The 55,608-nt window shown below is 70.6% G+C and carries 54 protein-coding genes, 2 tRNA genes and 1 riboswitch (1 of these 57 only partly in view); of the genes, 32 read left to right on the plus strand and 24 right to left on the minus strand.

What is annotated here, in order from left to right:
• Window positions 1-85: 85 nt before the first annotated feature.
• Window positions 86-295: a hypothetical protein gene (locus ACFT4A_RS29495; RefSeq protein WP_382835805.1), complete on the plus strand. Its 210-nt coding sequence runs from the start codon at window positions 86-88 to the stop codon at window positions 293-295.
• A gap of 39 nt (window positions 296-334) precedes the next feature.
• Here ACFT4A_RS29495 and ACFT4A_RS29500 read toward each other — a convergent pair whose 3' ends face one another.
• Entirely contained in the window at window positions 335-1,705 is a 1,371-nt protein-coding gene (locus ACFT4A_RS29500) for an ABC1 kinase family protein (protein WP_382835808.1), read from the minus strand.
• Window positions 1,698-2,912, minus strand: coding sequence for a ThiF family adenylyltransferase (locus ACFT4A_RS29505; RefSeq protein WP_382835810.1), 1,215 nt, complete (start codon window positions 2,910-2,912; stop codon window positions 1,698-1,700). The genes ACFT4A_RS29500 and ACFT4A_RS29505 overlap by 8 nt, the downstream gene beginning before the upstream one ends.
• A gap of 270 nt (window positions 2,913-3,182) precedes the next feature.
• Between ACFT4A_RS29505 and ACFT4A_RS29510 the strand changes: the two genes are divergently transcribed.
• From ACFT4A_RS29510 to ACFT4A_RS29525, 4 genes are all read left to right on the plus strand, one after another.
• Window positions 3,183-3,791: a M48 family metallopeptidase gene (locus ACFT4A_RS29510; protein WP_382835813.1), complete on the plus strand. Its 609-nt coding sequence runs from the start codon at window positions 3,183-3,185 to the stop codon at window positions 3,789-3,791.
• Window positions 3,792-3,933: 142 nt separating this feature from the next.
• Window positions 3,934-5,658 (plus strand): TerD family protein, encoded by a 1,725-nt coding sequence (locus ACFT4A_RS29515; protein ID WP_382835816.1) that lies wholly within the window; start codon window positions 3,934-3,936, stop codon window positions 5,656-5,658.
• Between the two features lie 11 nt (window positions 5,659-5,669).
• Entirely contained in the window at window positions 5,670-6,350 is a 681-nt protein-coding gene (locus ACFT4A_RS29520) for an AIM24 family protein (RefSeq protein ID WP_382835819.1), read from the plus strand.
• 16 nt (window positions 6,351-6,366) lie between these two features.
• Window positions 6,367-7,122 (plus strand): AIM24 family protein, encoded by a 756-nt coding sequence (locus ACFT4A_RS29525; RefSeq protein WP_184590674.1) that lies wholly within the window; start codon window positions 6,367-6,369, stop codon window positions 7,120-7,122.
• Between the two features lie 160 nt (window positions 7,123-7,282).
• Here the strand turns inward: ACFT4A_RS29525 and ACFT4A_RS29530 are convergent, their stop codons facing one another.
• Both ACFT4A_RS29530 and ACFT4A_RS29535 read right to left on the minus strand, forming a co-directional pair.
• A complete protein-coding gene (locus tag ACFT4A_RS29530; protein WP_382835822.1) occupies window positions 7,283-7,810 on the minus strand; it encodes an NUDIX hydrolase in 528 nt (175 codons plus the stop codon).
• Window positions 7,807-9,282 (minus strand): zinc-dependent metalloprotease, encoded by a 1,476-nt coding sequence (locus ACFT4A_RS29535; protein WP_382835825.1) that lies wholly within the window; start codon window positions 9,280-9,282, stop codon window positions 7,807-7,809. The genes ACFT4A_RS29530 and ACFT4A_RS29535 overlap by 4 nt, the downstream gene beginning before the upstream one ends.
• Before the next feature lie 193 nt (window positions 9,283-9,475).
• Between ACFT4A_RS29535 and ACFT4A_RS29540 the strand changes: the two genes are divergently transcribed.
• From ACFT4A_RS29540 to ACFT4A_RS29555, 4 genes are all read left to right on the plus strand, one after another.
• On the plus strand, window positions 9,476-10,597 hold the full coding sequence (locus ACFT4A_RS29540) for an SDR family oxidoreductase (RefSeq protein WP_184590670.1): 1,122 nt from the start codon (window positions 9,476-9,478) through the stop codon (window positions 10,595-10,597).
• A gap of 136 nt (window positions 10,598-10,733) precedes the next feature.
• A complete protein-coding gene (locus ACFT4A_RS29545) occupies window positions 10,734-11,195 on the plus strand; it encodes a molybdenum cofactor biosynthesis protein MoaE (RefSeq protein WP_382835828.1) in 462 nt (153 codons plus the stop codon).
• Between the two features lie 115 nt (window positions 11,196-11,310).
• The gene (locus tag ACFT4A_RS29550) at window positions 11,311-11,475 is read left to right on the plus strand and encodes a hypothetical protein (RefSeq protein WP_382835830.1); all 165 of its coding nucleotides are present in this window, start codon (window positions 11,311-11,313) and stop codon (window positions 11,473-11,475) included.
• A 102-nt stretch (window positions 11,476-11,577) separates the two neighbouring features.
• Entirely contained in the window at window positions 11,578-12,669 is a 1,092-nt protein-coding gene (locus ACFT4A_RS29555; protein ID WP_382835833.1) for a PDZ domain-containing protein, read from the plus strand.
• Between the two features lie 140 nt (window positions 12,670-12,809).
• Here the strand turns inward: ACFT4A_RS29555 and ACFT4A_RS29560 are convergent, their stop codons facing one another.
• Window positions 12,810-13,352, minus strand: coding sequence for a PPA1309 family protein (locus ACFT4A_RS29560; protein ID WP_382835835.1), 543 nt, complete (start codon window positions 13,350-13,352; stop codon window positions 12,810-12,812).
• A 164-nt stretch (window positions 13,353-13,516) separates the two neighbouring features.
• Between ACFT4A_RS29560 and ACFT4A_RS29565 the strand changes: the two genes are divergently transcribed.
• The 4 genes from ACFT4A_RS29565 to ACFT4A_RS29580 all read left to right on the plus strand — a co-directional run bounded on the left by ACFT4A_RS29565 (window position 13,517) and on the right by ACFT4A_RS29580 (window position 18,830).
• Window positions 13,517-16,468 carry a UPF0182 family protein gene (locus ACFT4A_RS29565; protein WP_382836004.1) on the plus strand — a complete coding sequence of 984 codons (2,952 nt, stop codon included), beginning with the start codon at window positions 13,517-13,519 and terminating at the stop codon, window positions 16,466-16,468.
• Window positions 16,469-16,525: 57 nt separating this feature from the next.
• A tRNA-Met gene (locus ACFT4A_RS29570) sits at window positions 16,526-16,599 on the plus strand.
• A 234-nt stretch (window positions 16,600-16,833) separates the two neighbouring features.
• Window positions 16,834-18,654: a tetratricopeptide repeat protein gene (locus ACFT4A_RS29575; RefSeq protein ID WP_382835838.1), complete on the plus strand. Its 1,821-nt coding sequence runs from the start codon at window positions 16,834-16,836 to the stop codon at window positions 18,652-18,654.
• A 102-nt stretch (window positions 18,655-18,756) separates the two neighbouring features.
• Window positions 18,757-18,830: transfer RNA gene (locus ACFT4A_RS29580), tRNA-Met, on the plus strand.
• A 60-nt stretch (window positions 18,831-18,890) separates the two neighbouring features.
• Here ACFT4A_RS29580 and ACFT4A_RS29585 read toward each other — a convergent pair.
• The 6 genes from ACFT4A_RS29585 to hisN form a co-directional block, all read right to left on the minus strand.
• Window positions 18,891-20,030, minus strand: coding sequence for an ABC transporter substrate-binding protein (locus ACFT4A_RS29585; RefSeq protein ID WP_382835840.1), 1,140 nt, complete (start codon window positions 20,028-20,030; stop codon window positions 18,891-18,893).
• Window positions 20,027-20,890, minus strand: a complete 864-nt coding sequence (locus ACFT4A_RS29590) for an ABC transporter permease (protein ID WP_382835843.1) — start codon at window positions 20,888-20,890, stop codon at window positions 20,027-20,029. The genes ACFT4A_RS29585 and ACFT4A_RS29590 overlap by 4 nt, the downstream gene beginning before the upstream one ends.
• The gene (locus ACFT4A_RS29595) at window positions 20,887-21,654 is read right to left on the minus strand and encodes an ABC transporter ATP-binding protein (protein ID WP_382835846.1); all 768 of its coding nucleotides are present in this window, start codon (window positions 21,652-21,654) and stop codon (window positions 20,887-20,889) included. Before ACFT4A_RS29595 ends, ACFT4A_RS29590 begins: the two co-directional genes overlap by 4 nt.
• 136 nt (window positions 21,655-21,790) lie before the next feature.
• A complete protein-coding gene (locus tag ACFT4A_RS29600; protein ID WP_382835849.1) occupies window positions 21,791-22,207 on the minus strand; it encodes a Fur family transcriptional regulator in 417 nt (138 codons plus the stop codon).
• Window positions 22,208-22,302: 95 nt separating this feature from the next.
• On the minus strand, window positions 22,303-22,695 hold the full coding sequence (locus tag ACFT4A_RS29605) for a cyclic nucleotide-binding/CBS domain-containing protein (protein WP_382835852.1): 393 nt from the start codon (window positions 22,693-22,695) through the stop codon (window positions 22,303-22,305).
• A gap of 132 nt (window positions 22,696-22,827) precedes the next feature.
• Window positions 22,828-23,628 carry a histidinol-phosphatase gene (hisN, locus tag ACFT4A_RS29610; protein WP_261683157.1) on the minus strand — a complete coding sequence of 267 codons (801 nt, stop codon included), beginning with the start codon at window positions 23,626-23,628 and terminating at the stop codon, window positions 22,828-22,830.
• Between the two features lie 325 nt (window positions 23,629-23,953).
• On the opposite strand from hisN, the gene ACFT4A_RS29615 reads away from it, so the two are divergent.
• Window positions 23,954-24,562: a TetR/AcrR family transcriptional regulator gene (locus ACFT4A_RS29615; protein WP_382835855.1), complete on the plus strand. Its 609-nt coding sequence runs from the start codon at window positions 23,954-23,956 to the stop codon at window positions 24,560-24,562.
• Between the two features lie 7 nt (window positions 24,563-24,569).
• On the opposite strand, the gene ACFT4A_RS29620 is transcribed toward ACFT4A_RS29615, so the two are convergent.
• The 4 genes from ACFT4A_RS29620 to ACFT4A_RS29635 form a co-directional block, all read right to left on the minus strand.
• The gene (locus tag ACFT4A_RS29620; protein WP_193481056.1) at window positions 24,570-24,893 is read right to left on the minus strand and encodes a multidrug efflux SMR transporter; all 324 of its coding nucleotides are present in this window, start codon (window positions 24,891-24,893) and stop codon (window positions 24,570-24,572) included.
• Between the two features lie 106 nt (window positions 24,894-24,999).
• A complete protein-coding gene (rsgA, locus tag ACFT4A_RS29625) occupies window positions 25,000-26,010 on the minus strand; it encodes a ribosome small subunit-dependent GTPase A (RefSeq protein WP_382835857.1) in 1,011 nt (336 codons plus the stop codon).
• A 17-nt stretch (window positions 26,011-26,027) separates the two neighbouring features.
• The gene (gene aroA, locus ACFT4A_RS29630) at window positions 26,028-27,344 is read right to left on the minus strand and encodes a 3-phosphoshikimate 1-carboxyvinyltransferase (protein WP_382835860.1); all 1,317 of its coding nucleotides are present in this window, start codon (window positions 27,342-27,344) and stop codon (window positions 26,028-26,030) included.
• Window positions 27,345-27,466: 122 nt separating this feature from the next.
• Window positions 27,467-28,189, minus strand: coding sequence for a M50 family metallopeptidase (locus tag ACFT4A_RS29635; RefSeq protein WP_382835861.1), 723 nt, complete (start codon window positions 28,187-28,189; stop codon window positions 27,467-27,469).
• Window positions 28,190-28,239: 50 nt separating this feature from the next.
• Between ACFT4A_RS29635 and ACFT4A_RS29640 the strand changes: the two genes are divergently transcribed.
• The 10 genes from ACFT4A_RS29640 to ACFT4A_RS29685 all read left to right on the plus strand — a co-directional run bounded on the left by ACFT4A_RS29640 (window position 28,240) and on the right by ACFT4A_RS29685 (window position 38,316).
• The gene (locus ACFT4A_RS29640; protein ID WP_382835864.1) at window positions 28,240-29,055 is read left to right on the plus strand and encodes an SOS response-associated peptidase; all 816 of its coding nucleotides are present in this window, start codon (window positions 28,240-28,242) and stop codon (window positions 29,053-29,055) included.
• A 1-nt stretch (window position 29,056) separates the two neighbouring features.
• Window positions 29,057-29,695 carry an alpha/beta family hydrolase gene (locus ACFT4A_RS29645; RefSeq protein WP_382835867.1) on the plus strand — a complete coding sequence of 213 codons (639 nt, stop codon included), beginning with the start codon at window positions 29,057-29,059 and terminating at the stop codon, window positions 29,693-29,695.
• Window positions 29,696-29,951: 256 nt separating this feature from the next.
• Window positions 29,952-30,638 (plus strand): RNA polymerase sigma factor SigR, encoded by a 687-nt coding sequence (gene sigR / locus ACFT4A_RS29650; protein ID WP_189723136.1) that lies wholly within the window; start codon window positions 29,952-29,954, stop codon window positions 30,636-30,638.
• Window positions 30,635-30,946, plus strand: a complete 312-nt coding sequence (rsrA, locus tag ACFT4A_RS29655) for a mycothiol system anti-sigma-R factor (RefSeq protein ID WP_031103063.1) — start codon at window positions 30,635-30,637, stop codon at window positions 30,944-30,946. Before sigR ends, rsrA begins: the two co-directional genes overlap by 4 nt.
• 163 nt (window positions 30,947-31,109) lie before the next feature.
• A complete protein-coding gene (locus tag ACFT4A_RS29660) occupies window positions 31,110-32,441 on the plus strand; it encodes an HD-GYP domain-containing protein (RefSeq protein ID WP_382835869.1) in 1,332 nt (443 codons plus the stop codon).
• Complete coding sequence (locus tag ACFT4A_RS29665; protein ID WP_382835872.1) at window positions 32,438-33,685, plus strand: HD-GYP domain-containing protein; 1,248 nt, start codon at window positions 32,438-32,440, stop codon at window positions 33,683-33,685. Before ACFT4A_RS29660 ends, ACFT4A_RS29665 begins: the two co-directional genes overlap by 4 nt.
• A gap of 117 nt (window positions 33,686-33,802) precedes the next feature.
• Window positions 33,803-34,783, plus strand: coding sequence for a tetratricopeptide repeat protein (locus ACFT4A_RS29670; protein WP_382836007.1), 981 nt, complete (start codon window positions 33,803-33,805; stop codon window positions 34,781-34,783).
• Window positions 34,784-34,920: 137 nt separating this feature from the next.
• On the plus strand, window positions 34,921-35,571 hold the full coding sequence (def, locus tag ACFT4A_RS29675) for a peptide deformylase (protein WP_382835874.1): 651 nt from the start codon (window positions 34,921-34,923) through the stop codon (window positions 35,569-35,571).
• A gap of 295 nt (window positions 35,572-35,866) precedes the next feature.
• Window positions 35,867-36,952 carry an epi-isozizaene synthase gene (gene cyc1, locus ACFT4A_RS29680; protein ID WP_382835877.1) on the plus strand — a complete coding sequence of 362 codons (1,086 nt, stop codon included), beginning with the start codon at window positions 35,867-35,869 and terminating at the stop codon, window positions 36,950-36,952.
• Window positions 36,949-38,316 (plus strand): cytochrome P450, encoded by a 1,368-nt coding sequence (locus tag ACFT4A_RS29685; protein WP_382835880.1) that lies wholly within the window; start codon window positions 36,949-36,951, stop codon window positions 38,314-38,316. Before cyc1 ends, ACFT4A_RS29685 begins: the two co-directional genes overlap by 4 nt.
• A 13-nt stretch (window positions 38,317-38,329) precedes the next feature.
• On the opposite strand, the gene ACFT4A_RS29690 is transcribed toward ACFT4A_RS29685, so the two are convergent.
• The 7 genes from ACFT4A_RS29690 to ACFT4A_RS29720 form a co-directional block, all read right to left on the minus strand.
• Entirely contained in the window at window positions 38,330-39,292 is a 963-nt protein-coding gene (locus ACFT4A_RS29690) for a GlxA family transcriptional regulator (RefSeq protein ID WP_382835883.1), read from the minus strand.
• Between the two features lie 248 nt (window positions 39,293-39,540).
• The gene (locus ACFT4A_RS29695; RefSeq protein ID WP_382835886.1) at window positions 39,541-40,548 is read right to left on the minus strand and encodes a ribonucleotide-diphosphate reductase subunit beta; all 1,008 of its coding nucleotides are present in this window, start codon (window positions 40,546-40,548) and stop codon (window positions 39,541-39,543) included.
• Entirely contained in the window at window positions 40,548-42,935 is a 2,388-nt protein-coding gene (locus ACFT4A_RS29700) for a ribonucleoside-diphosphate reductase subunit alpha (RefSeq protein ID WP_382835889.1), read from the minus strand. The genes ACFT4A_RS29695 and ACFT4A_RS29700 overlap by 1 nt, the downstream gene beginning before the upstream one ends.
• Window positions 42,936-43,057: 122 nt before the next feature.
• A riboswitch (cobalamin riboswitch) is annotated at window positions 43,058-43,214 on the minus strand.
• 35 nt (window positions 43,215-43,249) lie between these two features.
• Window positions 43,250-43,756 carry a GNAT family N-acetyltransferase gene (locus tag ACFT4A_RS29705; protein WP_382835891.1) on the minus strand — a complete coding sequence of 169 codons (507 nt, stop codon included), beginning with the start codon at window positions 43,754-43,756 and terminating at the stop codon, window positions 43,250-43,252.
• Window positions 43,757-43,846: 90 nt separating this feature from the next.
• Window positions 43,847-45,475, minus strand: coding sequence for a monocarboxylate uptake permease MctP (gene mctP, locus ACFT4A_RS29710; protein ID WP_382835894.1), 1,629 nt, complete (start codon window positions 45,473-45,475; stop codon window positions 43,847-43,849).
• On the minus strand, window positions 45,472-45,726 hold the full coding sequence (locus ACFT4A_RS29715; RefSeq protein WP_382835897.1) for a DUF3311 domain-containing protein: 255 nt from the start codon (window positions 45,724-45,726) through the stop codon (window positions 45,472-45,474). The genes mctP and ACFT4A_RS29715 overlap by 4 nt, the downstream gene beginning before the upstream one ends.
• Window positions 45,727-45,863: 137 nt before the next feature.
• Window positions 45,864-46,628, minus strand: coding sequence for a GntR family transcriptional regulator (locus ACFT4A_RS29720; RefSeq protein ID WP_184590614.1), 765 nt, complete (start codon window positions 46,626-46,628; stop codon window positions 45,864-45,866).
• A gap of 267 nt (window positions 46,629-46,895) precedes the next feature.
• Between ACFT4A_RS29720 and ACFT4A_RS29725 the strand changes: the two genes are divergently transcribed.
• The 6 genes from ACFT4A_RS29725 (at window position 46,896) to ACFT4A_RS29750 (ending at window position 52,459) form a co-directional block, all read left to right on the plus strand.
• A complete protein-coding gene (locus tag ACFT4A_RS29725; RefSeq protein WP_382835899.1) occupies window positions 46,896-48,176 on the plus strand; it encodes an extracellular solute-binding protein in 1,281 nt (426 codons plus the stop codon).
• Between the two features lie 73 nt (window positions 48,177-48,249).
• A complete protein-coding gene (locus tag ACFT4A_RS29730) occupies window positions 48,250-49,236 on the plus strand; it encodes a carbohydrate ABC transporter permease (protein WP_382835901.1) in 987 nt (328 codons plus the stop codon).
• Window positions 49,233-50,075, plus strand: a complete 843-nt coding sequence (locus tag ACFT4A_RS29735; protein WP_382835903.1) for a carbohydrate ABC transporter permease — start codon at window positions 49,233-49,235, stop codon at window positions 50,073-50,075. The genes ACFT4A_RS29730 and ACFT4A_RS29735 overlap by 4 nt, the downstream gene beginning before the upstream one ends.
• A gap of 9 nt (window positions 50,076-50,084) precedes the next feature.
• Window positions 50,085-51,632 carry a glycoside hydrolase family 3 protein gene (locus ACFT4A_RS29740; protein ID WP_382835906.1) on the plus strand — a complete coding sequence of 516 codons (1,548 nt, stop codon included), beginning with the start codon at window positions 50,085-50,087 and terminating at the stop codon, window positions 51,630-51,632.
• 30 nt (window positions 51,633-51,662) lie between these two features.
• Entirely contained in the window at window positions 51,663-51,911 is a 249-nt protein-coding gene (locus ACFT4A_RS29745) for a helix-turn-helix transcriptional regulator (RefSeq protein WP_184590604.1), read from the plus strand.
• Window positions 51,908-52,459 (plus strand): hypothetical protein, encoded by a 552-nt coding sequence (locus ACFT4A_RS29750; RefSeq protein ID WP_382835909.1) that lies wholly within the window; start codon window positions 51,908-51,910, stop codon window positions 52,457-52,459. The genes ACFT4A_RS29745 and ACFT4A_RS29750 overlap by 4 nt, the downstream gene beginning before the upstream one ends.
• A 75-nt stretch (window positions 52,460-52,534) precedes the next feature.
• Here the strand turns inward: ACFT4A_RS29750 and nagB are convergent, their stop codons facing one another.
• Window positions 52,535-53,320, minus strand: a complete 786-nt coding sequence (gene nagB / locus ACFT4A_RS29755) for a glucosamine-6-phosphate deaminase (protein WP_382835911.1) — start codon at window positions 53,318-53,320, stop codon at window positions 52,535-52,537.
• A gap of 246 nt (window positions 53,321-53,566) precedes the next feature.
• Here nagB and ACFT4A_RS29760 point away from each other — a divergent pair, with 246 nt between their 5' ends.
• Window positions 53,567-54,640, plus strand: a complete 1,074-nt coding sequence (locus tag ACFT4A_RS29760; RefSeq protein ID WP_382835913.1) for an SIS domain-containing protein — start codon at window positions 53,567-53,569, stop codon at window positions 54,638-54,640.
• Between the two features lie 72 nt (window positions 54,641-54,712).
• Here ACFT4A_RS29760 and ACFT4A_RS29765 read toward each other — a convergent pair whose 3' ends face one another.
• Window positions 54,713-55,465, minus strand: coding sequence for an SDR family oxidoreductase (locus ACFT4A_RS29765; RefSeq protein WP_382835916.1), 753 nt, complete (start codon window positions 55,463-55,465; stop codon window positions 54,713-54,715).
• Between the two features lie 98 nt (window positions 55,466-55,563).
• Between ACFT4A_RS29765 and ACFT4A_RS29770 the strand changes: the two genes are divergently transcribed.
• On the plus strand, window positions 55,564-55,608 hold the 5' end (the start) of the coding sequence (locus ACFT4A_RS29770; RefSeq protein WP_382835919.1) for a TetR/AcrR family transcriptional regulator. The gene runs 702 nt beyond the window's last position; 45 of the gene's 747 nt are visible here — the first part of the coding sequence; it begins with the start codon at window positions 55,564-55,566; its stop codon lies off the right edge, out of view.

The raw sequence follows: 55,608 nt of genomic DNA on the forward strand, positions 1-55,608 counted from the left end.
GGGGGGGGCGGGTCGGTGCGACCGCCCGGGCCCCCGCGGTGCGTTGTGTCCGCGAAGCCGCCGGGCACGGAGATACCGTCGGCGCGTGACGAGTCCTCCCGGAGGAAACGACGACGACGGCTCCGCCGCGGAGCCCGAACGCCTTGTCTGCGCCCGCTGCCGTACCTCGGCCGAAGCCCCGCAACTCACCTGGACCTCCTCCGTGGAGCACGGCGCCCGCCGGGACTTCTGCGAGAGCTGCTCCCGGGAGAACCTCAGGTCGATCGAGGGGCGGCGGGACTCGGACTGGTGGTAGAGCGCGGGCAGCGGACCACCCGTGGGGACCCGCCGAGGCTCATGCCTCCGCCGCAGACTCCTCGCCGTCCGCCGGGTCCTCCGGGACGAACCCCGGCAGCCACTCCTCCAACTCCTCGCGCAGACGCACCGCCGCCCCCAACTGGCACAGCACCCCGATCGTGCTCAGGGTCACCCGGTGGATCAGCAGATACGCAGGGGGCAGGTTGAGCTGCTTGGCGAGCTGGTAGGCGGGGGAGCGGGGGTCGGCGATACGGCCCGCCTGGCTGCGCATCCAGCCGCGGGTGAAGGTGAACTCCTCGACCTGGGCCGGCTCGATGATCGGCAGCAGGTAGTCGAGGACCGCGTCGGGATCGAGCTCTATGGTCTCCTTGACGAACCCCTCCGCGCACAGAAGCTCGTAGACCGCCTCGGCCTCTCCGTCGAGGGTCATCCGCAGGGACTCGCCGATGGTGGCCGGCAGGCCACCCGGGAGACGGTCGACCGTGCCGAAGTCCAGGACCCCCAGGCGCCAGTCGTCCTCGCCCTCCGGACCGCCGGGCAGCAGCCGGAAGTTGCCCGGGTGCGGGTCGGCGTGCAGCAGGCCGGTGCGGGCGGGGCCGGAGAAAAGGAAACGGGCCAGGAGCTGGCCGGCGCGGTCACGCTGCTCCTGGGTGCCGTCCGCGATGATCTCCGACATCGGGATGCCGTCGATCCACTCGGTGACCAGGACCTGGTCGGACTGGTGCACCACCTGCGGTACGACGACGTCCGGGTCGTCCGCGAACTCCTCCGCGTGGGCCTGCTGGGCCTGGGCCTCGAGCCCGTAGTCCAGCTCCTCCGAGACGCGGTCCTTCAGCTCCGCGATCAGCGGCTTGATGTCCATCCCGGGGATCAGCGGCCCGAGCAGACGGGAAAAGCGGCTCAACTGGTTCAGATCGGACAGCAGGGCCTCGCCGGCACCCGGGTACTGCACCTTGACCGCCACCTCACGGCCGTCGTGCCACACCCCTCGGTGCACCTGCCCGATCGAGGCCGCCGCGGCCGGCTTGTCCTCGAACTCCAGGAACAGCTCCTGCCAGCCCTCGCCGAGCCGCTCCTCGAGCACCGCGTGCACGGTGCGCGTCGGCATCGGGGGCGCCGCTTCCTGGAGCTTCGTCAGTGCCGCCCGGTACGGGCCGGCCACCTCCTCGGGCAGTGCCGACTCGAAGACGGACAGGGCCTGGCCGAACTTCATCGCGCCGCCCTTGAGCTCGCCGAGCACCTTGAACAGCTGCTCCGCCGTGCGCTGTTGGAGCTCGCGGCCGACCAGCTCCGCGGACTCGCCGACGATCCGCTTGCCGAATCCCCAGGTCGCCCGCCCGGCGATACCGAGCGGGAGTGCGGCGAGCTTGGCGGTCCGGGTGACCGCCTTGCGGGGAAGATCAGACATGCGCCCTCCAAGTCCCAGCCGGCCGCTCCGCCTCTGCCTCACGGCACTGCTCCGACGGCCGTTGCACCGCCATTGTCTCGTGTGACCCCCCTTCCTCCGAGAGGCGCTCCCCCTTTCCTCTCTCCGCCGCAGCGCAGGGGCATGCCGGATGCGCCCAGATCGGCCGAGCATGCCAGTGGAGACCGGGGACGGACACCTCCCAGCGTGCCCCGGCGCTCGACGGAACCCGACCGTCGAGAAAAGCGAGCGCGTGGGCGGCCGCCAGTCCGGCCACGGTCGTGGCGAGTGCCAGGTCGCAGGGCCGCACCTGCCGCTGCCTGCCGGAGCGCCACTGGGCGACCAGGCGCGGCCAGGTCGGATCCCGGTCGGTGCGGCTGTGATGCAGACAACCCGCGCAGCCCGTCTCCCCGGGCAGGACGAGGGGGCCGACCATGCCGGTCCCCTCCACGACACCGGCGTACAGATGGGGTGTCCCGGCGGACATCAGAGGCTCGGCGGCGGACGGATCCGGCGCGTACATGGCCACATCGTCCCGTGGGGCGACGATCACCAGCGAGAAGCCGGGGTCGCCCTCCTCCTGGGGCGCTTGCGCTGTCGCGGGGCGCGGCGGCCGGTCCGGGGCCGCCCGGCGCGCGGCACGTCGGGCTGCCTCGTCGCGGCGGTCGCCGACGGCATCGGCGGGCAGTCCGCCCGGCGCGACGTCCCACGGTTCCACCTGCCCGAGGTCGCGTACATCGACCTCGCCGACGCCGGCCCCCGCCAGCAGCGAGGCCAGCACGGCGCCGACCCGGCCAGCACCCCGCACCTGAACGCGTTGCGCGCGCCGGGCGGCCAGCTGTCTGATCGCGTCGCCGGGTGCGGAGGTGGTCAAGGACAGGGAGGCCAGGTCGGGGCGCAGCCGGTCGAGGACCTCCTTCTTCCGGCGCAGGGCGTCGGCGGCCGGTCCGCCGCCCCGCGCGTCGTCCAGAAGACCGGCCCGCGCGAGCCTCCCCACCAGCCCGTCGACGTGCCCGTCGGGCAGATCCATACGGTGTCCCTCCTCGCGCAGCAGCTCCAGCCCCCGCGTGCCGTTCAGCAGGTCGAGGAAACTGCCCGTCGCCAGGTCCATCGGGCCGAGCGTCATCGCATGCGCCGGTGTCATCCCGAACTGCACCGTGTTGAGGTCGCGCCAGCCGCGCCTGAGCGCGGGTTTCACCATCGGATGCATGACAGGCCCCCGTATGTCATAGATCGTCCCCGTGTGCCGGTCGAGTGCGGGAGCAGCCCGAGAGGGGCCCGCAGGCCCGGCCCTGGTCCCGGACCGAACCCGCCCATCGCTTCGCCGGCAAGAGCCAGCATGCCCAAACCCGCCGTCGGCTGCCGAAAGTTGTCCACAGGTACGAGCATTCGTCGTACAAATCCGGCGGCCGGTGGGGGCATCGGCACCGAACCGTCCCGGAGCCGGGACTTCCCCGTGTGCAGCGGGTAACGTCGGGGCGTGCCCGCCGACCCACTGCACCGCGCCGGAAAGCCACAGCGCAGCACGACGAGCCAGCCGCCGAGCGGCTCGAGGGCGAGCGCGATCGAGGTCCGCAGGAGCACCCGCCGACGCCGAACGGTCTCCGCGTATCGCGAGGGCGATCGCACCGTTGTGCTCATCCCCGCCCGGATGTCCGAGGCGGAGGAGCAGCGCTGGGTGACCGTCATGCTCGACAAGCTGGCCGCCCAGGAGAGCAAGCGGACCTTCGGCGACACCGAGCTGGCAGAGCGGGCCCGGCGTCTTTCGGACCAGTACTTCGGCGGGCGGGCCCGGCCCGCTTCGGTGCGCTGGGTGACCAACCAGAACACGCGCTGGGGATCCTGCACCCCGTCCGAGGGCAGCATCCGCCTGTCGCACCGTCTGCAGGGCATGCCCGAGTACGTCGTCGACTACGTCCTCGTCCACGAACTCGCCCATCTGCTCGTCCCCGGACACGGACCCCGCTTCTGGGAACTGCTGGAGGCCTATCCGCGGACGGAACGGGCCCGGGGATACCTCGAAGGCGTGGTCGCCGCCGAGCGGTTGCCGCATGGGCCCGGTGCGCGGGATGAAGGCCCCACGGGGTGAGTGACCGCTTTGCGTGAGCGAGCAGCCGATACGGCTGCGCGGGGGTTCTGTACCGGGTCTGTACCGACTTCCTCCGGTGTCAGAGTTTGCCGTTAGCCTGGCGCGACGCAATCACGTTCTGGATGGGGGACGGTCGTTACGCATGGCCAGGGAATTCCAACGCGGCCACAAGGCCAGGATCAGTGACCTCACCGCGGGCACGGATCTGTACGTAGGCGTGCAGATCTCGGGCCCCGGACTGAGCTTCGACATCAGCTGCTTCGGCCTCGACGCCGACGAACGGCTCTCGGACGACCGCTACTTCGTCTTCTTCAACCAGCCGAAGTCCCCCGAGGAATCCCTTCAGCTCCTGGGCGCCCAGGCGGGCGACACGGAGTCCTTCCGGGTGACGCTCGACCGGGTCCCCTCGCAGATCCAGAAGCTGTCCTTCACGGCGACGATCGACGGCTCCGGCCAGATGTCGCAGATCGCCCCCGGGTACATCCGCATCGTCGCGGGCGGCGAGGAGGTGGCCCGCTACTCCTTCAACGGCTCGGAGTTCTCCACCGAACGGGCCGTGATGCTGGGCGACTTCTACCTCAAGGACGTCTGGCGGTTCGCCGCCGTCGGACAGGGCTTCGACGGCGGCCTCGACGCGCTGCTGAAGAACTTCGGCGGCGAGGTGGCCGAGGAGGAAGCGCCCGAGCCCGCCCCGCAGCAGCCGCAGACCGGCGCCGCCCCTGGCTTCGCCCCGCCCGCGTTCGGTGTCCCCGCTACTCCGGAACCGGCCCCTGCCCCCGCACCGGCAGCGCCTCCGGCCCCCGCTCCCGCGCCGCCGCCCGCTCCCCAGCCCGCCGCGCAGGGCTTCGCGCCGCCTCCGGCACCGGCGCCCGGAGTGCATGGCGCCCCCACCATCGCCGCGCCCATGAACACCCAACCGGACGGCGCCCCGGTGCCACCACCGGCCCCGGCACCCGCGCCCTACGGCCAGCCGGGCCAGCAGCCGCCGCCGTACGGCCAGGTCCCCGGCCAGACGGCCCCGCTGCCTCCCGGCTACGGCCAGCCCCAGGCGCCTCAGGCACCCCAAGCACCCCAGGCCCCGGCCCCGCCCCCCGGCTACGGCCAGCCGACGCCGCCCCCGGGCTACGGCCAGCAGCCGCCGTTCGCACAGACCCCCTACGGTGCCCCGCAGCAGGGTGCTGCCCCGCAGGCCGCCGCGCCCCAGGGCGCCGGTGTGTCCGCCGCGCTCCAGCAGTTCAAGGAGACGCCCACAGGGCAGCGCTGGACGCAGCAGAACAAGAAGCTCGTCCGTGTCGACCTCGGCATCGGCGGACAGCCCGTACTGGCCCGGCAGGGCAGCATGGTGCTCTACCAGGGCAAGGTCGACTTCAGCTACAAGGGCGCCGGCTTCGCCGGCCGGATCGTGGGCAACGCGACCGGCCAGGAGATGCAGCTGATGCGCTGTACGGGCCAGGGGCAGGTGTTCCTCGCCGAGAACTCGACCATGCTGCACCCCATCGAGCTCCAGGGTGACGCCGTCTGCGTCTCCGCCGAGAACGTCCTGGCGTTCGACGAGAGCCTCACCTACGAGGTCCGCCGCATCGAGGGACACGGCATCCCCGGAGGCGCGCTGTTCACGATGCAGTTCCAGGGGAGCGGCACCATCGTCGTGAAGACGCACGGCACTCCCGTGGTGCTGCCGGTCACGCCCACCACGTTCGCCGACTGCAACGCCGTGGTCGCCTGGTCGGCCGCCGCCCAGGTCGTCGTCTCCAGCCAGGTGCGGATGCGCCGCAACGCCTACCCCGGTGACACCGGCGAGAGCGTGAACCTCCAGTTCCGGGGAGCGCCCGGCAACTTCATCGTCGTCCAGCCGTACGAGGTCTGAGGGAGCCCGTCATGACACAGCAGCTCGCGGGCCACGCCCCCGCACCCGTCACCGCCCGCATGGAGAACCACGGCAATCACATGCTGAAGGTCGCCATGCAGACCGGGAACGACCTCTTCGCGCGCGTGGGGTCGATGGCCGCCTACGAAGGGTTCGTCCAGTACGAGCCCAACCCGCCGGCCGTGCGCCAGATCGCCAAGGACTGGATGACCGGCGAGGGCGCGCCCCTGATGAAGTGCTCCGGCGACGGCCTGCTCTACCTCTCCGACTACGGAGCGAACGTCGTCGTCATCAACCTCAACGGCGACGGCATCTCCGTCAACGCCACCAACCTGCTTGCCTTCGACGCCCACCTCACGTGGGGCGTCGAGCGGGTCAAGGGCCTGGCGAAGTTCGCCGGGCAGGGCCTGTGGAACACCAGGATCTCCGGGCAGGGCTGGGTCGCCCTGACCTCCCGGGGCAAGCCGATCGTCGTCGACTGCGGAGGCGGCGAGGACGAGACGTACGTCGACCCCGACGCACTCGTCGCCTGGTCCCCGAACCTCAAGGTCAAGGGCAAGCGCAGCTTCAGGGCCCAGTCGCTGATCGGCCGCGGCAGCGGCGAGGCCTACCAGATGGCCTTCTCCGGTCAGGGCATCGTCGTCGTCCAGCCCAGCGAGGACAGCACCGACCGTCTCCGGGTCCGGGGCTGAGGGGGAGCAACACGCCATGCAGAGCCCGATTTTCGCCTACAACGAGCAGCAGACCCAGGACCGCTGGAGCCTGCAGAACAAGCAGATGCTGCGCGTGACCCTGGAGGGCCACGACGACATCCTGGCCCGCAAGGGCACCATGGTCGCCTACCAGGGCCTCGTCGAGTTCGACGCCGAGTACCAGAGCAACGACCAGTCACGCGCGCGTGCGCACACAGGTGAGGGACTCGACCTGATGCGCTGCCACGGGCAGGGCACGGTCTACCTCGCCAACCTCAAGCAGCACGTCCACGTCATGGAGGTGGAGCAGGACGGCCTCACCGTCGACAGCAGCTACGTGCTGGCGATGGACTCCTCCCTGCACCACGAGGTCATCGCCGTCGACAGCCTGTACGGCATCTCCGGCTCCGGGAAGTACCAGCTCAACATCACCGGCCGGGGCAAGATCGCCCTGATGACCTCGGGCATGCCGCTGCTGATGCAGGTGACCCCCGACAAGTACGTCAACTGCGACGCCGACGCGATCGTCGCCTGGTCGACGAGCCTGCGCGTGCAGATGCAGGCCCAGACGCACTCCTCCGGGGTGTGGCGGCGCCGCGGCAACACGGGTGAGGGCTGGGAGCTCAGCTTCATGGGCACCGGTTACGCGCTGGTCCAGCCCAGCGAACTGCTGCCGCCGCAGAACGCCCAGGTCGGCTCGGGTCTCTCCGCGCAGTACGGCATGGGCCAGCAGGGAGCGCGCGGGCAGAACCAGGGCAACGTCTGGAGCTGAGCGCTCCGCGGGCTCGGCCGGTGGGCTCCCGGGGCTTCGGGCCGGTTGTCGGCTGCGGGCCGTGTGCGGCCTGTCGCGCCCACGCGGCGGAGCCGCACATCGATACAGCCCCGCGCCCCTGAGGGGCGACCACCCATGGCGGTCGCCCCTCACACATGCCTCAGGCCGCGAGCCTCGCGCGCGTCGCCTCCAGCAGGCGCACCACCGACTCGTCGGCCACGTCCGCGACCTCGTCGTACCCGAACCAGCGGACGTCGAGCGACTCGTCGCTGACCTCGTGCGCGGCGTCCGGTGGTGCCACGACCGCGTACTGGACGTCGAAGTGGCAGTTGCACGGCGGCGGGATCGGGTGCCGGTCGAGGCGGACCGGGCCGCCTGGCAGCAGTGACAGCCCCGAGACGCCGGACTCCTCCGTCGCCTCCCGCAGGGCCACGGCCTCCAGGGAGAGGTCGCCCGGCTCGCAGTGGCCGCCCATCTGGAGCCACCTGCGCAGCTTCCTGTGCAAGGTCAGCAGCACCCGGCCGGACTCGGGGTCGATCACTAGGGCGCTCGCCGTGAGGTGACCTGCCTGGCACAGCTTCCACAGGCCGTCCGGGTGCTCCGCCAGATGGTCCAGGTAGGCCTGGCGCAGCTCCGTCTGGTCCTCGTACTGCTTCAGTACGAGGACCGCGTCGTCGTACAGGCTCACCCGGCGTCGTCGCCCTTGTTCTTGTCCTCGCCTTCGCTGTCGCCCTCGGCCTCGCCCTCGGCCTTCTTCTTCAGATCGGGCTTTCCCGCCGCCTCGCCGAGCATCTTGTCCAGCTCGGAGAAGTCGATCTGCTCGCGGTGCACGAAGCCGTCCGGGTCGTCCAGGTCGGTCGCCGTCGGCAGCATGTCCGGGTGGGCCCACAGGGCGTCCCGGCCGTCGACACCGCGCGCGTCGGTGAGCGAGGCCCACAGACGGGAGGCGTCGCGCAGGCGGCGCGGGCGCAGCTCCAGACCGATCAGCGTGGCGAACGTCTGCTCGGCCGGGCCGCCCGAGGCGCGGCGGCGGCGCAGCGTCTCGCGCAGGGCGTCGGCGGACGACAGACGGGGCTTCGCCGCTGCGTGGACCACCGCGTCCACCCAGCCCTCCACGAGCGCCAGAGCCGTCTCCAGACGCGCCAGGGCGGCCTTCTGCTCCGGCGTGTCCTCCGGCTGGAACATGCCCTGCTGGAGAGCTTCCTGCAGCTGCTCGGGATTCTGCGGGTCGAACTGGCCGACCACGTCCTCCAGCTTGGCCGTGTCGACCTTGATCCCGCGGGCGTAGCCGTCGACCGCGCCGAACAGATGCGAGCGCAGCCACGGCACGTGCGCGAAGAGGCGCTGGTGGGCGGCCTCGCGCAGGGCGAGATACAGCCGCACCTCCTCCGGCGGGACGCTCAGGTCCTTGCCGAACGTCTCCACGTTCACCGGCAGCAGCGCGGCCTTGCCGGCCGGGCCGAGCGGCAGGCCGATGTCCGACGAGCCGACGACCTCGCCCGCGAGCACGCCGACGGCCTGCCCGATCTGCGTGCCGAACATGGCGCCGCCCATCGAGCGCATCATGCCGATCAGCGGGCCGGCCATGGCCTGCATCTCCTCCGGCAGGACGTCGCCCATGGCGGTGCCCACGCGCTCGGCGACCGGATCGACCAGCTCCTTCCAGGCGGGCAGGGTCGCCTCGACCCACTCCGCGCGGCTCCAGGCCACCGCGGAGGTGGCGCCGGACGGCAGGGACGTGGCGTCGTCGAGCCAGAGATCGGCCAGGCGGACGGCCTCCTCGACGGACTTGCGGTCGGCGGGGCCGACGCTCGTGTCCTTGGTGCCGTCAGGGCTGCCCTGGGAGACCGTCTGGCGCGCGATCTGCTTGGCCATGTCCCAGTTCACCGGGCCGCCCTCGTAGGAGAGCATCTGGCCCAGCTGCTGGAACGCGGCGCCCAGGTCGTTGGGGTTCAGGGAACCGAACATGGCAGCGAACGGATTGTCCGCACCGGGGCCACCAGGGCCGCCGCCAAAGCCTCCGGCTCCTGGCAGGCCGCCGAAACCGAACGGATTGGCCGGTCCCTGACCACCACCGCTCTGCTGGTCCTTCTTCTTGCCCTCGTCGCCGTCGTCCGGCTCCTCCGGCGGAAGGCCGAATCCGAATGGGGTGTCACTCACGGGATTCCTCGGCTTGTAGGGCCGCCGGTTCTTTCCGGCGGCACGGCTGCCCGACATCACCACCCAGCGTAGACACCTCGGGGCGGATCGGGCCTCGGTGCTTCGCCGAGTGACGGCCTGCGGCAGGATGGATGCCACCTGGTACGCACGCTTCACTCGTGCTCGTACTGAAGACAACCGCTGGAGACGCCCGGTGAGTTCCCCAGATCCGCAGGTTCGCGCAGCGCGAAACCAGTCAACCAGTTCCGCGAGTCCCGCGGCGCGTGGGCCCGTCGTCGCGGTCACCGGTGCCGCCTACGGCATCGGAGCGCTGCTCACCGAGCAGCTCGCCGCGTCCGACGAGGTCAAGCAGGTCGTCGCCATCGACGAGCGGCGTGGCGAGTGCGCGGCGGCGCAGTGGCACATCCTGGACGTAAGGGATCCGGCCATCGCGGACAAGCTGCGCGGCGCCGACGTCGTGGTGCACCTGGCGCTGGATCTCGACCTGGAGACCGACGCGGCCGCCCGGACGGCCTACAACGTACGGGGGACGCAGACCGTCCTGACGGCGGCCGCCGCGGCCGGAGTGCACCGGGTCGTGCTGTGCACCTCGGCGATGGTCTACGGGGCGCTGCCGGAGAACGAGCTGCCGCTGTCCGAGGACGCCGAGCTGCGGGCCACGGCGGAGGCGACGGGCGTCGGCGACCTGCTGGAGATCGAGCGGCTGGCGCGGCGGGCCCCGCGTGCGCACCCGGGGCTCAATGTCACCGTGGTCCGGCCCGCCGTGCTGGTGGGAGGCACGGACACCGCGCTGACCAGGTACTTCGAGTCTCCTCGACTGCTCGTCGTCGCCGGGTCGCGGCCCGCGTGGCAGTTCTGCCACGTCGAGGACCTGTGCAGCGCGCTCGAGTACGCCGTCCTGGAGAAGGTCGACGGGGAACTGGCCGTCGGCTGCGACGGGTGGCTGGAGCAGGAGGAGGTCGAGGAGCTCAGCGGCATCCGGCGGATGGAGCTGCCGTCGGCGGTCGCCCTGGGCGCGGCGGCGCGACTGCACCGGATCGGGCTCACGCCGTCTCCGGCGGGCGACCTGGCGTACACGATGTACCCCTGGGTGGTGAGCGGGAGCCGGCTGCACGACTCCGGCTGGCGCCCGCAGTACACCAACGAGGAGGTGCTGGCGGAGCTCCTGGAGGAGGTCTCCGGGCGGCACACGGTGGCCGGGCGGCGCCTCGGCCGCAAGGACGCGACGGCCGCGGGCGCCGCGGGCGCGACGGTGGCGCTGCTGGGCGCGGCCGCGGTGGTACGACGGGCCCGCAAGGCCCGGCGGCGGATCTGAGAGACACATCCGTGGAGAGACCATTTGCAGGTGTGCTCCTGTAGGAGCGCACCTGTAGGAGGCTCCAACGCCTGCGCGCGCGTGCCGGTCGATAGGTCTATTCCGTGTTGTCGGTCGCGTGCGGCACGATGGAGGCATGGCATCCACGAGCGATCATCCAGGTGAGCAGGGAGCACAGGATCCGATCAAGCTGATCGGGATCCGGGACACGGCCCTCTCCCTGGACGAGGTGTTCCGGGCCGTCGGGGACGACGCGGCCGGCGGCACCGCGCTCTTCGTGGGCACCGTCCGGAACCACGACGGGGGAGCCGATGTCGCGGAGCTCGGGTATTCCTGCCACCCGAGTGCCGAGGCCGAGATGCGGCGGATCGCCGAGAAGGTCGTCGCCGACTTCCCCGTGCGGGCGCTGGCGGCCGTGCACCGGGTGGGGGACCTCCGGGTCGGAGACCTCGCCGTGGTCGTCGCCGTCTCCTGTCCGCATCGGGGAGAGGCCTTCGAGGCCTGCCGGAAGCTGATCGACGACCTGAAGCACGAAGTGCCCATCTGGAAGCACCAGAAGTTCTCCGACGGCACCGACGAATGGGTCGGCGCCTGCTGATCCCCGGAACCGCCCTCCGGTTGCGTAACCGCACCCCTGGCGTGAGCGTTGTCACTGCGGATGGTTAATCTGCTGATCAGTCAGTTGCGGACGCTCAATGGGGTTGGAGGTCGGCATGGCGGCTCTCGCCTGGTTGCTGATTCCGCTTGTGGCTGCCATCGGCGCGGGGCTCTGGGGCAGTTGGGCCAACCGGACTCGCAAGTCCCGCGGCGACGGCCCGGAGCTCACCGGATACGCCCGCTTTCGCGAGGCCATGGAGAAGCCCGGGCCGGGTAGCTGAAGGGCAAGGAAACAGCAGGTCAGAGACGGTAAAGCCCACAGGGCCGCCCCGGACGGGCGGCCCTGACGGTGCGCTGACAGGCCCGTCCCGTACTGTCGAGTCATGCCACGCCGCACCGCGACGATGCTCGCCTCCACCCTGATGCTGATCGCGCTCCTGTGCGCGGGAGTGTTCATCCCCGTGCCGTACGCGGAGATGTCCCCGGGGCCGACGGTGAACACACTTGGCGATCATGACGGCGAGCCGGTGCTGCAGATCTCGGGGCGCAAGACCTATGCGGCCAGTGGCCACCTGAACATGACCACGGTCCGGGTCACGAGCGCCGACTACAGGATGAACCTGGTCGAAGCCGTCTACGGCTGGCTCGCGCACGACAACAAGGTCGTGCCGCGCGAGACGCTCTACCCGGACGGCAAGACCGAGGAGCAGTCGACCCAGGAGAACGCCGAGGAGTTCAGCCAGTCCCAGGAGAGCGCCAAGGTCGCCGCCCTGAAGGAACTCGACGTTCCGGTGAAGTCGTGGGTGATCGTCTCGACGGTCGTCAAGGGGTCCCCGGCCGAGGGCAAGCTGCACGCCGGGGATGTGATCAAGTCCGTCGACGGAAAGACGGTCAAGGAGCCCGCCGACGTCGCGAAGCTCGTCACCCAGCACAAGCCGGGCCAGGATGTCCGCTTCACGATCGTGCCGGCCAAGGAGCAGGCCGCCGCGGAGAAGGAGAAGCGGACGCCGACGAAGACGCAGGACATCACCATCACCACGACGACCTCGGACGACAAGGGCGAGAAGCGCGCCATCGTGGGGATCTCCGCGGGGACCGACCACACGTTCCCGTTCACCGTCGACATCAAGCTGGCCGACGTCGGCGGGCCGAGCGCCGGTCTGATGTTCGCCCTCGGCATCTACGACAAGCTCACGCCGGGCAATCTGACCGGGGGCAAGTTCGTGGCCGGCACCGGCACGATCGACGACGCCGGCAAGGTCGGCCCGATCGGCGGCATCGAGATGAAGACCGTGGGCGCCCGGGCCAAGGGCGCGCAGTACTTCCTGACGCCCGCCGACAACTGCGCCGCGGCCGCCAAGGACACCCCCGAGGGCCTCACCCTCATCAAGGTGGACACCATCCAGGACGCCCTCGGCGCCCTCCAGGACCTCCGCAGCGGCGACACCGCGGACCTGCCGAAGTGCGGCAAGTAGTCCGCGGGGCCGACGACGGGCCGCGGCAAGACGACCGGCGCGGCTGAGGGGACCTGCAGGGCTGAGGGGACCTGCGGGGCCGGTGGGGCCCAGGAGCCCCAAGAGACCGGCAGGCCCCCTCATGCCCCGGTGCTCCGGCTCTACTCGGCGAACGTCGCCGCCAGCGCCTCCGCCAGGCCCGGGACCAGGTCGGACCCGGTGAGGACCTCCGTGGCGGAGTCCTTCTCGCGCAGGCGCAGGGCCGACTCGCGGGCGCCGTCGCGCAGGACCGCGACCGTCATCCGGACCTCCTGACGGTCCGGGTGCTCCGCCACCCACTTCGTCAGCGCGGCCTGGCCCAGACCCTGCGGAACCTGGGCCTCCGCGGACGGCGGCAGCATCAGACGCTCCACGGCGAGGGCGCAGCCGACCACCGCGTCGGGCCAGGCGATGGTGGCGAGGAACTCGTCGAGCGGCTTGCCCGTTGGAACCTCGTCCTGCTCGATCGGGGTGAGGCCGGAGTTCTCCGACTCCTCCCCGAGACCGAGCCGGTCGGCGAGCGAGGGCTGTTCGGCCCGCAGCCGTGCGGTGTCGACGAGGGCGAAAAGGCGGGCGGGCTGGTCCCAGCCGAGGCCGGAGACGTACTCGTCGATCTCGAGAACGGCCCGGGTGAGCGGGTTCGCAGCCATGGGAGTGTTGGACATGGTCACAATCCTGCCTCGTTCCTGGCCGGAATCGGGAACCGAGTAAACGGTGAGTAAGTTGCATAGGTGGGGGCCCACGATCACCGGGGGCCACGCACGGTCCGTGAAGACGCGGACCTGACGGATCAACAGCGAACTTCGAGGTGCGCACCTTGGCTTTCCAGATGCCGGACCGCGGCGGAGGCCCGACAGGGCCGCGGATGAGAGTGGGCCGCCCGTCCCGGCGTGTCCGCACCCTGCTCATGACGCTGGGCGTCCTGGCCGTTCTCGGCATGGCGTTCACCATGTTCGCGGGCTTTTGGACGGACTGGCTCTGGTACCGGTCGGTGAACTACTCGTCGGTCTTCACCACGACCCTGTGGACCAAGATCGGGCTCTTCTTCGTCTTCGGCCTGCTCATGGCAGCCGCCGTCGGCCTCAACATCTGGCTGGCGCACCGGCTGCGGCCACCACTGAGCGCCATGTCGATGGAGCAGCAGAACCTCGACCGCTACCGGATGGGCATCGCGCCCTACAAGAAGTGGCTGCTCTTCGGGATCACCGCCCTGGTGGGCCTGATCGCCGGCGCCTCCGCGTCCGGCCAGTGGCGGACCTGGCTGATGTGGGTCAACGGCGTGCCGTTCGGCGAGAAGGACCCCCAGTTCAAGCTGGACGTCTCGTTCTACGCCTTCGACCTGCCCTGGTACCGGTTCCTGCTCGGCTTCGGCTTCGCCGCGGCGATCCTTTCCGTGATCGCCGCCGCGCTCACGCACTACCTGTACGGCGGGCTGCGCGTCACCAGCCCCGGCGCGCGCGCCACGGCGGCGGCCACCGGGCACCTGTCGGTGCTCATCGGTGTCTTCGTGGCCCTGAAGGCGGTCGCGTACTGGCTCGACCGGTACGGACTCGCGGTCAAGTCCAGCGACTTCAGGGCGACCGACAACTGGACGGGCCTGAGGTACGTCGACGCCAACGCCTATCTGCCGGCCAAGACGATCCTGTTCTGCATCGCCGTCATCTGCGCGCTGCTGTTCTTCGCCACCCTGTGGCGGCGCACCTGGCAGCTGCCCGTGATCGGCTTCGGCCTGATGGTGCTCTCCGCGATCCTCATCGGCGGCCTGTACCCGGCGATCGTGCAGAAGTTCCAGGTCCAGCCGAACGAGCAGGCCAAGGAAGCGCCGTACGTCGAGAAGAACCTCGAGGCGACGCGCAAGGCCTACGGCATCGACGGCACCAAGGTCACCGACTACACGGGGACCAGCAAGACCGAGGACAAGACCAAGCTCCGTGATGACGTCGACTCCACGGCGAGCATCCGGATCATGGACCCGAACATCGTCTCGCCGACGTTCCAGCAGCTCCAGCAGATCAGGAACTACTACGCGTTCCCGAACAACCTGGACGTGGACCGTTACGCCAAGGACGGCAAGGACCAGGACACGGTCATCGGCCTGCGTGAGCTGAACCTCGCGGGCATCCCGAAGAAGAACTGGATCAACAACCACTTCCGCTACACCCACGGATACGGAGCGGTCGCGGCCGAGGGCACCAGCGCCGACGCCCAGGGCCGGCCGAACTTCACGGAGTCCGACCTGCCCTCCGAGGGCGACCTCGGCACGTACGAGCAGCGGGTCTACTACGGCGAGAAGACCACCACGTACTCGATCGTCGGCGGTCCCCAGAAGGAGATCGACTACTCCGACGACAACGGCGAGAAGACCACCAGCTACAAGGGCGACAGCGGGGTCAACCTCTCCAACCCGGTCAACCGGGCCGCGTACGCGGTGGCGTTCGGCGAACCGCAGATCCTCTACTCCGGCGCCATCGGTGAGGGCTCGCGGGTCCTGTACAACCGCACGCCCAAGGAGCGCGTCGAGGCGGTCGCCCCCTGGCTGACCATCGACGGCGACGCCTACCCGGCGGTCGTGGACGGCCGTATCCAGTGGATCGTCGACGCGTACACGACGACGAACGGATACCCGTACTCCTCGCGTACGACCCTCGGTGACACCACGGCCGACTCGCTGACCGCCACCAACGACAACCGCGCGGTGGTGGCCCAGCAGAACCAGGTCAACTACATCCGCAACTCGGTGAAGGCGACCGTCGACGCGTACACCGGCGAGGTCAAGCTCTTCCAGTGGGACACCAAGGACCCGGTCCTGAAGACCTGGATGAAGGCCTTCCCGGACACGGTGAAGCCCAAGAGCGAGATCTCCAAGCCGCTGATGGACCATCTGCGCTACCCCCAGGACCTGTTCAAGGTCCAGCGGGAACTGCTCACGCGCTACCACGTGAAGGACGCGACGACGTTCCTCAGCGGCAGCGAGGTGTGGCAGGTGCCGGACGACCCGACGAACCGGTCGGGCAACGCGGTGCCGCCGTACTACCTGAGCATGAAGATGCCCGACCAGAAGGCACAGGCGTTCTCGCTGACGACGACGCTCACGCCCAACGGCCGGGACAATCTCAGCGCGTTCATGGCCGTCGACGCCGAGGCGGGCGCCAGCGACTACGGCAAGATCAGAATCCTGAAACTGCCGACCAACACCACGGTCAACGGCCCCAAGCAGGTCCAGAGCCAGTTCAACTCGCAAGAGGACATCGCCGAGTCCATCAGGCTGCTGAGAGGCGGTGACTCCGAGGTCGAGTACGGCAACCTGCTGACGGTGCCCCTCGACGGCGGACTGCTGTACGTGGAGCCGGTCTATGTGCGCGGTGGTGGGCTGAAGTACCCGCTGCTGCGCAAGGTGCTGGTCACCTACGGAGGCCAGACGGCCTTCGAGAACACGCTCGACGAGGCCCTCAACAAGATCTTCGGGGCGGAGGGCGCCACGCCTGAGCCACCGGACGACGGCGACACGACGCCACCACCACCGACGTCCGAGGACCCGACGGTCAAGCAGGCCCTGGAAGACGCCCAGAAGGCGTTCACCGAGGGCCAGGACGCCCTGAAGGAGAACGACTGGGAGGCGTACGGCCAGGCGCAGAAGGACCTGGAGGACGCCCTGCAGCGCGCCGAGGAGGCGCAGGCCGCTGCGGACAAGGCCGGCGGTGCCGGGGGCGGGGAGAGCAAGCCCAGCGGCAGTCCCAGCGCCAGCCCGAGCGGCAGTCCTAGCCCGAAGCCGAGCAGCTAGGCCTCCGGCCTGGTCAAACGCTCCTCCCGCGCCGTGATACGGTTGTGAACACAACGGCGCGGGGTGGAGCAGCTCGGTAGCTCGCTGGGCTCATAACCCAGAGGTCGCAGGTTCAAATCCTGTCCCCGCTACTGAAATCGCGAAGTCCGAGTGACGGAGCGACATCGAAGGCCCGGATTCCACACAGGAATCCGGGCCTTCGTGATGTGTGAACGCATGTGCTGGTGGGGGCTACGGCCGTGCCGCCGGGGGGAGTTGGGAAATCTGTGTTTGACTTGTCTCTCTGTGGGCATGTCGACAAAACGCTGTAGTGACCTCAATGGCTGCGGTATACCAGGTGTACCCAGGTTGCAGGTGGTGCGACGATGGACGTTATGGGGGACAAGGCAACTCTGTTCGAGACAGGGCGTTTTGTGCAGCCTTCCAGCCGGGAGGACACCGACACCCCGGACGAGACCGGGGAAATCGCCGACGAGGCGGCCGAGGAGCTGCGTCAGCGGCTCGCCGCGGAGGCCGGCGATGCCGAGGCGATGAGTGTGCTCGGGGCCATGCTGCTGCGCCGTGGTGATCTCGACGGCGCCGAACCCCATCTGCGTGCCGCCACCGCCGCGGGCGACCGGGCGGCCGCCAACAACCTGGGAGTCCTTCTCCACCAGCGGGGATACGCCGACGAGGCCGCCGGATGGTGGCGGATCGCCGCCGTCGCAGGATCCACGGCGGCCGCGCACGCCCTCGGCCGACACCACCGCGAGCGCGGCGACGAACCCGCCGCCGAGTACTGGCTGCGCCAGTCCGCGGAACAGGGCCACACCCTGGGCGCGTACGCCCTCGCCGACCTGCTGGAGCACCGCGGCGACGCCGGGGCCGAGCACTGGATGCGGGCCGCGGCCGAGCGCGGGCACCGGGAGGCGGCGTACCGGCTGGCGCGGGCGCTGGACCGCAAGGCGGCGCGGGAGGCCGGCGACGACGGCGCACCCGTGCCGGACGAGGCCGAGCAGTGGTACCTGCAGGCCGCCGCGCGCGGTCACCGGCGGGCCGCGCTGCACCTCGGGACGATCCTGGAGAAGCGCGGCGAGCTCAAGGAGGCCGGGCGCTGGTACCTGACGTCCGCCAAGGACGGCGAGGCGCGGGCCGCCTGCGCGCTCGGATTCCTGCTGCGCGACGCGGGCGACACCGAGAACGCCGCCGTGTGGTGGCTGCGGGCCGCCCAGGACGGCGACGGCAACGCGGCGAACGCGCTGGGCGCGCTGCACGCCGAGCGGGGCGAGACCCAGACCGCCGAGCGGTGGTACCGGGCCGCGATGGACGCGGGCGACGTCAACGGCGCGTACAACCTCGGGCTGCTCTGCGCCGAGCAGGGGCGCACCCCGCACGCCGAGCAGTGGTACCGGCGTGCGGCCTACGCGGGGCACCAGGAGGCCGCGAACGCGCTGGCGATCCTGCTGCTGCGGGCCGGGGACGAGACGGGCGCGGAGCCGTGGTTCTCCAAGGCCGCGGAGGCCGGGAGCGTGGACGCCGCCTTCAACCTGGGCATCCTCCACGCCGGACGGGGCGAGGAGCAGGCCGCGCTGCGCTGGTACGAGCGGGCCGCCGCCGCCGGGCACACGGAGGCCGCGCTGCAGGTCGGCATGGCGCGCCTGCGGGACGGCGACGACCAGGAGGCCGAACGGCATCTGCGGTGCGCGGCCGGGGGCGGGAGCGCCGAGGCCGCGTACCGGCTGGCGACCGTGCTGGACGCGCGGCGGCCGCCGGAGCCGGCGCACGAGCTCGGGGAGCCGGTGCACCGGCGGAGCGAGTGCGAGGAATGGTACGAGCGGGCGGCCTCGCAGGGGCACCGGCGGGCGCAGGTGCGGGTCGGCATGCACGCCGCCGCCCGGGGTGACGTCGTCGAGGCGGCTCGGTGGTACCGGGAGGCGGCCGAGGCCGGGTCCCGCAACGGCGCGTTCAATCTGGGGCTGCTGCTGGCCCGGGAGGGGAGCGATCCCGAGGCGGCGGTGTGGTGGACGCGTGCCGCCGACGCGGGGCACGGGCGGGCGGCGCTGCGGCTCGCCCTGGTCTACGCGCGTCGGGGGGAGCTGGCGGAGGGACAGCGCTGGGCCGACCGTGCGGTGTCTCTCGGGCCCACGTCTGTGGCGGAGCGGGCGGCTCGGTTGCGGGACGCGCTTCGGCAGGAGCTGTCGGCGTAGAGCCGGGCCGGGCTGCGAGGTGCTCGGCTCGCCCGCCGCCAGGCCTCGTCGTTAAGCGATTTGCATCCGGCCTCCGCGTTCACGTAACGTTGCATTCAACGACGCGGGGTGGAGCAGCTCGGTAGCTCGCTGGGCTCATAACCCAGAGGTCGCAGGTTCAAATCCTGTCCCCGCTACTGAAGGCCGAGGGCCGGAATCCGAAAGGGTTCCGGCCCTCGGTGTTTGCCCAGGAGTGTTCAGGGGCGGTGCCCCACCGCCTCCTCGTAGAGGGAACGGTTCACGGTCCGGGACTCGGGGAGCGCGGCGTCCTCCGCCACGCCCTGTGCCCGGTAGGCCGCCTGGAGGCGGGCCGTCGTGCCGGTGCGGATCTCCCAGTCCATGCGCAGGGACGGGGTGGAGCGGAGGATCGTCTCGTCCGTCTTCAGGAGATCCGCCAGGTAGGTGACGTACCTCTCGTTCTGTTTGTAGTCGGCCGCGAAGTACGTGCTCACCGTGCGGATGTACGCCCGCAGCAGGGCCACCCCCGCGTCCACGTCGTCGTTCAGCAGGCTCGGGCCGTAGAGCAGGCCGCCCAGGGGCTCGCCGGGTGGCTGGCCGCCCAGGAAGGCGTAGCCCGGCTCGCCGTCGACCCGGCGCCACACCGGGTCCAGCAGCCACGCGGAGTCGACGCCGCCGTTCCGCAGGGCGGTGAGGACGTCGGCGGAGCCCAACTGCTGGTAGCGGATCCGGTCGAGGCCGCCGCCGTGCTGCTCCAGAGCCTGTTCCATGGGGTAGGCGATCACCGAGCCCTTGCCGATCATCGTGCCGAGTGTCCGGTCGGCCATCCGGACGGCGGCCGGCGTCTCGCCGTCCTTCAGCCGGACCCACAGGCCGCTCTTGGACTTCGGGCCGGGGGAGAAGTTCCCCGCGACCCAGCGGATGACGAAGCCGCCGCGGATGCCGTTCATGACAGCCGCCTCCGGGGCCGCCCAGAGCGCGTCCACCTCGCCCTTGGCCAGCAGCGGGAGGGCCTCGGGCGTCGGCAGCACCTTCAGCGTGACGTCCAGGCCCTCTTTCTCGAACTCGCCCTTGTCGAGGGCGACCCGCAGCGGTGCCACGTACTCCGCGCTCAGCGTGCCCGTCGCGATGGTCAGCTTCCGGGGCTCGGCGAGCCGTTGTGGGGCCGGGGAGCCCGGGCGGCAGCGGGCCGGGGCGCGGTCGGGTGCGCGGTCGGCGGGGTCCGTCCAGGACGCGGCGCCGCAGCCCTGGACCGGGCGGATCGTGCGCGTCGCCGTGTCGGCTCTCGGCTGCGACGGCCCGGAGGACGGCGACGAACAGGCCGCCGAGGCCAGCAGCGCGCCCGCGAGCAGGGTGAGACCGTACGTACGTGCCCTCATGCCTGCCCCCGTCCCCGGTCGCGCGGTGCCCACGGGGTGAGCAACCGGCCTACGAAGCGGACCAGTTCGGAGAAGAGCACGCCCAGGGCGGCGACGCAGACGATGCCGACGAACATCACGTCGTTCTGGAAGAGGGCGCGGGAGTCGAAGATCAGATGGCCCAGGCCGTCGGTCGCGGCGATCTGCTCGGAGGCGACGATCACCAGGACCGCCACGCCCGCCGCGATCCGCGCGCCGACCAGGACGGCGGGCAGGGAGGCCGGGAGCAGGACATGGCGGAACATCTGCCACGGGGAGGCCCCGAAGACCCGGCCGGCGTCCCGGTGGCCGTCGGGGACGGCCATGACCGCGGACATCGTGGAGATCCAGACGAAGAAGAAGACCGTGGCCGCCACCAGGGCCACCTGCGGGCCCTCGCCCAGGCCGAACATGTTCAGGAAGACGGGCAGCAGAGCCAGCTTCGGTACGACGTACAGGGCGTCCAGGAGCGGTTCCAGTGCGGCCCTCACCAGCGCCAGCGAACCCATCAGCAGGCCCAGCAGATAGCCCGCCGCCGTGCCGACGGCGTAGCCGGCCAGGACGCGCTTGAGTGTCGCCCACACGTCCGGCCACAGGTCACCGGCCGCGGCCCGGTCCCAGCCGTCGGCGAGGATCGTGGACGGTGCCGGGTAGACCCGCTCGTCGATCCAGCCCCGGACGGCCGCGAGCTGCCAGAGCAGCACCAGGAGGAGGGGGACGGCCCCCGCGAGGGACAGTTCGAGGGCGCGGCGGCGGCGATGGGTGCGTACGGGGTGCATTTCCTGCGGGCCCGGGCGGCGGACCAGGGCCGGGCCTTGTGTCCCGGGGGCGACGGTGGTCATGCGGGCACCGCCTCCTTCCGCAGCAGCTCCCACAGCTCGCTCTTCAGCGCGGTGAACTCGGGGGTGGCGCGGACGTCGCCGGTGCGCGGGCGCGGGAAGGGCGGGCGGTGTTCGGCGATGATCCGGCCCGGGCGGGCGGACATCACGAACACGCGGTCGCCGAGGACGATCGCCTCCTCCAGACTGTGGGTGATGAAGAGGGTCGTCGTGCGCAGGGCCTGGGTGATCTCCAGCAGTTCGTCCTGAAGGATCGTGCGGAGCTGGGCGTCCAGGGCGGCGAACGGTTCGTCCATCAGCAGCAGTTCGGGTTCGACGGCGAGCGCGCGGGCGATGGCGACCCGCTGGCGCATGCCGCCCGAGAGGGTCGCCGGATAGGCGTGCGCGAAGTCGGCGAGGCCCATGCGGGCCAGCCACTCGGCGGCACGGGCGTTCGCCTCCCGGCGCGGAACGCGCTGCACGTCCAGGCCGAAGCGGACGTTGGCCTGGACGGTCTTCCAGTCGTAGATGCCGTAGTCCTGGAAGATCATGGCCGCCGGGCGTGCGCTGGAGGTGTGGATCTCCAGGGTGCCGGTGCTGGGCCGGAGCAGGCCGGCGGCGATGCGCAGCAAAGTGGATTTGCCGCAGCCCGAGGGGCCTACGAGGCAGACGAACTCGCCGGGAGCGACGGTCAGGTCGAGGGGGCCGAGGGCGTCGACCGCGCGGGGGCCCCGGCCGAAGGTGCGCGTCAGGTCATGGGCGGTGAGTTTTGGATACGGCTCTCCCACTTCGGTCTCCTCGCGGAGTGCGGAACGGACTGGTGGGTGCCGTTGACCATATGACGGCCCGTCAGATACGGGAAGTGCGCAGACACGGACAAGCCCCGGCACGCATCGGTGCCGGGGCTTGTCGAGAAGGGGAGAGCTAGGCGGCCGCGCAGTTCGGGCAGACGCCGCGGTACGTCACCTCGACGTCCGAGACCGTGAAGCCGAAGCGCTCCGAGTCGGGGAGGTCCGCCAGCGGGTTGCCGATCGGGTGGACGTCCCGGATCGCGCCGCACCGGGCGCAGACCAGGTGGTGGTGCGGCTGGTGGGCGTTCGGGTCGTAACGCTTGGCGCGCTGGTCGGTGGAGACCTCGAGCACCTCGCCGAGGGTCACGAGCTCGCCGAGCGTGTTGTAGACGGTCGCCCGGGAGATCTCGGGCAGCTTGGCGACGGCCCGGGAGTGGACCTCGTCGGCCGTCAGATGGACGTGTTCGCCGTCGAGGACCTCGGCCACGACACGCCGCTGCGCGGTCATCCGCCATCCGCGTCCGCGCAGCCGTTCCAGAAGGTCACTCATGGCCACCAGCCTAACAGCAAAGCGGACCAGGTCACGAACAGGTGTGAGTTTAGAATCCACCTGATGTTGGATCCTGTCTAACGCGCTTCCTGCTGTCAGGCGGGCACCTGCTGGCGGGCCGGTGCCCAGCGGCGGATGATGTCGCGCACCGAGACGATGCCGGCGGGTTCGTCGTCCTCCAGCACGATGAGGTGGCGGAAGCCGCCGTGCGCCATGGCTCGTGCCGCCTCCTCCAGGGTCCAGGCCGGAGTCGCGAAGACGACGTCGGTGGTGGTGTGGGCGTGGGCGCGTTCGGTGTCCGGGTCCTGGCCCAGGCCCACGGAGTTGAGGATGTCGCGTTCGGTGAGGATGCCGATGCCGCCGGCGTCGGGGTCGTACACCACGGCCGCACCGATCCGCCGTGCGGACATCAGCGCGGCGGCCTGGCGAAGGGTGTGGGTCGGGCCGATGGTGAGGACGACGGTGCTCATGGCGTCACGGACGAGCATGGATCGAGCCACCTCCTGGGAGTGCCCCCGCCGTTTGTTCAGTGTTTCACAAATTCACAAGTTGGGGGGACTCTCAGGGTGGCAGGTAAAGGGAGGGTCAACAAGGGGGCGCTCGGTAACAACGGGGCGCGCTCAGTAGCGCTGGTTGAGATATCCGAGCAACTCGTCGTGCAGCAGACCGTTCGACGCGGCCGCGTCGCCGCTGTGCGGGCCCGGGCGGGCGTCGAGTCCGGTGAAGGTGCCGCCGGCCTCGGTGACGATGATCGCGGTGGCGGCCATGTCCCACAGTGACAGCTCCGGCTCGGCGCACATGTCGATGGAGCCTTCCGCGACCATCATGTACGGCCAGAAGTCGCCGTACGCGCGCGTGCGCCACACCTCGCGGGTGAGGTCCAGGAAGCCGTCCAGGCGGCCCTGCGCCTCCCAGCCGCTGAGCGACGAGTACGCGAAGGAGGCGTCGGCGAGCTTGTTGACGCGGGAGACGTTCAGGCGGGAGGCCTTGGTGAGGCTGCGGCCGGTGAAGGCGCCGTGGCCCTTCGCGGCCCACCAGCGGCGGCCGAGTGCGGGGGCGGAGACGACGCCGACGACGGGCTGGAAACCGCCCTCGCCGGCCTCCATCAGGGAGATGAGGGTGGCCCAGACGGGGACGCCGCGTACGTAGTTCTTGGTGCCGTCGATCGGGTCGATGACCCAGCGGCGGGGGCCGGTGCCCTCGACGCCGTACTCCTCGCCGAGGATCGCGTCCCGCGGGCGGGCGCGCTGGAGTTGGCCGCGGATGAGTTCCTCCGCGGCCTTGTCCGCTTCGCTCACCGGCGTCATGTCCGGTTTGGTCTCCACCTTGAGGTCGAGGGCCTTGAACCGGTCCGTCGTCGCGGCGTCGGCGGCGTCGGCGAGGACGTGGGCGAGACGCAGATCGTCGAGGTAGTCGGGCATGCAACGAACCTATCTGCCGAGGTGGGGGTGGGGCTACAGGGGGTTTGTGCCGGGGTGTGGGGGCGTTGTGGTTGCCCGGCGTGGGGGCCTGGATGCGGGTGGGTGCGCAACCCGGCGCGGCGGGGTGCCGCCTGCGCCCACCCGTGCCGCCCTGGGGGCGCCTCCCAGGCCCTTAAGGCACTGGGGGAGGCACGCATGCCCGCAGTCAGGGCGACGCACCGCGCAGGTCGGCTCAAAGGCGACCCCGCATGCCCCCGCGAACCCTTGACAGTGGGTGCGGGCGCGTCAAATCTGTGCGCAGAGCCGCTGGCCCCCAGGGGAGGCAATGATGCCTGCAGCGCGGGAATCTCTGTTGGACGCCGCCTACGCGGCGCTGGCGCGCCGGTCGTGGTCCGGGGTGCGCATGGTGGACGTGGCCGTGGCGGCCGGGGTGTCCCGGCAGACGCTCTACAACGAGTTCGGCAGCAAGGACGGCCTCGCCCGGGCGCTCGTGAGAAGAGAGGCCGACGGGTATCTCGCCGGTGTGGACCGCGCGCTCGCCGGCCACAGCGACATCCGCGACCGGCTCACCGCCACCGCCGAGTGGACCACGTCGGCGGCACGCGAGAACGCCCTGGTCCGCGCCATGCTCACCGGCTGCTGGAGCGAACGGCTGCCCTCGCCGACCCTCTCGGCCGTGCCCTCCACCTCCGCCGTACCGGCGCAGCGCCGCGCCGACGGCCCGCTGCCCTCACCAGGCGACCTCGTCACCCTCATCCGCGACCGAGCCGTCACCGTCCTGTCCGGACCCGGCGCGCCCAGGTCCGACACCGCCGACCTGTCCCGCTCCTGCGAACTCGCCGTCCGGCTCGCCCTGTCCTGCGTGGCCGCGCCACCCGGCGAGGGCGGCGTCACCGACCTGGTCCGCAGCGCCCTGTACCGGCAGTCCGGGTGACGGGGCGTCAGTGCGCCGAGCCCGACAACTGCAGCCCGATCACGCCGACGATGACGAGACTGATCGACACCAGCTTCAGCGTCGACACCAGGTCGCCCAGGAACACCATGCCGTAGATCGCCGTCCCCGCCGCCCCGATGCCGGTCCACACCGCGTACGCGGGACCCACGTCGAGCCTTCTCAGCGCCAGGGTCAGCAGCCCGAAACTGCCGAGGGCGAAGACGCAGAACGCCACCGTCGGCCAGAGGCGGGTGAAGCCGTGCGACAGCTTCAGACACACGGCGAAGCCGGTCTCCAGCAATCCGGCCACGATGACCAGCAGCCACGCCATGAGCCGTTCCTCCCGTGTGCCACGCTAAGTGACCGCTTGCATTCGGCTTGGTGCGATGAGTGATTATGCACTTACCGTCCGCCCGCCATGACAAACAACGCTGAGGTCAGTCGCCTTCCTTCCGCTCCCGCGTGGCCAGCAGCCGCCGCAGCGAGTACAGCCGGGCCGGGTCCGCGTGCCCCTCGGCCACCCACGCGTCCAGCGCGCAGTCCTGTTCGTCGTGGCTGCACGCGCGCGGGCACCCCTCGGTGCCCGGCTCCAGGTCCGGGAAGGCGTGGATGACCCGGGACGGATCCACGTGGTGCAGGCCGAAGGACCGCAGGCCCGGGGTGTCGATCACCCAGCCGTCGTTGTCCGACAGCGGCAGCGCCAGCGCCGAGGTGGTGGTGTGCCGGCCTCGGCCCGTCACCGCGTTCACATGCCCGGTCGTACGCCGCCGCTCCTCCGGTACGAGCGCGTTGACCAGGGTCGTCTTGCCGACTCCGGAGTGTCCGACGAACGCGGTGATCTTGCCGTCGAGCTGCTCGCGCACCCGGGCGATGGCGGTGCCGTCCTGCAGTTCCTCGCGGCTGGTGACGACGTAGGGGGTGTCGAGGTGGCCGTACAGCTCCAGCAGCTTGTCGGGCGGGGCGAGGTCCGACTTGGTCAGCACCAGCAGCGGATCCAGGCCACCGGCGTAGGCCGCGACCAGGCAGCGGTCGATCAGCCGGGGGCGGGGCTCCGGATCGGCCAGGGCGGTGACGATGGCCAGCTGGTCGGCGTTGGCGACGATCACGCGCTCGAACGGATCGTCGTCGTCCGCCGTACGGCGCAGCACCGATGTGCGCTCCTCGATGCGGACGATCCGGGCGAGGGTGTCCTTCTTGCCTGACATGTCGCCCACGAGGGCCACGCGGTCGCCGACCACGGCCGCCTTGCGGCCCAGCTCGCGGGCCTTCATGGCCATCACCACTCGGTCCTCCACGAGACAGGTGAGGCGGCCCCGGTCGACGGTGAGGACGAGGCCCTCGGCGGCGTCCTCGTGCTTGGGGCGGATGTTCGTCCGGGGCCGGGTGTTCCGGCGCCCGGGACGGGTGCGGATGTCGTCCTCGTCGGTGTGCTTGCCGTAGCGGCGCATGACGTGATCCCTGCGTCCTACGCCTCGAGCATCCCGGTCCACAGATCGGGGAAGTCGGGCAGGGTCTTGGCCGTCGTCGCCACGTTCTCGATCTGTACTCCCTCGACCGCGAGGCCGATGATCGCGCCGGCCGTGGCCATGCGGTGGTCGTCGTAGGTGTGGAAGATCCCGCCGTGCAGCCGGCGCGGGCGGATGTGCAGGCCGTCGGCGGTCTCCGTCACGTCGCCGCCGAGCTCGTTGATCTCCTTGGTCAGGGCGGCCAGCCGGTCCGTCTCGTGCAGCCGCAGATGGGCCACGCCGCGCAGGGTCGAGGGGGAGTCGGCGAGGGCCGCGACCGCCGCGATGCCCGGCGTCAGCTCGCCGACCTCGCTCAGGTCGACATCGATGCCGTGGACCGAGCCGGAGCCGGTGAACGCGAGTCCGTGCTCGGTCAGTTCGCAGGAGCCGCCCATCTCGGTGAAGATCTCGCGCAGCCGGTCACCGGGCTGGGTGGTGCGGTCCGGCCAGGCCGGGACGACGACCTTGCCGCCGGTCACCAGCGCGGCCGCCAGGAACGGCTGGGCGTTGGACAGGTCCGGCTCGATGACCAGGTCCCGGCCGAGCAGGGCGCCCGGTGTGACCCGCCAGACGTTCGGCTCGCCGCCCGACTCGGGCGTGTCCACCTGGGCGCCGACCGCGCGCAGCATGTCGACGGTCATGCGGATGTGCGGCATGGAGGGCAGCGTGGTGCCGGTGTGGCGGACCTCGACGCCCTGGTTGAAGCGCGGCCCGGACAGCAGGAGCGCGCTCACGAACTGGGACGAGGAGGACGCGTCGATCGCGACCTGGCCGCCCTCCAGGGCACCGCTGCCCTGCACGGTCAGCGGCAGCGCGCCGCGGCCGTCGTCGTCGATCCGGGCGCCGAGCCGGCGCAGCGCGTCGATGACTCCGTTCAGGGGACGCTCGTACGAGCGAGGGTCGCCGTCGAACCGGACGGGACCGTCGGCGAGCGTGGCGACCGGCGGCAGGAACCGCATCACCGTGCCGGCGTTGCCGACGTCGACCGTGGCCGGTCCGCGCAGGCCCGTGGGGAGCACCCGCCAGGCCTCGCCGGTGCCGTCCGGGCCCACGCCCTCTTCGATCTCGACGCCCATCGCGCGCAGGGCACCGGCCATCAGCAGGGTGTCGCGGGAGCGCAGCGGGCGGCGCAGCCAGCCGGGTTCGGAGGCGAGTGAGGCGAGGACGAGGGCGCGGTTGGTGACGGACTTGGACCCGGGCACGTGGACCGTCGCGTCGACGGCTCCGCTCGCGTGCGGGGCGGGCCAGAGGGCGGTGTCTGCGGTGTTCGGGGCCATGGGCCCACTTTATAAGGAGCCAGGAGGGCGGGCCGTGGTTCGGGTGCGGCGCCGTGGTGGTTGCTCGCGCCCGCGCGGCGGAGCCGCACATCGGCACAGCCCCGCGCCCCTGGGTCGGCTGGTCACAAGCCCAGTAGCCAGCGACCCCCACCTATCAGCGAGCACAGCGACACCGCGTGGAACAGGAAGAACCACAACCCCGCCGGCACATGCGTCAGCCGTGACAGCTGGTCCGCGTCCGAGTCGCCCGCCCCGCCCCGGGCCCGCTTCGCCTGGAGTTCGAACGCCGGGCGCACCCCGCCCAGCAACAGGAACCACACCACCACGTACGCGAACGCCGCCTGCACCTGAGGGCCGGCCAGCCAGGACACCAGGACGAACAGGCCGCCGGTGACGATCATCGTCAGGGCGCCGTACGCGTTGCGGATCATCACCAGCATGGCCAGGAGCAGGGCCGTGGCCAGCCACAGCAGGAGCGTGATGCGGCCGGCGCCCAGCAGGGCCGCTCCGCCCAGGCCCAGCAGGGGCGGGGCGGTGTAGCCGGCGGCGGCCGTGAGGATCATGCCGATGCCGTGCGGCTTGCCGCGGCTGACGGTCAGGCCGCTGGTGTCCGAGTGCAGCCGTATGCCGGTGAGGGTGCGGCCGGTGAGCAGGGCCACGAGCCCGTGGCCGCCCTCGTGGGCGATGGTGATGGCGTTGCGGGAGATGCGCCACAGGCCGTGCGGGATCACCACGGCGAGCGCGGCGGCCAGAGTCGCGATCACCACCCACAGGTCGGGGTAGGGCTGCGTGCCGGAGACCTCGTCCCAGAGGGAGGCGAGCGAGGCGGTAGCGGTGCTGTCCATGTAAGGCGTTGGCTCCCTGTGGTCGGATGGAATCTGGCAGTGTGGCACGTATGTGCGGACGGTATTCAGCGAGTCGCAGGCCAGAGGATCTCGCAGGAATCTTTGAGATCGAGAAGTGGGAGCCCGAGGAGACCCTCGAGCCGGACTACAACGTGGCGCCCACCAAAGAGGTCTACGCCGTCCTCGACCGCCCTCTGAAAGACGTGGACGACCCGCGCCCGGTTCGGCAGCTGCGCAAGCTGAAGTGGGGGCTCGTCCCGTCCTGGTCGAAGACCCCCGAGGGCGGCGCCCGGATGATCAACGCCCGCGCGGAGACCGTCCACGAGAAGCCGTCCTTCCGCCGCGCCTTCACCTCCCGGCGCTGCGTCCTGCCCGCCGACGGCTACTACGAGTGGGTCACCGGCACACAGGAGCGCGAGCTGGAGGTCGAGGGCAAGAAGAAGCGGCCCCGCAAGCAGCCGTACTTCGTGACACCGGCGGACGGGTCGGTCTTCGCCATGGCCGGGCTGTACGAGTTCTGGCGGGACCGGACGCTGCCCGACGACCACCCGCGGTCCTGGTGGGTGACGTGCTCCGTGATCACCACCGAGGCCGAGACGAGCCCGCTGGCGGTGTCCCCGGCGGACGGTCCGCATGCCCTGGCCGAGATCCACCCCCGGATGCCGCTGATGCTGACGCCCGACCGCTGGGAGGCCTGGCTCGACCCGTCCCGCACGGACGCCGACGACCTGCGCGAACTGCTCGCCCCGCCGCCCGCCGGGCTGATGCGCGCCTACCCCGTCGCCACGGCCGTCAGCAACGTCCGCAACAACGGGCCGGAGCTGCTGAAGGAGCTGGAGGGGCCGGAAGAGGGCACACTCTTCTGACGTGAGTTCCGACACGACCGAGATCATCGAGACCGACGCGGGCCCCGCCCGGATCACCTGGCACCAGGCGAAGAAGGCGCGGCTGGTGCTCGCCGTCAGCCACGGCGCCGGCGGCGGCATCGAGGCCCGCGATCTGAAGGCGCTGGCCGCCGTCCTCCCCGCCCACGGCGTGACCGTGGCCCGTGTGGAGCAGCCCTGGCGGGTGGCCGGGAAGAAGCTGGCGCCCGCGCCCAAGACCCTGGACCTCGGCTGGCGCGGCATCTGGCCCGCCCTGGCCGGGCCCGGACTGCCGGTCGTCTCCGGCGGCCGCAGCGCCGGGGCCAGGGTCGCCTGCCGTACCGCCACCGAACTGGGCGCCCACGCGGTCCTCGCCCTCAGCTTCCCCCTTCACCCGCCCGGCAAGCCGGAAGAGTCCCGGGCCGAGGAACTGCTGGGTTCCGGGGTGCCCACCCTGGTCGTCCAGGGCGGGAACGACCCCTTCGGGAAGCCGGAGGAGTTCCCCGCGGGCTCGTACGAACTCGTCGAGGTGCCGTACGGCGATCACGGCTTCGCCGTCCCCAAGCGCGCGGAGATCGCGCAGGACGAGGCCGTGGCGCTCATCACGGACGCGGTCCTGCAGTGGACCGGGTCACTCGGTTAAAGCTCCGGGAATGCAGGGGCGGCGAGCACTGTTGTGCGGGACGTACGGGCTGGAGACCAGCACAGACGTCGCAGGAGAGGAAGTCCGCCGCATGGGTTCGACCATCTGCCCGAGCCGCAGCAGCCGCGCCGACCTGGAGTGGACGGTGCTGCACGCGGCCAGGACCGCCCCTGTTCGGGCGGCGGGCGGACCGGATCGTCGTCTATCCTCCGATTCGGGTGAGACCGGTCTCGGTCTCACGAGAACACTCGAGGAGGTGGGTCCGGTCACAGGGACCGACGCAGGGACCGAACACGGCCAGGCGGAGCAGCCCGAGGGCCAGGGCGGCACGGGCGCGGAGACGGCCGCGGAGCGCAGTGCGCGCTTCGAGCGGGACGCGCTCGAGTTCCTCGACCAGATGTACTCGGCCGCGCTGCGCATGACGCGCAACCCGGCCGACGCCGAGGACCTGGTGCAGGAGACGTACGCCAAGGCGTACGCGTCCTTCCACCAGTTCCGAGAGGGCACCAACCTCAAGGCGTGGCTGTACCGGATCCTCACCAACACCTTCATCAACTCGTACCGCAAGAAGCAGCGCGAACCTCAGCGCTCCGCGGCCGAGGAGATCGAGGACTGGCAGCTCGCCCGCGCCGAGTCGCACATGTCGACCGGTCTGCGCTCCGCCGAGTCGCAGGCGCTCGACCACCTGCCCGACTCGGACGTGAAGGAAGCGCTCCAGGCGATCCCCGAGGAGTTCCGTATCGCCGTGTATCTCGCGGACGTCGAGGGGTTTGCCTACAAGGAGATCGCCGACATCATGGGGACACCCATCGGTACGGTGATGTCCCGGCTGCACCGGGGCCGCCGTCAGCTGCGCGGCATGCTGGAGGACTACGCCCGTGACCGCGGGATGGTCCCGGCCGGCGCCGGAGAGTCGAACGAAGCGAAAGGCTCGGGGTCATGAGCTGCGGAGAGCCGCACGAGACGGATTGCAGCGAAATCCTCGATCATCTCTACGAGTTCCTCGACCGTGAGATGCCGGACTCGGACTGCGTGAAGTTCGAGCACCACTTCGAGGAATGCTCGCCCTGCCTCGAGAAGTACGGGCTCGAACAGGCCGTGAAGAAGCTGGTCAAGCGCTGCTGCGGGCATGACGACGTGCCGGGCGACCTGCGGGCCAAGGTCATGGGGCGGATCGACCTGATCCGTTCCGGCCAGGCGGTCCCCGATCAGGACGTCACGGCCTCGCCCGCCACGCCGCAGGAATCCTGACACTCCTGCGCTTTTCAACTACCCCGCCTCTTCAGGGGTAGTCATCCTCAAGTCACCGTCGAACGCGTCACTCGAACGTGCTAATCCGTGGGCTATCGGCCCATGGAACCCCCCACGGGCGTCCTAGGCTCCGGGCCTGACGGACATGGCCGGGGAGGGGCTCATGGAAGCGGTATCGGCGCGGGCTCGTGTGTATGTCGCCTGTGTCGCCGTCGCCGCCCTGTGCTGTCTGCTCCCCCTGCCCGGCGTCCGTACGCCCTGGTGGGCGGTCCTGCTGCTCGCCGCGCTGTACGCCGGGTGCGAGCGCGTCGCCCGGTCCCGGTTCGTCGGCATCTCGCACCCGGCCGGGACCTTCTACCCCGTGCTGCTCGCCGGCGCCTTCCTGCTGCCGGCGCCCGCCGCCGCCCTGGTCGCCGTGCCCGCCGCGCTGCTCTCGCCCGTCGGGCAGCGGCCCGTGGCGCTGCGGCGCGTCTGGCGGGCCGCCCAGCTCGTCCTCGGGGTGTGGGCCGCGGCCCGGGTGCACTGGGCGCTCGGCGGGCGGGACGCCGTCGTCGCGGGCGATGTGCCGTACGCGCTCGGGCCGGCCGGGGCCGCCGTGCTGGCGTTCTGCCTGGTGCTCGCGCTCCTGGACGGCGGGATCCTCGCTGCCGCCGAGAGGGTGCCGGTGCGGCGCGCCTGGCGGGCTCTGGTGGCGCGGTCGCTCGCGCCGATCGCCGTGCACGGGCTCGCCGGGCTGATGATGGCCGTCCTGTGGCGCAGCCCGTACGGTCCCGTGGCCGCGCTGCTCGTGCTGCTGCCGATGTGCGTCTCGTGGTGGGCCTTCGCGCAGTACCACCGGGAACGGGCCGCCCACCAGGCGACCATCCGGGCGCTGGTCCAGGCCGTCGACATCAAGGACGGGTATACGCGCGGGCACAGCGAGCGCGTCGGACAGGCCTCCATGATGATCGCGCGCGAGCTGGGCATGGACGACGAGCGCGTCGAGGTGCTCCGCTTCGCCGGGATCCTGCACGACGTCGGCAAGCTGGGCGTGCCCACCCGGCTGCTCAGGAAGAACGGGCCGCTCACCCCCGAGGAACGGCGCGTCATCGAGCTGCACCCCGAGTACGGGCACGAGATGGTGCGCGGCATCGGCTTCCTCGGCGAGGCCCGTGCCGCCGTACTGCACCACCACGAACGGCTGGACGGCAGCGGGTACCCGTACGGGCTGGTGGGCCGTCAGATCCCGGAGTCCGCACGGGTCGTGGCCGTCGCCGACGCCTTCGACGCCATGACCTCCACACGCAGCTACAGCAGGGCCCGCCCCGTCCCGGTGGCACTGGAGGAACTGGAGCGGTGCGCGGGCAGCCACTTCGACCCCGTGATGGTCACGGCCCTGGTCGAGGCCGTACGGCGGGCGGGCTGGCACCCCGCGGTGACCGCCGACGACGCCCGCACGCCCCGGGTCCCGCCGCCCGGCACACCCGTCTCCAGCCGGCCGGGGGCCCACCGATGAGCGTGTACCGGACGCCTCTCCTGCGCACCCTCGTCCACGCCTGCGCCGCCCTCCTCGCCACCGGCTCCCTCGCCGTCACCCTCTACGACGGACTCGAGGAACGCCGCGTCGCCCTCGCCTTCGGCGTCCTCGTCACCGTCGGGGAGCTCACCCGGCGCAACGGGGCGCGGGTCCGGGAACCGGCACCGCTCGGGGCCGCGGCGGCCCTGTCGTACGCGCTGCTCGGGGAGGCCGGCGGGCAGGCCACACACCACGGCCTCGCCCAGGTCGTCGCCGTGGTGCTGGCCGCCTCACTGCTCGGCAGCGTGCCGCACGTCGCGCGCGGACAGGGGCCCACCCTCGACCACCTGGCGCGCCGCATGCTCACCGTCGGATTCGTCGCCGTGTGCTTCCAGCCCCCGTACAACCGGGGGATGTTCGACGACTGGGGCGGACCCGCCTACGCGCTGCTGCTGCTCGCGCTGCTGTCCCTGACGGCGCTGTGCGACGCGGTGCTCGCCGCCGCCCTGGCCCATTCCCGCACCGGCTGGCCCTTCGGCCCGGTGCTGCGGGACGAGCTGCGGGCCGTGTGCGGCATCGGGTCCGCCGTCATCGCGACCGGGGCCGTGATGGCGCTCGCGGTCGCCGTCGTCGGGCTGTGGGCGCTGCCCGTCTTCTCCGTGCCGCTGCTGCTCGCCCAGATGTCGTTCCGGCGGTACGCCGCCGTCCGGGCCACCTACCGGCAGACCATCGCCTCCCTCGCGCGGGCCACCGAGGTCGCCGGCTACACCCCCTGCGGGCACGCCCGGCGCGTCGCCGCGCTCGGCCAGGCGGTGGGGCGGGACCTGGGCCTGACCGAGCCCGAACTGGCCGTGCTGGAGTACGCCGCGCTCATGCACGACATCGGCCAGCTGAGCCTCGTCGACCCGGTGCCGGCGGGCGCCACCGCCGATCTGCCGGCGGCGGAACAGCGGCGGATCGCGCTGCTCGGCGGGGCCGTCGTACGGCAGACGGGGGTCGACGAGGCGGTCGCCGTGGTCGTGGAGCGGCAGGCCGATCCCTACGCCGAGCAGCCGCTCGCCGCGCGAATCGTCCGGGCCGTGAACGCGTACGAGGAGAAGTCCAGGGAAGGCGGGCCCGGCGGGCCGCTGACGGCGCTGGAGGAACTCCGGCTCGCCACCGCCGGGAAGTACGCGCCGGAGGTGGTGGAATCACTGGCCCGGGTACTGGCGAGGAGCAGTCTGACTCTGCCCGTGGCTGGGTAACCCATGGGTAATGAGCGCCTCGGAGGCCGTACGTGGTTGGATGCGAAGGAGAAGGTGTCCGGGGGCTCGAAACACAGCTACGGCCAGCCCACCGAACGGAACTGGCAGGCGGGAATCGTGAGGATCTTCGGCAAGGGACGGCACCGGCCCTCCGCCTCCTGGCGGCAGGCCACAGACCGGGCGTTCACTCTGATCGGCGACGGCCGGTACGAGGACGCGGGCGCACTGTTGACACGTGCCGCCGACCTGGAGCCCTGGTTGTCCGAGTCGTGGTTCAACCTCGCGCTGCTGCACAAGTTCCGGCACGACTGGGAGCAGGCGCGGGCGGCGGGCCTCAGGGCCGTGGCCCTGCTCGACCGGGACACCGGTGCGCCCGACTGGTGGAACGTCGGCATCGCCGCGACCGCCCTCCAGGACTGGCCGCTGGCCCGGCGCGCCTGGCAGGCCTACGGGCTGCGGATGCCGGGTCCGGTCACCGCCGCCGGCGAGCCCGTCGGCATGGACCTCGGCAGCGCGGCCGTACGGCTGTCCCCCGAGGGGGAGGCCGAGGTCGTGTGGGGGCGGCGGCTGGACCCCGCGCGGATCGAGGTGCTGTCCATTCCGCTGCCGTCGTCGGGGCGGCGCTGGGGCGAGGTCGTACTGCACGACGGGGTGCCGCACGGGGAGCGGACCACGGCCGCCGGGCACACCTACCCGGTGTTCGACGAGATCGAGCTGTGGGCGCCGTCGCCGGTGCCGACGTGGGTGGTGCTGCTGGAGGCGGCGACCGAGTCCGACCGGGACGCGCTGGAGCAGCTGGCGGCCGACGCCGGGTTCGCGGCGGAGGACTGGTCTTCCTCGGTGCGGTTGCTGTGCCGGATGTGCTCGGAGTCCCGGATGCCGTCGGACGAGGGTGACGGGGAGCATCTCGATCCGCATGATCACAGTGAGCCGGGGCATCCCGGGCCGCTGGGGCATCGGACGGACGGGCAGCTGTGGGTGCCGGAGCGGGAGTGCGGGTTGGCTGCGCCGGCTTCGCTGGTTCGGGGGCTTTTGGACGGGTGGGTCGCCGACAGTCCGGATTCTCGGGATTGGCGGGATCTGGAAGAGGTCTGTTAGGTCGCCTGACGGGTGCGGTGCCGTGGGGGCTGGTCGCGCAGTTCCCCGCGCCCTCAAGAAAAAAAGGGCGTCCGACACCGGCGTAACCTGTATCAGCATCTCAGCCCGGTCAGTTTCAGGAAGGCGTACGTAACGTCATGGCTCAGCAGGACACCGATCAGCAGCACGCGGGCGTGCTCCCCGTCGATGGCGAGGGGTACGTGATCGACACGGAGGACTGCGAGGAGCGCGAGGCGGCCTGGCGGGAGCGGGGGACCTCGCGGCCGATCACGGTGGTCGGGAACCCGGTGCTGCACAAGGAGTGCAAGGACGTCACCGAGTTCGGCGAGGAGTTCCAGCAGCTCGTCGCGGACATGTTCGCCAGCCAGCGGACCGCCGAGGGCGTGGGCCTGGCCGCCAACCAGATCGGTGTCGACCTGAAGGTCTTCATCTACGACTGCCCCGACGACGAGGGCGCCCGGCACACCGGCGTGGTCTGCAACCCCAGGCTCGTCGAACTGCCCGCCGAGAAGCGCCGGCTGGACGACAGCAACGAGGGCTGCCTGTCCGTGCCCACCGCGTACGCCCCGCTCGCCCGGCCCGACTACGCCGAGGTGACCGGGCAGGACGAGAAGGGCAACCCGATCAAGGTGCGCGGCACCGGATACTTCGCTCGGTGTTTGCAGCACGAGACCGACCACCTGTACGGCTACCTGTACATCGACCGTCTCTCCAAGCGCGAGCGCAAGGACGCGCTGCGGCAGATGGCCGAGAACGAGCCCCGCTACCCCGTGGTCGCGAACGACTGAGACCTCACGAGCACCAGGCGAACGGCGTCTGTTCGGGATTCCCGTCCCGAACAGACGCCGTTCGTCTGTGTCGTTCGCCTGTCCGTCGCACGTTCGATCGCTTCTGCTCTCCTGGCGATCCGCCACCAGTCACACACCGGGAGGATCCCGGCACTGTGGGGTAGTGAATGAAGCAAATGCGTTCCCAGAACGGTCAGTTGTAGTGCTGAATGGGATGAGCGGGGTATGCAACGGCGCACGCCCGGCACGAAGGGAGGGGCGCCCGCGCCAACCGGCGGCTGAGAGGGGTTAGTTCGTGCATGCTTTGCCACACGGCACCACATCGACACCGACCACCATCGCAGTTCCACCGTCGCTCTCTCTCCCGGTGATCGAGGCGGCGTTTCCCCGGCAGCTCCACCCGTATTGGCCGAAGTGCCAGGAGAAGACCCGGGCCTGGCTGCTCGAAAAGCGGCTCATGCCCGCGGACAAGGTGGAGGAATATGCCGACGGCCTTTGCTACACCGACCTCATGGCCGGGTACTACATCGGTGCCTCCGACGAGGTCCTCCAGGCGATCGCGGACTACAGTGCCTGGTTCTTCGTCTGGGACGACCGGCACGACCGCGACATCGTGCACGGCCGTCCGGTCGCCTGGCGGCGGCTGCGGGACCGGCTGCACACGGCCCTCGACTTCCCCGGGTTGCACCTGCACCACGAGGACCCACTGGTCGCCGGGTTCGCGGACAGCGTGCTGCGGCTGTACGGGTTCCTGCCGAGAACGTGGAACCTCCGGTTCGCCCGGCACTTCCACGCGGTGGTCGACGCATACGACCGGGAGTTCCACAACCGCACCCACGGAATCGTGCCCACGGTCGACGAGTATCTCCGGCTGCGCCGGCTCACCTTCGCCCACTGGATATGGACGGATCTCCTGGAACCGGCCGCTGGATTCGAAATACCCGACCCCGTCAGGAAGCATCCTGCATACCGGCGGGCGGCGCTGCTGAGCCAGGAATTCGCCGCCTGGTACAACGACCTCTGCTCCCTTCCCAAGGAAATAGCGGGCGACGAGGTGCACAATCTCGGAATCAGTCTCATCACCCATGAGGGGTTGACTCTCGAACAGGCGGTCGTTGACCTCAGGAACCGTGTCGAGAATTGCATAGACGAATTCATCGACGTCGAACAGGAAGCATTGGGGTTCGCCGACGACCTCGCCGACGGCACCGTGCGGGGAAAGGAACTGAGCGCCGCCGTGCGGGCCTGTCTGAGCAATATGCGCAACTGGTTCAGTTCCGTCTACTGGTTCCACCACGAGTCCGGCCGGTACATGGTCGACAGCTGGGACGACCGGTCCACGCCCCCGTACGTCAACAACGAAGCGGCAGGTGAGAAATGACCGTCGAGTCCGTGCAACCCGAAGCCCTGGCTCCGGATCTGCGTGAGCCGCCCCGGGCGGGCGGCGGTGTCCCCGGCCTCGGCCACGGCTGGAAGCTCGTGCGCGATCCGCTGGCCTTCATGTCCCGGCTGCGTGACGACGGCGAGGTGGTCCGCCTGAAGCTCGGGCCGAAGACCGTGTACGCCGTCACCACCCCGGAGCTCACCGGCGCGCTGGCGCTGAGCAACGACTTCATCATCGCCGGGCCGCTCTGGGAGTCCCTGGAGGGCCTGCTCGGCAAGGAGGGCGTGGCCACGGCGAACGGGCCGCGGCACCGGCGCCAGCGGCGCACCATCCAGCCCGCCTTCCGGCTCGACGCGATCCCCGCCTACGGGCCGATCATGGAGGAGGAGGCGCACGCGCTGGCCGAGCGCTGGAAGTCCGGCGAGACCGTCGACTGCACCTCCGAGTCCTTCCGGGTGGCCGTGCGCATCGCGGCCCGCTGTCTGCTGCGCGGCGACTTCATGGACGAGCGGGCGGAGCGGCTGTGCGTCGCGCTCGCCACCGTCTTCCGCGGGATGTACCGGCGGATGGTGGTCCCGCTCGGGCCGCTCTACAGGCTGCCGCTCCCGGCCAACCGCGAATTCAACCGGGCATTGGCCGATTTGCATCTCCTGGTCGACGAGATCGTCGCCGAGCGCCGGGCATCCGGTCAAAAGCCGGACGATTTGCTGACGGCATTGCTGGAGGCGAAGGACGAGAATGGCGACCCCATCGGGGAACAGGAGATCCACGATCAGGTCGTCGCGATCCTCACCCCCGGCAGCGAAACCGTCGCCTCCACGATCATGTGGCTGTTGCATATGCTCGCGGAACACCCTGAACAGGCGGACCGGGTGCGGGACGAAGTAGAAGCCGTCACCGGTGGGAAGCCGGTGGCATTCGAGGACGTCCGGGGACTCAGGCACACCAACAATGTCGTCGTCGAGGCCCTGCGTTTGCGCCCCGCCGTCTGGATTCTGACGCGCCGCGCGGTGCGGGACACGGAACTCGGCGGATACCGGATTCCGGCCGGGGCGGACATCGTCTACAGCCCGTACGCGATCCAGCGCGACGCGAAGTCGTACGAGCGGAACCTGGAGTTCGACCCCGATCGCTGGCTGCCGGACCGGGTCAAGGACATCCCGAAGCACGCCATGAGCCCGTTCAGCACGGGCAACCGCAAGTGTCCGAGCGACCACTTCTCGATGGCCCAGCTGACGCTGATCACGGCGGCGCTGGCCGCCAGGTACCGCTTCGAGCAGGTGGCCGGTTCGAACGACGGCACGCGCGTCGGCATCACGCTCCGGCCCGACGACCTGCTGCTGCGGCCGGTGCGGAGGTGACGGACGGTGATCGTCAGGCCGCTTCGGGGCCCCTGAACGTGCGCCGGTAGGCGTTCGGCGTGGTGCCCACCGCCCGGACGAAGTGATGGCGCAGCGTGGCCGCGTTGCCGAACCCCGTTCGGCCGGCGATCGCGTCCATCGTCTCGTCCGTCGCCTCCAGCAGCCGCTGGGCCAGCAGCACCCGCTGGCGCAGGACCCAGCGGTAGGGAGTCGTCCCCGTCTCCTGCTGGAAGCGGCGGGCGAAGGTGCGCGGGGACATGTGGGCGTGGGCGGCCAACTGCTCGACGGTGACTTCCTCGTCGAGGTGGCGTTCCATCCACGACAGCACGTCGCCGATCGTGTCCCCCTCGGAGTGCGGCAGCGGGCGCTCGATGTACTGGGCCTGGCCGCCGTCACGGTGCGGCGGCACCACCATCCGCCGGGCGATCTTGTTGGCGACCTCGGTGCCCTGCTCCTTGCGCACCAGGTGAAGGCAGGCGTCGATCCCCGCGGCCGTGCCGGCGGAGGTGATCACCGGGTCCTCGTCGACGTAGAGCACGTCCGGCTCCACGACCGCCCGGGGGTACTGCCGGGCGAGGTCCCGCGCGTGCTTCCAGTGCACGGCGCAGCGGCGGTCGTCCAGCAGCCCGGCGGCGGCCAGCACGAAGGCGCCGGAGCAGACGCTGAGCACCCGGGAGCCGCGGGCGACCCCGCGCCGCAGGGCGTCCAGCAGCTCCGGCGGGAACTCACGGGACGCGTAGCTGTGCCCGGCCGGCACCGCGATCAGATCGGCCGTCTCCAGCCGCTCCAAGCCGTGCTCGACCTGGAGGGAGACGCCCGAGTTCATGCGCAGCGCCGGGCCCTCGGCCGAGGCGACCGCGAAATCGTAGACCGGCAGGCCGTCGTCGCTGCGGTCGGTGCCGAAGACCTCGCACACCACACCCAGTTCGAAGGGATTCACGCCGTCGAGCAGGACGACGGCCACGTTCTGGAGCATGTCTCCAGTGTGCCTCGCCCGTGGCAGTAATTCGAGGGTCTACGGCAGTACTGCCACTGACGGTAAGGAGTCATCGGCGCGACAGTGGTGTCCATGGAAACGAACCAGGCACAGACACTCATCGCAATGATCTTCGTACTCGGGACGCTGGTCCTCCTGGTCCTCCCGTCAGTGATCGGCATCGCGCGCGACAGGCGCGTCGACCGTCAGATCAGGGAGGCCCAGGAGGTCAGGGAGAGCGAGCGGGCTCAGAACTCCTCGTCCAGGTCGACGGTGCCCTCCACCGCCACCTGGTACGCCGAGGGACGGCGCTCGAAGAAGTTGGTCAGCTCCTGAACGCCCTGGAGCTCCATGAAGGAGAAGGGGTTCTCGGAGCCGTACACCGGAGCGAAGCCGAGCCGGCTGAGCCGCTGGTCGGCGACGCACTCCAGGTACTGCCGCATCGACTCGGTGTTCATGCCCGGGAGGCCGTCACCGCACAGGTCGCGCGCGAACTGCAGCTCGGCCTCGACGGCCTCCCGCAGCATGTCCGTGACCTGCTGCTCGAGCTGGTCGTCGAAGAGCTCCGGCTCCTCCTTGCGGACGGTGTCGACCACCTCGAAGGCGAAGGACATGTGCATCGTCTCGTCGCGGAACACCCAGTTGGTGCCGGTGGCCAGGCCGTGCAGCAGGCCCCGGCTGCGGAACCAGTAGACGTAGGCGAAGGCGCCGTAGAAGAACAGGCCCTCGATGCACGCGGCGAAGCAGATCAGGTTCAGCAGGAAGCGGCGGCGGTCGGACTGGGTCTCCAGCCGGTCCAGCTTCTCCACCGAGTCCATCCACTTGAAGCAGAACCCGGCCTTCTCGCGGATGGAGGGGATGTTCTCCACCGCGTCGAACGCGGCGGCGCGGTCCTCCGGGTCCGGGAGATAGGTGTCCAGCAGCGTCAGATAGAACTGGACGTGCACGGCCTCCTCGAAAAGCTGCCGGCTCAGGTAGAGCCGCGCCTCGGGGGAGTTGATGTGCTTGTACAGCGTCAGCACCAGGTTGTTCGCGACGATCGAGTCGCCCGTCGCGAAGAAGGCGACCAGCCGGCCGATCAGGTGCTGCTCCATCGGGGACAGCTTGGCGAGGTCGGCGACGTCCGAGTGGAGGTCGACCTCCTCCACGGTCCAGGTGTTCTTGATGGCGTCCCGGTAGCGCTCGTAGAAGTCCGGGTAGCGCATGGGACGCAGGGTGAGCTCGAAGCCGGGGTCGAGGAGATTCTGGGTGGTCATTACTGGCAGGCCTCGCAGGACTCGGGGTTTTCCAGGGAGCAGGCGACCGCGTCGGGGTCGGCCGTCTGCTGCACGGGGATGGTCTTCTCAGGCTGCGCCTGGGCCCGGGCGGCGCGGGCGATGCGGGTCGCCGGGCGCGAGCGCAGGTAGTACGTCGTCTTCAGCCCGGCCTTCCAGGCGTACGCGTACATCGAGGAGAGCTTGCCGATGGTCGGCGTCTCCATGAAGAGGTTCAGGGACTGGGACTGGTCCAGGAACGGGGTCCTGGCCGCCGCCATGTCGATCAGACCGCGCTGCGGGACCTCCCACGCCGTGCGGTAGAGCGCCCGTACGTCCGCGGGGATCCAGGCGAACTCCTGCACCGAGCCGTTGGCCTCGCGCAGTGCCTCCCGGCTGCGGGCGTCCCACACGCCGAGCCGCTTGAGCTCGTCCACCAGGTAGGAGTTGACCTGGAGGAACTCACCCGACAGCGTCTCGCGCTTGAACAGGTTGGACACCTGCGGCTCGATGCACTCGTACACGCCCGCGATGGAGGCGATGGTGGCCGTGGGCGCGATGGCGAGGAGCAGGGAGTTGCGCATGCCGGTCGCGGCGATGCGCTCGCGCAGGGCCGCCCAGCGCTCGGGCCAGGTCAGCTCCACGTCGTAGTGGTCGGGGTGCAGCACGCCCCGGGCCGTACGGGTCTTCTCCCAGGCCGGCAGCGGGCCGTTGCGCTCGGCCAGGTCGGCGGAGGCCTCGTACGCGGCGAGCATGACGCGCTCGGCGATCCGGGTGGAGAGCGCCTTGGCCTCGGGCGAGTCGAAGGGCAGGCGCAGCTTGAAGAAGACGTCCTGCAGGCCCATGGCCCCGAGGCCGACCGGACGCCAGCGGGCGTTGGAGCGGCCCGCCTGCTCGGTCGGGTAGAAGTTGATGTCCACGACACGGTCGAGGAAGGTCACGGCCGTACGGACGGTCTCGTCCAGCCGCTCCCAGTCGATGTCCCCGCGGGCCCGGTCGACGAAGGCGCCGAGGTTGACCGACCCCAGGTTGCAGACCGCCGTCTCCCCGTCGTCGGTGACCTCCAGGATCTCCGTGCAGAGGTTGGAGGAGTGGACGACGTGGCCCGGCTCGGCCGTCTGGTTGGCGGTGCGGTTGGCGGCGTCCTTGAAGGTCATCCAGCCGTTGCCGGTCTGCGCCAGGGCGCGCATCATGCGGCCGTACAGCTCACGGGCGGGCAGGGTCTTCCGCGCCAGGCCCTTCGCCTCGGCCTCCCGGTACGCGGCGTCGAACTCCTCGCCGAACAGGTCGACCAGCTCGGGCACGTCCGAGGGGGAGAACAGCGACCACGGCCCGTCGGCGTTGACCCGCCGCATGAACTCGTCCGGCACCCAGTGCGCGAGGTTCAGGTTGTGCGTACGGCGGGCGTCCTCACCGGTGTTGTCGCGCAGCTCCAGGAACTCCTCGATGTCGGAGTGCCAGGTCTCCAGGTACACCGCGGCGGCGCCCTTGCGGCGGCCACCCTGGTTCACGGCGGCGACCGAGGCGTCGAGGGTCTTCAGGAACGGGACGATGCCGTTGGAGTGGCCGTTGGTGCCGCGGATCAGCGAACCGCGGGAACGGATACGGGAGTACGACAGCCCGATGCCGCCCGCGTGCTTCGACAGCCGCGCCACCTGGTGGTACCGGTCGTAGATCGAGTCCAGCTCGTCCTTCGGGGAGTCCAGGAGGTAGCAGGACGACATCTGGGGGTGCCGGGTGCCGGAGTTGAAGAGGGTGGGGGAGGAGGGGAGGTAGTCGAGCCGGCTCATGAGCCCGTAGAGCGCGGCGACCTCGTCGACGGACTGTGCCGTGTCGTCCTCGGCGAGGCCGGCGGCGACGCGCAGCATGAAGTGCTGGGGCGTCTCGACGACCTTGCGGGTGATCGGGTGGCGGAGCAGGTAGCGGCTGTGCAGCGTCCGCAGGCCGAAGTAGCCGAAGCGGTCGTCGGCGGCCCGGTCGATCAGCGCGTCGAGCCGGGCGGCGTGCAGGCGCACGAACTCGGCGGTCCGGTCGGCGATCAGACCCTCGCGGTGGCCGACCGCGACGGACTCGGTGAAAGACGTGACACCCTGCGAGGCGGCCTCTTCACGGATGCCGATCGTCAGCAGACGGGCGGCCAGCCGGGAGTAGGCCGGGTCCTCGGAGATGAGGCCCGCGGCCGACTCCGTCGCGAGCTCGCGCAGCTCCGCGATGACCTCCTGCACGGCCCCCCGCGCGGACCGGCCGCGCAACGCGGCGGCGGCGACCCGGCCCGGGTCGGCGTCGGGGAGATCGGCGGTCAGCTCGGTCAGGGTCCGCAGCAGCGCGGCACCGGGACCGTCGTGCTCTTCTTCGGCAGCTGAGACCGGTTCGGCTGGCGCGATGGTCACGTGGGGCTCTCCCTCGCTCGGCAAGGGGCCTCGCGCAGGGCAGGGGGCAGCACACGAGCGCACACGGCGTCGCGTCCACCGGCCCATTCCACGAGGCCCGGACGTCAGGGCACCCCGGCCGGACGGCCGGGCGCGCTGTCGGCAGGTCCTCGGACTGAAGCGTGCGCGCTCCGCTTTGAGGGCGGATACGCACAAGTACACCGTTGCGGGACAGTTCCGGATTCGCACCGGATTCCCCTGCGGCGACAGCGAGCACGAGCATACATCTTGTGCTGGGTTCGGGTGACACCCCCAGATGTTGTGTCGCGCTGGTTTCAGAGTGTCAACTGGTAGGTGAGGAGAGTGATGTCCGCCAGGTGCGGGATCGGCTTCCAGTCCCGCTCGGGAGTGCGGGTGAAACCCAGGCGTTCGTAGATGCGGTGGGCTGTGCGCATGGTGCGCTGGGTCGACAGCACGATGCGCAGGCAGCCGGGCGTGGCCCGTGCGCGGTCGACGCAGGCGCGCACGAGGGCCTCACCGGTGCCGCGGCCGCGGGCGGCGTGCGAGACCGCGAGCATCCGTATCTCGGCCTCTCCCGGGCCGGCTATGTCGGCCATGGGGCCGCCGGACGGTACGAAGGTGACGCCGCCGAGGAGGGTGTCGTTCTCGACGGCGACCAGGACGTCGGCCGCGGCCGCCCGTTTGGCGACGTCCCGCAGTTCGTGGAGGTACTCGTCGCTCTGGCCGAAGTCGAGGAGCCCGTCGGTGAGGTAGGCGTGGGCCGTCAGCTCGCCGAGGGGGCCGTACTCGGTGGGTTGCACGCGCCGGATCAGAGTGTCCATGGCGTGAGTGTGTACGAGAGCGGGCCGCCGGGGTGGTCGATCACCGGCGGCCCGCTGCGGGCGTACGTGCCCAGTCGGTTCGAGTCGTTCCTAGTGGGCGGAGCCCGCGGTGGCGGGCGGGAGCTCGACCTGGACCCCCGGGTCGCCCGCGTCGGCGGTGTAGTCCTCCGGCTTGGTCTCGTCGATGCCGTCGGGGGCCTTGAGGGCCTTCAGGACGAAGGTGAGGACCACCGTCACCACCACGTTCAGCACGAACGCCGTGAGGCCGATGTAGCCGATCTCACCGATGCCGGGGATCTCCTTCGAGGAGCCGCCGAAGTGCTTCTGGGTCGGCGAGGCGACCCCGTACGCGGCGGCCGTTCCGTAGATCATGCCGACCGCCCAGCCCGCGAGCAGCGCCCAGCGGTGGAACCAGCGGGTGAACAGGCCGCCGACCAGGGCCGGGAAGGTCTGCAGGATCCAGATGCCGCCCAGCAGCTGGAAGTTGATGGCGACGGTCTTGTCCATGGTGAGGACGAAGGCCAGCGCGCCCACCTTCACCAGCAGGGAGACCAGCTTGGAGACCTTGGTCTCCTGCGCCGGCGTGGCGTCCGGCTTGATGAAGTCCTTGTAGATGTTGCGGGTGAAGAGGTTCGCGGCCGCGATGGACATGATGGCCGCCGGCACGAGCGCTCCGATGCCGATCGCCGCGAACGCCACGCCGGCGAACCAGTCCGGGAACATCGTCTCGAAGAGCTGCGGGATCGCCAGCTGCCCGTTCTGCACCTTGATCCCGGCCGCGATCGCCATGAAGCCGAGCAGCGCGAGCAGACCCAGCATCAGCGAGTACAGCGGCAGGATGGTGGTGTTGCGGCGGATCACCTCACGGCTGCGCGAGGACAGCGTCGCCGTGATCGAGTGCGGGTACATGAACAGCGCGAGCGCCGAGCCGAGCGCCAGCGTGGCGTACGTCCACTGCCCCGCCTCCGGCGGCACCAGCGCACCGCGCGGCGCGCCCGTAGCCGGGTTGGTCTGGCTGTACGCGTCGCCCGCCCTGGCGAAGATCTCGTCGAAGCCGCCCAGCTTGATCGGGATGTAGATGATCGCCACCGCGATGACGATGTAGATCAGGGTGTCCTTGACGAAGGCGATCAGCGCCGGGGCCCGCAGGCCCGAGGAGTACGTGTAGGCCGCCAGCACGCCGAACGCGATCAGCAGCGGCAGGTCCTTGATGAACCAGTTGGTGTCCTCGCCGCCGCCGACGCCCATCACGTCCAGCACGGCCTGGATGCCGACGAGCTGGAGCGCGATGTACGGCATGGTCGCGAGGATGCCGGTGACGGCCACGGCCAGCGACAGGCCCTTGGAGCCGAAGCGGCCGCGCACGAAGTCGGACGTCGTCACGTACCCGTGCTTGTGGGAGACCGACCACAGGCGGGGGAGGAAGGTGAAGATCAGCGGGTAGACCAGGATCGTGTACGGCACCGCGAAGAAGCCGGCCGCGCCCGCCGCGTAGATCGCCGCCGGTACGGCCACGAAGGTGTACGCCGTGTACAGGTCGCCGCCGAGCAGGAACCAGGTGACCCAGGTGCCGAACGACCGGCCGCCCAGGCCCCACTCGTCGAGGCTGTTCTCGTTCTCGGCCTTGCGCCATCGCGAGGCCAGGAAGCCCATGACCGTGACGAGCAGGAAGAAGAAGATGAAGACGGCGAGTGCGACGCCGTTCACGCCGTCCTTCACCGCGCACCTTCCTTACGGGCGCGCTGGTCACGCTGCCACAGCTTGTACGCGGTCATCGTCAGCGCGGTGGAGATGAGCACCCACGCCATCTGGTACCAGTAGAAGAACGGGATCCCGATGAAGGCCGGGTCGGTCTTGGCGTACGAGCCGACCCACAGCATGGCCACGAAGGGCGCTACGAGGCAGAGGGCGATGACGACCCGCATCGGCGTCACCACCGGCCCTCTACTGGCTTCTGGGGCTTGCGACATCCAGCGACTCCGTCCCCTCAGTGATCACCTGTGTAATGCGCAGGCAATCTAGGTCAGGGTGCGGCGGGAACGGAACCCCTCGTCCGCAATGCGGTACCCAATAGAAACCCGGGCCGACCAGCGGTCCGCGGCGTGCGCTACTCGACGGGCCGCTTCAGCCGGGCCACGAACTTGTAGCGGTCCCCCCGGTACACCGACCGCACCCACTCCACCGGCTGTCCGTCCCGGTCCAGCGAGTGCCGGGACAGCATCAGCATCGGCAGGCCGACGTCCGTGCCGAGCAGGCCGGCCTCGCGCGGGGTGGCCAGCGAGGTCTCGATGGTCTCCTCGGCCTCCGCGAGATGGACGTCGTAGACCTCGGCGAGCGCGGTGTACAGGGACGTGTACTTCACCAGCGACCGCCGCAGCGCCGGGAAGCGCTTGGCGGAGAGGTGGGTGGTCTCGATGGCCATCGGTTCGCCGTTGGCCATGCGCAGCCGCTCGATGCGCAGTACGCGTCCGCCGGGCGCGATGTCGAGCAGGCCGGCGAGGCGGTCGTCGGCGGTGATGTAGCCGATGTCCAGCAGCTGCGAGGTGGGTTCGAGGCCCTGGGCGCGCATGTCCTCGGTGTACGAGGTCAGTTGCAGCGCCTGGGAGACCTTCGGCTTGGCGACGAACGTGCCCTTGCCCTGGATGCGCTCCAGACGGCCTTCGACGACCAGCTCCTGCAGCGCCTGGCGCACGGTCGTGCGCGAGGTGTCGAACTCCGCGGCCAGCGTGCGCTCGGGCGGGACCGGCGTGCCGGGCGCCTGCGTGTCCGTCATGTCGAGCAGGTGCTTCTTCAGGCGGTAGTACTTGGGCACGCGTGCGGTACGGACGGGCGCCCCGCTCTCGTTCTCCGCACTGCTGACGTCGGTGCTCATGCTCCGCCTTCCCGGCTCGGTCCGCCGACACGATCCCACTTGTATACCGTCGGCGCCGCTTTTGGTCTAGTCCACCACGTCCAGTGGTCTACCCGAAGTATGGCGTGTGCAGTCGGCTTTTCGCTGGCTTATTACTTAAAGGACCCTGCATATGTAGGTCGCATAACGGCTGGTCAGAGCCTTATCGGGACTCTTGACAGGCCCCCTGGTCCGGGCCAAGCTCCTCCCTACTGGTCTACACCAATGGTCCAGGCTGAGGAGGGTGGCGTGAAGCGCAAGCTGATATCCGCGATCGGTATCGCGGGCATGATGGTCTCCATCGCGGCGTGCGGGGGCGAGGGCGGTGGTTCGGACAAGGGCGGCGCGGACGCCAAGGAGCTGACCGTCTGGCTCACCGTCGACGCCCAGAACAACTGGCCGCAGCTGGTGAAGGCCGCCGACGCCGCGGTGCAGAAGAAGCACCCCGGCCTCAAGATCAACCACGAGTACTACGGCTGGCCCGACAAGAACGCCAAGCTCGACGCCGTCCTCGCCACCGACAAGGCCCCCGACGTGGTCGAGATGGGCAACACCGAGATGCTCGGCTACATGGTCAAGGGCGCTTTCGCTCCCCTGGACCCGGCGAAGTTCGACAACTCCGACGCCTGGCTGGACGGCCTCAAGGCCTCGGTCACCTACGAGGACAAGACCTACGGCGTCCCGTACTACGCCGGCGGCCGCGTCGCCAACTGGCGCAAGGGCATCGCGGCTTCGGTCGGGGTGAAGACGCCCCCGAAGACCTACAAGGAACTGACCGCCGCCCTGGACAAGATCCAGAAGAAGGAGGGCGGCAAGTACAACGCCTGGTACCAGCCGACCCGCGACTGGTACGCGGCCATGTCCTTCGTCTACGACGCCGGCGGCGCCATCGCCACCGAGTCGGGCGGCCAGTGGAAGGCCTCTCTCTCCTCGCCCGAGTCCCTCAAGGGCCTGACGGAGTTCAAGAAGGTCGTCGACTCCTACATGCACGGCGACAAGACCAAGGACGAGTCCGACCGCTACATCGTCTACGGCCAGGGCAAGTCCTCCATGATCTTCGCCGCCGCCTGGGAGGGCGCGACCGCCGAGGACCCGAAGAACGACAAGACCGGCAAGCTCAAGGGCAACCTCGAGAACTTCGTGATGCCCGGCCCGTCCGGCAAGAACATGCCCGTCTTCCTGGGCGGCTCCGACCTCGCCGTGCCGGTGAAGTCCGACGCGCAGGCCCTGGCCGCCGAGTGGATCAACGCCTACACCGGCTCCTCCGGGCAGAAGGGCCTGATGGCCAAGGGCAATCTGCCCAACAACAAGACCGACCTCGCGACGCTGAAGAACGACCCGGCGACGGCGGTCCCCGCCACCGCGGCCGAGTCCAACTGGTTCGTCCCGATGGCCCCCGGCTGGGGCCAGGTCGAGAAGGCGCAGATCCTGCAGACCATGCTGCAGAGCATCGGCACCGGCAAGAAGTCGGTCGAGGCCGCCGCCAAGGACGCGGACGCCGCGATCGACAAGGTCATCAACACCAAGTGACCTACGGGCGGGGCTCCCTCACCGGGCTGAGCCCCGCCGTCGCCAGACCTGAGGGAGCGCCGAGGAGCACGCGATGAGTGCCGCAGACACCACCACCCCCGCCAAGGTGCCGCCATCGCGGCAGGTACCGCCACCCCCTTCCGACGATCCGCCACGGGTGAAGCGGCCGTCGGGCGGGGCCACGGCCCCCTGGCTGCTGCTCGCGCCCTGCCTGCTGATCCTCGCCCTGGTCATGGGCTATCCGCTGGCCCGGCTGGTCACCCTGTCCTTCCAGAAGTTCGGGCAGTCCCAGCTGTGGGGCTTCCAGCCGGCCGAGTCGGTCGGGTTCGACAACTTCGCCAAGGTGCTGGGCGACGGCGAGTTCTGGGCCGTCGTCCTGCGCACCATCGTCTTCGCGGCCGGAGCCGTCGTCTTCACGATGGTGATCGGCATGGCGCTCGCCCTGCTGCTCCAGCGGGTCTCCGGCTGGCTGAAGGTGCTCATCAACATCGTGCTGGTGGCGAGCTGGGGCATGCCGGTGATCGTGGCGACCACGGTCTTCAAGTGGCTCTTCGACTCGGACTACGGCGTCCTCAACGCGCTGCTCAGCAAGCTGCCCGGCGTGGAGATGATCGGCCACAACTGGTTCGCGAGCGGGCCCCAGGGCCTGGCCGTGATCATGCTGCTGGTGGTGTGGGGAGCCGTGCCGTTCGTGGTGATCACGCTCAGCGCCGGTCTCACCCAGGTCCCCAAGGAACTGGAGGAGGCGGCCCGCCTGGACGGCGCCGGCTCCTGGGGCGTCTTCCGCTACGTCACCCTGCCCGTCCTCAAGCCGATCATCGTGATGCTCACGACCCTGTCGGTCATCTGGGACATGGGCGTCTTCCCGCAGGTGTTCGTCATGCGCAACGGCCACCCCGAGCCGGAGTTCCAGGTCCTCAACACCTACTCCTACGACCGGGCCTTCGTGGTCAACGACTACGCGCAGGGCTCGGCCATCGCGCTGATCACCGTCCTGCTGCTGCTCGGCGTGGTCGCCGTCTACATGCGGCAGATGCTGAAGATCGGAGAGGTCGAATGAGCACGCTCGCCGGAGCCGGCCGCCGTAGGTCGCGGCTCGGCTGGAACCTCCTCGGCCTCCTGGTCTTCGTCGTCGCCGGCTTCCCGCTCTACTGGATGCTCAACACGGCGTTCAAGCCCGCCAAGGACGCCATCGACCCGGACCCGAGCCTGCTGCCCACCGGCATCACCTTCGCCAACTTCGGCCGGGCGCTGGACATCGCCGACTTCTGGGGCCCGGTGGGCCGCAGCCTGGTGGTGTCGCTGGCGGTCGTCGTCATCGGCATGGTCGTCGGGCTGCTGGCCGCGCTCGCCATCTCCCGGTTCGCCTTCCGCGGCCGGAAGATCGTGATCGTGGGCATCCTGGCGGTCCAGATGGTCCCGCTGGTCGCCATGATCATCCCGGTGTTCCTGCTGCTCAACGACCTGGGCCAGTACGACCGGCTGACCGGCCTCATCATCACCTACCTGACCTTCGTCCTGCCGTTCACGGTGTGGACGCTGCGCGGCTTCATCGTCAACATCCCGAAGGAACTGGAGGAGGCGGCCATGGTCGACGGCTGCTCCCGCACCGGCGCCTTCCTCCGGGTCGTCTTCCCGCTCCTGGCCCCCGGCATGGTCGCCACCTCGGTCTACGGCTTCATCCAGGCCTGGAACGAGTACCTCTACGCCCTGATGCTGCTCAGCCAGAAGAACCAGACCGCGACCGTCTGGCTCGGCAACTTCACCACCAAGCACGGCACCGAATACGCCCCGATGATGGCCGGCGCCACGATGATGGCCGTGCCCATCGTCGCCCTCTTCCTCCTCGTCCAGCGCAAGATGGCCGCGGGCCTGACCGCGGGCGCCGTGAAGGGATGACCCCACCCGATGACGACACTCGCCAGCGGTGCCGACACGCTCACGCGTGACGCCCTGACGGTTCTCCAGCCCGGCTTCACCGGCACCACCGCCCCCGACTGGCTGCTGCGCCGGCTCGGCGAGGGCCTCGCCTCCGTCGGCCTGTTCGGCCGCAACATCGCCTCGCCCGGCCAACTGGCCGCACTCACCGCGCAGCTGCGGGCCGAGCGCGACGACGTCCTGGTCGCGATCGACGAGGAAGGCGGTGACGTGACCCGCCTGGAGGTGCGGTCCGGCTCCTCCTTCCCGGGCAACCACGCGCTCGGCGCGGTCGACGACGTCGAGCTGACGCGAGCCGTCGCCCACGAACTGGGCCGCCGCCTCGCCTCCTGCGGCGTGAACCTCAACTGGGCCCCCTCCGCCGACGTGAACTCCAACCCGTCCAACCCGGTGATCGGTGTCCGCTCCTTCGGCGCCGACACCGACCTGGCCGCCCGGCACACCGCGGCCTATGTGTCGGGCCTGCAGTCCGCCGGAGTCGCCGCCTGCACCAAGCACTTCCCCGGCCACGGCGACACGGCCGTCGACTCCCACCACTCCCTCCCGCGCATCGACGTCCCCGCGGACGTCCTCACCGAGCGCGAACTGACCCCGTTCCGCGCCGCCATCGCCGCCGGCACCCGGGCCGTGATGAGCGCCCACATCCTGGTCCCGGCCCTGGACCCCGACCAGCCGGCCACCCTCTCCCGGCGCATCCTGACCGGCCTGCTGCGCGGCGAACTCGGCTACGACGGCCTCATCGTCACCGACGGCATGGAGATGCGGGCCATCGCCGGCACCTACGGCATCGAACGCGGCAGCGTCCTCGCCGTCGCCGCCGGCGCCGACGCGATCTGCGTGGGCGGCGGCCTGGCCGACGACGCGACCGTACTGCGGCTGCGCGACGCCCTGGTCGCGGCGGTACGCACGGGCGAACTCCCCGAGGAACGCCTCGCCGACGCCGCGGAGCGGGTACGGGCACTGGCCCGCTGGACGGGCACTGCGGCCCGCTCACCCGAGGACGCACACGGCGACGACATCGGCCTGCGGGCCGCCCGCCGCGCCCTCACGGTCACCGTCGCCCCGGGCCTGGAGCGCCCGGAGAGCTTCAAGCCCCTCACCGAACCGCCCTACGTCGCCGCCCTCACCCCCGTCGCCAACATCGCGGTCGGCGACGAGACCCCCTGGGGCGTCGCAGCGGAACTCCTCCACCTCCTGCCGGGCACCGTGACCGGCAGCTACTCCGCCGAGGCCGGCAAGGACGACGAGAGCGGCGCGAGCGCCGGACGGGCGGCCCTCGAGGCGGCCGGTCCGCGCCGCATCGTCGCCGTCGTCCGCGACGAACACCGCCACCCCTGGATGGCCTCCGCCCTCGACACCCTGCTGGCGGCCCGCCCCGACACCGTCGTGGTCGAGATGGGCGTCCCCCAGGCCGCCCCGCGCGGCGCCCTGCACATCGCCACCCATGGCGCGGCCCGCGTCTGCGGCCGGGCGGCAGCCGAGGTGATCACCGGGCTCGCCGGGATCTCGGGGTTGTAAGGCTCCATCCAGATGTAGTACTTCTTATACATGAGCGAGCAGGTGCACAACAGGTTGGCCATGGTGCGTGCCGAACGGAAGGTGTCGCGCCAGAGCCTGGCCGAGGCAGTGGGAGCCCACTACCAGACCATCGGCTACATCGAGCGGGGGCAGTACAACCCGAGCCTCGACCTGGCGCTGAAGATCTCGAAGTTCTTCGGCCTGCCGGTCGAGGCCGTGTTCTCCCTCGAACCGTTCCGCCCGCTCACGGACGAGGTCTACGGGAGGAACCAGCCATGACGACGACACACCTGACCCGCTACGACCGGAGCATGCTGCGGCTGATGAACGACCGCCGGGGCCAGGCCTGGTACGCCACGGCGGCACGCCGGCGTCTGGCCGTCGCGGCGCACATCACCCTCACCGTGGCCATCGGCGGACTGATGACCCACTTCTTCCTCACCGAGGGCGAGCCGCTGTGGCCCGTCGCCGTGATGGCCGTACTGCTGCTCCCCTGGATGGTCGCGACCGGCGTCATCAACGGTGCAACCAGGGGCCTGCTGGAGCTGCGCGAACACGTCCTGGACGAGAGGCAGTCGGCGGAACGCAGCCGCGTCCTGGCCCGCGCCCACCGCATGACGACCCTGCTCCTGGCAGCGGTGGCGGTTTCCTTGCTGATCACGGGCGGCGTCGCCGGCGACGCCCCGAAGGCCTACGCCGCGCCCCTGCTCATCGCCGTCCTCGTCGTCCACCGGCTGATGCCGCTCTGGGTGGCCGGCCTGCGCGCCCAGGACGAGCCGGCCGAGGACGACGTACTGGAGGCCGGGGCCCCCGCGACTGCGGCGTGACCCGAACGGCAGGGTCCCGGCGACCGGGGCTCCAGCGGCAGGGACGCGAGCGACTGGGACTCGGGAGGGCAGGCCCTAGATCCCCTGCCACTCCGGCTTGTTGACGTACGTGTGCCGGAAGTAGTCCGCGAGCTTCAGCTTCGACGCGGCGGCCTCGTCGACGACGACGGTCGCGTGCGGGTGGAGCTGGAGCGCGGACGCGGGGCACACCGCGGCGACCGGCCCCTCCACCGTCGCCGCGACCGCGTCCGCCTTGCCCTCGCCGGTGGCGAGCAGCACCAGGTGCCGGGCCTCCAGGATGGTGCCGATGCCCTGCGTGATCACGTGATGCGGCACCTGGTCGATGTCGCCGTCGAAGAACCGCGCGTTGTCGATCCGGGTCTGCTGGGTCAGCGTCTTGATCCGGGTCCGCGACGCCAGCGACGAGCACGGCTCGTTGAACCCTATGTGCCCGTCGGTCCCTATCCCGAGCAGCTGAAGGTCCACACCCCCGGCGTCCGACAGCGCCTTGTCGTACGCCTCGCACGCGTCCTGCACGTCCTCGGCCGCACCGTCCGGTCCCGTGAACCGGCCCATCCCGATCCCGAGCGGCTCCAGCACCTCACGCCGCAGCACCGAGCGGTACGACTCCGGATGGTCGGCGGGCAGTCCCACATACTCGTCGAGCTGCGCGATCCGTGCCCCCGTGACGTCCACGGCACCGGAGCGCGCCTTGGCCGCCAGCGCCTCGTACACGGGCAGCGGCGTCGAGCCCGTGGCCACGCCGAGCAGCGCCTCGGGCTTGCGCCGGAGCAGCTGGGCCATGGCCTCGGCGATGAGCTCGCCGCCCGCCTTGGCGTCCGGAACGATGACAACTTCCACGCTGGGCCTGCCGATCTGAGAGGAATGCTCGACTGGGACTGGACCCCCGAGGGGCATGTGGTTTAGACCAATCTAACAGAGCGGGGCCGCCGCTCCCAGGGTGTACGCCCTCGCTCCCGAGCGGGCGGCACGACTGTGCCGACCAGGCCTCCACCGGGTGAACAGTGCCGGTCCCGCGCGGGCGTTCTCCGGCCCGGGGGAGTGGAATGGGAGCTGCAGTCACCCGTGCCACGGAAGGACCCCGCCATGACCGCCGCCGCCACACCGGACCCCCTCAGCGAACTCCCGGGCCGGACCATGGCCCGGGAGATGGCGGAGCAGCCCGCCGTCCTGCGCCGGATCCTGGCCGACGGCGCCCCCGCCGTCCGGGACGTGGCCAGGCGGATCGCCGCCCGCGCACCCCGCTTCGTCCTGCTGACCGCCCGCGGCACGTCCGACAACGCCGCCCTCTACGCCAAGTACCTTCTGGAGATCCGCCTCGGCCTGCCCTGCGGACTCACCTCGATGTCCACCACCACGGCCTACGGCGCCCGACCCGACCTCACGGACGTCCTCGTGGTCACCGTCAGCCAGTCCGGCGGCTCCCCGGACCTGGTCGCCTCGACCCGGGCGGCCCGCGAGGCCGGCGCGATCACCCTGGCCGTCACCAACAACCCCGACTCACCGCTCGCCGATGTCTCCGAGTACCACATCGACATCATGGCCGGACCGGAGAAGGCGCTCCCCGCGACCAAGACCTACACCGCCTCCCTCCTCGCGCTCTACCTGTTCGTCGAGGGCCTGCGCGGCGGCGACGGCGCGCCCGCGCAGGTACTGCCGGATCTCGCCGGGCAACTGCTCGCCCGGCAGGACGAGGTGCGCACCCTCGCCGCCCGCTACCGCTTCGCCGAGCGCATGGTGATCACCTCGCGCGGCTACGGCTACCCCACGGCCAAGGAGGCCGCCCTCAAGCTGATGGAGACCAGCTACATCCCCGCCCTCTCCTACTCCGGCGCCGATCTGCTGCACGGACCGCTCGCCATGGTCGACAACGTCTCCCCGGTCATCGCCGTGGTCACCGACGGCAAGGGCGGCGAAGCGCTCCAGCCCGTCCTCGACCGGCTGCGCGGCCGCGGCGCCGACCTGGTCGTCATCGGCCCCAGGCATCAGGTCGAGCAGGCGACGGCCGGCTTCGTCCTGCCGACGGACGGTGTGGCCGAAGAGGTCCAGCCCGTCCTGGAGATCATCCCCCTCCAACTCCTCGCCTACGAGGTCACCATCGCCCGCGGTCAGGACCCGGACGCGCCGCGCGCCCTGGCGAAGGTGACGGAGACGCGCTGAACCAAGGGCGATTCACGGGTGCAGGGGGAGTGACCTCAGGCCTGATCGCCGTCGCGTGAGCCAGCGCCTCTTCTAGGTGAGCGAACCTCCCGTCACATCCACCCAGCTCCCCGTCACCCACCGGCCCTCGTTCGAGACCAGGAAGGCCACCACGTCGGCGACTTCGGCGGGCTCGCCCACTCCGCCCAGGGCCGATATCGCCGCGGCCCTCGCCCAGCCGTCGGCGCTGCCGTGGAGCAGCTCGGCCGTGTTGTCCGTGTCGATGAGCCCCGGCGCCACCGAGTTCACCGTGATGCCCCGAGGGCCCAGCACCTTGGACAGGTCCCGCGAGAGGATGTCCAGGGCGCCCTTCGTCATCGCGTACGCCATGTTGTCCGGCATCGCCGCCGTCCGGGCCAGGCCCGACGAGATGTTGACGACCCGGCCGCCGTCCCGCAGTCGCGTCATGCCGTGCTTGAGGATGAAGAACGGCGCCTTCACATTGACCGCGAAGACCTGGTCGTACTCCCGCTCGTCCAGTTCCCCGATCGGCCGGGTCTTCCCGATCCCCGCGTTGTTCACCAGGATGTCGAGCCCGTCGGCGTGCCGGTCGAACTCCTCCCACAGTGCTTCGGCGTCGCCCGGTACTCCGAGCTCCACGCCCACCGTGAACGCCGAGCCGCCCGCCGCCTCGATCGCCGCGGCCGTCTCCTTCGCCGCCGTCTCGCTCCTGCCGTAGTGCACCCCGACCCGCGCGCCGTCGCGCCCCAGCCGCTCGGCGATGCCACGCCCGATACCCCTGCTCGCCCCGGTGACGAGTGCCGTCCTGCCCGTGAGCACGCCCATGGCGGCGCCCCCCTTCGCAATTTCCTAGTGGTCGCTACAGAAATGACCGTACAGCAGCCCGCCGACATTTCTCTAGTGCCCGCTATAAAATGCACCCCATGGTGAACGACGACGACGGGACCGCGAGGGCCGCGAGCCGCGGA

It is taken from the genome of Streptomyces sp. NPDC057099 (assembly GCF_042671245.1).
GTDB lineage: Bacteria > Actinomycetota > Actinomycetes > Streptomycetales > Streptomycetaceae > Streptomyces > Streptomyces purpurascens.

Coding starts and splice junctions, on each gene's coding strand:
- ACFT4A_RS29515 (WP_382835816.1), top strand. CDS start 3,934: ATGGCCAGGGAATTCCAACGCGGCCACAAGGCCAGGATCAGTGACCTC.
- ACFT4A_RS29745 (WP_184590604.1), top strand. CDS start 51,663: ATGAGCGAGCAGGTGCACAACAGGTTGGCCATGGTGCGTGCCGAACGG.
- ACFT4A_RS29545 (WP_382835828.1), top strand. CDS start 10,734: ATGGCATCCACGAGCGATCATCCAGGTGAGCAGGGAGCACAGGATCCG.
- ACFT4A_RS29715 (WP_382835897.1), bottom strand. CDS start 45,726: ATGTCGCAAGCCCCAGAAGCCAGTAGAGGGCCGGTGGTGACGCCGATG.
- ACFT4A_RS29685 (WP_382835880.1), top strand. CDS start 36,949: ATGACCGTCGAGTCCGTGCAACCCGAAGCCCTGGCTCCGGATCTGCGT.
- ACFT4A_RS29560 (WP_382835835.1), bottom strand. CDS start 13,352: ATGTCCAACACTCCCATGGCTGCGAACCCGCTCACCCGGGCCGTTCTC.
- hisN (WP_261683157.1), bottom strand. CDS start 23,628: ATGCCCGACTACCTCGACGATCTGCGTCTCGCCCACGTCCTCGCCGAC.
- ACFT4A_RS29615 (WP_382835855.1), top strand. CDS start 23,954: ATGATGCCTGCAGCGCGGGAATCTCTGTTGGACGCCGCCTACGCGGCG.
- ACFT4A_RS29760 (WP_382835913.1), top strand. CDS start 53,567: ATGACCGCCGCCGCCACACCGGACCCCCTCAGCGAACTCCCGGGCCGG.
- ACFT4A_RS29695 (WP_382835886.1), bottom strand. CDS start 40,548: ATGACCACCCAGAATCTCCTCGACCCCGGCTTCGAGCTCACCCTGCGT.
- ACFT4A_RS29635 (WP_382835861.1), bottom strand. CDS start 28,189: ATGGACAGCACCGCTACCGCCTCGCTCGCCTCCCTCTGGGACGAGGTC.
- def (WP_382835874.1), top strand. CDS start 34,921: ATGGCTCAGCAGGACACCGATCAGCAGCACGCGGGCGTGCTCCCCGTC.
- ACFT4A_RS29525 (WP_184590674.1), top strand. CDS start 6,367: ATGCAGAGCCCGATTTTCGCCTACAACGAGCAGCAGACCCAGGACCGC.
- ACFT4A_RS29575 (WP_382835838.1), top strand. CDS start 16,834: ATGGACGTTATGGGGGACAAGGCAACTCTGTTCGAGACAGGGCGTTTT.
- ACFT4A_RS29735 (WP_382835903.1), top strand. CDS start 49,233: ATGAGCACGCTCGCCGGAGCCGGCCGCCGTAGGTCGCGGCTCGGCTGG.
- ACFT4A_RS29605 (WP_382835852.1), bottom strand. CDS start 22,695: ATGCTCGTCCGTGACGCCATGAGCACCGTCGTCCTCACCATCGGCCCG.
- ACFT4A_RS29505 (WP_382835810.1), bottom strand. CDS start 2,912: ATGCATCCGATGGTGAAACCCGCGCTCAGGCGCGGCTGGCGCGACCTC.
- rsgA (WP_382835857.1), bottom strand. CDS start 26,010: ATGCGCCGCTACGGCAAGCACACCGACGAGGACGACATCCGCACCCGT.
- ACFT4A_RS29665 (WP_382835872.1), top strand. CDS start 32,438: ATGAGCGTGTACCGGACGCCTCTCCTGCGCACCCTCGTCCACGCCTGC.
- ACFT4A_RS29590 (WP_382835843.1), bottom strand. CDS start 20,890: ATGACCACCGTCGCCCCCGGGACACAAGGCCCGGCCCTGGTCCGCCGC.
- ACFT4A_RS29620 (WP_193481056.1), bottom strand. CDS start 24,893: ATGGCGTGGCTGCTGGTCATCGTGGCCGGATTGCTGGAGACCGGCTTC.
- ACFT4A_RS29640 (WP_382835864.1), top strand. CDS start 28,240: ATGTGCGGACGGTATTCAGCGAGTCGCAGGCCAGAGGATCTCGCAGGA.
- aroA (WP_382835860.1), bottom strand. CDS start 27,344: ATGGCCCCGAACACCGCAGACACCGCCCTCTGGCCCGCCCCGCACGCG.
- ACFT4A_RS29705 (WP_382835891.1), bottom strand. CDS start 43,756: ATGGACACTCTGATCCGGCGCGTGCAACCCACCGAGTACGGCCCCCTC.
- ACFT4A_RS29550 (WP_382835830.1), top strand. CDS start 11,311: ATGGCGGCTCTCGCCTGGTTGCTGATTCCGCTTGTGGCTGCCATCGGC.
- ACFT4A_RS29555 (WP_382835833.1), top strand. CDS start 11,578: ATGCCACGCCGCACCGCGACGATGCTCGCCTCCACCCTGATGCTGATC.
- rsrA (WP_031103063.1), top strand. CDS start 30,635: ATGAGCTGCGGAGAGCCGCACGAGACGGATTGCAGCGAAATCCTCGAT.
- ACFT4A_RS29750 (WP_382835909.1), top strand. CDS start 51,908: ATGACGACGACACACCTGACCCGCTACGACCGGAGCATGCTGCGGCTG.
- ACFT4A_RS29730 (WP_382835901.1), top strand. CDS start 48,250: ATGAGTGCCGCAGACACCACCACCCCCGCCAAGGTGCCGCCATCGCGG.
- ACFT4A_RS29740 (WP_382835906.1), top strand. CDS start 50,085: ATGACGACACTCGCCAGCGGTGCCGACACGCTCACGCGTGACGCCCTG.
- ACFT4A_RS29565 (WP_382836004.1), top strand. CDS start 13,517: ATGCCGGACCGCGGCGGAGGCCCGACAGGGCCGCGGATGAGAGTGGGC.
- ACFT4A_RS29720 (WP_184590614.1), bottom strand. CDS start 46,628: ATGAGCACCGACGTCAGCAGTGCGGAGAACGAGAGCGGGGCGCCCGTC.
- ACFT4A_RS29660 (WP_382835869.1), top strand. CDS start 31,110: ATGGAAGCGGTATCGGCGCGGGCTCGTGTGTATGTCGCCTGTGTCGCC.
- ACFT4A_RS29585 (WP_382835840.1), bottom strand. CDS start 20,030: ATGAGGGCACGTACGTACGGTCTCACCCTGCTCGCGGGCGCGCTGCTG.
- ACFT4A_RS29500 (WP_382835808.1), bottom strand. CDS start 1,705: ATGTCTGATCTTCCCCGCAAGGCGGTCACCCGGACCGCCAAGCTCGCC.
- ACFT4A_RS29765 (WP_382835916.1), bottom strand. CDS start 55,465: ATGGGCGTGCTCACGGGCAGGACGGCACTCGTCACCGGGGCGAGCAGG.
- ACFT4A_RS29520 (WP_382835819.1), top strand. CDS start 5,670: ATGACACAGCAGCTCGCGGGCCACGCCCCCGCACCCGTCACCGCCCGC.
- ACFT4A_RS29690 (WP_382835883.1), bottom strand. CDS start 39,292: ATGCTCCAGAACGTGGCCGTCGTCCTGCTCGACGGCGTGAATCCCTTC.
- ACFT4A_RS29600 (WP_382835849.1), bottom strand. CDS start 22,207: ATGAGTGACCTTCTGGAACGGCTGCGCGGACGCGGATGGCGGATGACC.